38 protein-coding genes, 1 tRNA gene and 5 pseudogenes (1 of these 44 running past the window's edge) are annotated in these 48,978 nt (G+C 53.2%); 24 read left to right on the top strand and 20 right to left on the bottom strand.

The window, feature by feature from the left end; all coding sequences use genetic code 11:
* On the top strand, window positions 1–281 hold a 281-nt coding region (locus AC2FLA_RS13670; protein WP_496722840.1), incomplete at its 5' end, for a GTP-binding protein.
* A 12-nt stretch (window positions 282–293) separates the two neighbouring features.
* Here AC2FLA_RS13670 and AC2FLA_RS13665 read toward each other — a convergent pair.
* Window positions 294–988, bottom strand: a pseudogene (locus AC2FLA_RS13665) (IS6 family transposase); the annotation flags it as partial.
* A gap of 463 nt (window positions 989–1,451) precedes the next feature.
* On the opposite strand from AC2FLA_RS13665, the gene AC2FLA_RS13660 reads away from it, so the two are divergent.
* From AC2FLA_RS13660 to AC2FLA_RS13650, 3 genes are read left to right on the top strand one after another with little or no spacing between them, the layout of a single operon-like run.
* Window positions 1,452–8,843 carry a GAF domain-containing protein gene (locus tag AC2FLA_RS13660; RefSeq protein WP_496722838.1) on the top strand — a complete coding sequence of 2,464 codons (7,392 nt, stop codon included), beginning with the start codon at window positions 1,452–1,454 and terminating at the stop codon, window positions 8,841–8,843.
* 3 nt (window positions 8,844–8,846) lie between these two features.
* Window positions 8,847–9,188: an Hpt domain-containing protein gene (locus AC2FLA_RS13655; RefSeq protein ID WP_496722836.1), complete on the top strand. Its 342-nt coding sequence runs from the start codon at window positions 8,847–8,849 to the stop codon at window positions 9,186–9,188.
* Window positions 9,181–10,206, top strand: coding sequence for an adenylate/guanylate cyclase domain-containing protein (locus AC2FLA_RS13650; RefSeq protein ID WP_496722834.1), 1,026 nt, complete (start codon window positions 9,181–9,183; stop codon window positions 10,204–10,206). The genes AC2FLA_RS13655 and AC2FLA_RS13650 overlap by 8 nt, the downstream gene beginning before the upstream one ends.
* A gap of 184 nt (window positions 10,207–10,390) precedes the next feature.
* Here AC2FLA_RS13650 and AC2FLA_RS13645 read toward each other — a convergent pair.
* A pseudogene (locus AC2FLA_RS13645) lies at window positions 10,391–11,059 on the bottom strand (IS6 family transposase).
* A 342-nt stretch (window positions 11,060–11,401) separates the two neighbouring features.
* Between AC2FLA_RS13645 and AC2FLA_RS13640 the strand changes: the two are divergent.
* The 6 genes from AC2FLA_RS13640 to AC2FLA_RS13615 are packed head-to-tail and all read left to right on the top strand — an operon-like array spanning window position 11,402 to window position 18,654.
* Window positions 11,402–12,496, top strand: coding sequence for a LacI family DNA-binding transcriptional regulator (locus AC2FLA_RS13640; protein WP_496722832.1), 1,095 nt, complete (start codon window positions 11,402–11,404; stop codon window positions 12,494–12,496).
* Window positions 12,493–13,848, top strand: coding sequence for an ABC transporter substrate-binding protein (locus AC2FLA_RS13635; RefSeq protein WP_496722830.1), 1,356 nt, complete (start codon window positions 12,493–12,495; stop codon window positions 13,846–13,848). The genes AC2FLA_RS13640 and AC2FLA_RS13635 overlap by 4 nt, the downstream gene beginning before the upstream one ends.
* Before the next feature lie 57 nt (window positions 13,849–13,905).
* Window positions 13,906–15,138, top strand: a complete 1,233-nt coding sequence (locus tag AC2FLA_RS13630) for a carbohydrate ABC transporter permease (protein WP_496722828.1) — start codon at window positions 13,906–13,908, stop codon at window positions 15,136–15,138.
* Window positions 15,138–16,346, top strand: a complete 1,209-nt coding sequence (locus tag AC2FLA_RS13625; protein ID WP_058274684.1) for a carbohydrate ABC transporter permease — start codon at window positions 15,138–15,140, stop codon at window positions 16,344–16,346. The genes AC2FLA_RS13630 and AC2FLA_RS13625 overlap by 1 nt, the downstream gene beginning before the upstream one ends.
* Window positions 16,347–16,351: 5 nt before the next feature.
* Complete coding sequence (locus AC2FLA_RS13620; protein ID WP_496722826.1) at window positions 16,352–17,599, top strand: MGH1-like glycoside hydrolase domain-containing protein; 1,248 nt, start codon at window positions 16,352–16,354, stop codon at window positions 17,597–17,599.
* Window positions 17,599–18,654, top strand: a complete 1,056-nt coding sequence (locus AC2FLA_RS13615; protein WP_496722824.1) for an ABC transporter ATP-binding protein — start codon at window positions 17,599–17,601, stop codon at window positions 18,652–18,654. The genes AC2FLA_RS13620 and AC2FLA_RS13615 overlap by 1 nt, the downstream gene beginning before the upstream one ends.
* A 350-nt stretch (window positions 18,655–19,004) precedes the next feature.
* On the opposite strand, the gene AC2FLA_RS13610 is transcribed toward AC2FLA_RS13615, so the two are convergent.
* On the bottom strand, window positions 19,005–19,880 hold the full coding sequence (locus AC2FLA_RS13610; protein WP_496722822.1) for a 1-acyl-sn-glycerol-3-phosphate acyltransferase: 876 nt from the start codon (window positions 19,878–19,880) through the stop codon (window positions 19,005–19,007).
* Window positions 19,881–20,099: 219 nt separating this feature from the next.
* On the opposite strand from AC2FLA_RS13610, the gene AC2FLA_RS13605 reads away from it, so the two are divergent.
* Window positions 20,100–20,855, top strand: coding sequence for an N-acyl homoserine lactonase family protein (locus tag AC2FLA_RS13605; protein ID WP_496722820.1), 756 nt, complete (start codon window positions 20,100–20,102; stop codon window positions 20,853–20,855).
* 93 nt (window positions 20,856–20,948) lie between these two features.
* Here AC2FLA_RS13605 and AC2FLA_RS13600 read toward each other — a convergent pair whose 3' ends face one another.
* Window positions 20,949–22,622, bottom strand: coding sequence for an acetolactate synthase large subunit (locus AC2FLA_RS13600; RefSeq protein WP_496722818.1), 1,674 nt, complete (start codon window positions 22,620–22,622; stop codon window positions 20,949–20,951).
* Between the two features lie 399 nt (window positions 22,623–23,021).
* On the opposite strand from AC2FLA_RS13600, the gene AC2FLA_RS13595 reads away from it, so the two are divergent.
* Window positions 23,022–23,633, top strand: a complete 612-nt coding sequence (locus AC2FLA_RS13595; protein WP_496722817.1) for a hypothetical protein — start codon at window positions 23,022–23,024, stop codon at window positions 23,631–23,633.
* A gap of 63 nt (window positions 23,634–23,696) precedes the next feature.
* Window positions 23,697–24,017: a hypothetical protein gene (locus AC2FLA_RS13590; protein WP_496722815.1), complete on the top strand. Its 321-nt coding sequence runs from the start codon at window positions 23,697–23,699 to the stop codon at window positions 24,015–24,017.
* Window positions 24,018–24,227: 210 nt separating this feature from the next.
* Here AC2FLA_RS13590 and AC2FLA_RS13585 read toward each other — a convergent pair whose 3' ends face one another.
* The gene (locus AC2FLA_RS13585) at window positions 24,228–25,040 is read right to left on the bottom strand and encodes a M48 family metalloprotease (protein ID WP_496722813.1); all 813 of its coding nucleotides are present in this window, start codon (window positions 25,038–25,040) and stop codon (window positions 24,228–24,230) included.
* A 276-nt stretch (window positions 25,041–25,316) separates the two neighbouring features.
* Between AC2FLA_RS13585 and AC2FLA_RS13580 the strand changes: the two genes are divergently transcribed.
* Window positions 25,317–25,736 (top strand): hypothetical protein, encoded by a 420-nt coding sequence (locus AC2FLA_RS13580; RefSeq protein WP_496722811.1) that lies wholly within the window; start codon window positions 25,317–25,319, stop codon window positions 25,734–25,736.
* Between the two features lie 530 nt (window positions 25,737–26,266).
* Window positions 26,267–27,211 carry a hypothetical protein gene (locus AC2FLA_RS13575; protein WP_496722809.1) on the top strand — a complete coding sequence of 315 codons (945 nt, stop codon included), beginning with the start codon at window positions 26,267–26,269 and terminating at the stop codon, window positions 27,209–27,211.
* A gap of 143 nt (window positions 27,212–27,354) precedes the next feature.
* Here the strand turns inward: AC2FLA_RS13575 and AC2FLA_RS13570 are convergent.
* Together AC2FLA_RS13570 and AC2FLA_RS13565 are read right to left on the bottom strand one after the other, a co-directional pair.
* Window positions 27,355–27,993, bottom strand: a pseudogene (locus AC2FLA_RS13570) (IS6 family transposase); the annotation flags it as partial.
* Window positions 27,994–28,042: 49 nt separating this feature from the next.
* A pseudogene (locus AC2FLA_RS13565) lies at window positions 28,043–28,750 on the bottom strand (IS6 family transposase).
* Window positions 28,751–28,838: 88 nt separating this feature from the next.
* Between AC2FLA_RS13565 and AC2FLA_RS13560 the strand changes: the two are divergent.
* Window positions 28,839–30,302 (top strand): hypothetical protein, encoded by a 1,464-nt coding sequence (locus tag AC2FLA_RS13560; RefSeq protein ID WP_496722808.1) that lies wholly within the window; start codon window positions 28,839–28,841, stop codon window positions 30,300–30,302.
* A gap of 691 nt (window positions 30,303–30,993) precedes the next feature.
* On the top strand, window positions 30,994–32,169 hold the full coding sequence (locus tag AC2FLA_RS13555; protein ID WP_496722806.1) for a tyrosine-type recombinase/integrase: 1,176 nt from the start codon (window positions 30,994–30,996) through the stop codon (window positions 32,167–32,169).
* 149 nt (window positions 32,170–32,318) lie between these two features.
* Here the strand turns inward: AC2FLA_RS13555 and AC2FLA_RS13550 are convergent, their stop codons facing one another.
* The 6 genes from AC2FLA_RS13550 to AC2FLA_RS13525 all read right to left on the bottom strand — a co-directional run bounded on the left by AC2FLA_RS13550 (window position 32,319) and on the right by AC2FLA_RS13525 (window position 40,461).
* Window positions 32,319–32,942, bottom strand: coding sequence for a hypothetical protein (locus AC2FLA_RS13550; RefSeq protein WP_496722804.1), 624 nt, complete (start codon window positions 32,940–32,942; stop codon window positions 32,319–32,321).
* A complete protein-coding gene (locus AC2FLA_RS13545; RefSeq protein ID WP_496722803.1) occupies window positions 32,939–35,896 on the bottom strand; it encodes a GIY-YIG nuclease family protein in 2,958 nt (985 codons plus the stop codon). The genes AC2FLA_RS13550 and AC2FLA_RS13545 overlap by 4 nt, the downstream gene beginning before the upstream one ends.
* Entirely contained in the window at window positions 35,896–37,488 is a 1,593-nt protein-coding gene (locus AC2FLA_RS13540; protein ID WP_496722801.1) for an Eco57I restriction-modification methylase domain-containing protein, read from the bottom strand. Before AC2FLA_RS13540 ends, AC2FLA_RS13545 begins: the two co-directional genes overlap by 1 nt.
* Window positions 37,485–38,414, bottom strand: coding sequence for a GIY-YIG nuclease family protein (locus AC2FLA_RS13535; protein WP_496722799.1), 930 nt, complete (start codon window positions 38,412–38,414; stop codon window positions 37,485–37,487). Before AC2FLA_RS13535 ends, AC2FLA_RS13540 begins: the two co-directional genes overlap by 4 nt.
* The gene (locus AC2FLA_RS13530) at window positions 38,411–39,064 is read right to left on the bottom strand and encodes an N-6 DNA methylase (protein ID WP_496722797.1); all 654 of its coding nucleotides are present in this window, start codon (window positions 39,062–39,064) and stop codon (window positions 38,411–38,413) included. Before AC2FLA_RS13530 ends, AC2FLA_RS13535 begins: the two co-directional genes overlap by 4 nt.
* Window positions 39,065–39,309: 245 nt before the next feature.
* Window positions 39,310–40,461, bottom strand: a complete 1,152-nt coding sequence (locus tag AC2FLA_RS13525) for a hypothetical protein (protein ID WP_496722796.1) — start codon at window positions 40,459–40,461, stop codon at window positions 39,310–39,312.
* An 816-nt stretch (window positions 40,462–41,277) separates the two neighbouring features.
* Here AC2FLA_RS13525 and AC2FLA_RS13520 point away from each other — a divergent pair.
* Window positions 41,278–41,916: a hypothetical protein gene (locus tag AC2FLA_RS13520; RefSeq protein ID WP_496722795.1), complete on the top strand. Its 639-nt coding sequence runs from the start codon at window positions 41,278–41,280 to the stop codon at window positions 41,914–41,916.
* On the opposite strand, the pseudogene AC2FLA_RS13515 reads toward AC2FLA_RS13520, so the two are convergent.
* The 3 genes and pseudogenes from AC2FLA_RS13515 to AC2FLA_RS13505 all read right to left on the bottom strand — a co-directional run bounded on the left by AC2FLA_RS13515 (window position 41,885) and on the right by AC2FLA_RS13505 (window position 43,079).
* A pseudogene (locus tag AC2FLA_RS13515) lies at window positions 41,885–42,091 on the bottom strand (DUF3768 domain-containing protein). The gene AC2FLA_RS13520 and the pseudogene AC2FLA_RS13515 sit on opposite strands and share 32 nt — an antisense overlap.
* Window positions 42,092–42,323: 232 nt before the next feature.
* Window positions 42,324–42,692: a DUF3768 domain-containing protein gene (locus AC2FLA_RS13510; protein ID WP_496722793.1), complete on the bottom strand. Its 369-nt coding sequence runs from the start codon at window positions 42,690–42,692 to the stop codon at window positions 42,324–42,326.
* Window positions 42,693–43,003: 311 nt separating this feature from the next.
* Window positions 43,004–43,079, bottom strand: a tRNA-Thr gene (locus tag AC2FLA_RS13505).
* A 164-nt stretch (window positions 43,080–43,243) separates the two neighbouring features.
* Between AC2FLA_RS13505 and AC2FLA_RS13500 the strand changes: the two genes are divergently transcribed.
* Complete coding sequence (locus AC2FLA_RS13500; RefSeq protein WP_496722791.1) at window positions 43,244–44,140, top strand: hypothetical protein; 897 nt, start codon at window positions 43,244–43,246, stop codon at window positions 44,138–44,140.
* Between the two features lie 13 nt (window positions 44,141–44,153).
* Here the strand turns inward: AC2FLA_RS13500 and AC2FLA_RS13495 are convergent, their stop codons facing one another.
* A complete protein-coding gene (locus tag AC2FLA_RS13495; protein WP_058272185.1) occupies window positions 44,154–44,420 on the bottom strand; it encodes a DUF2312 domain-containing protein in 267 nt (88 codons plus the stop codon).
* A 161-nt stretch (window positions 44,421–44,581) separates the two neighbouring features.
* Here AC2FLA_RS13495 and AC2FLA_RS13490 point away from each other — a divergent pair, with 161 nt between their 5' ends.
* Window positions 44,582–44,800 carry a hypothetical protein gene (locus AC2FLA_RS13490; protein WP_170417849.1) on the top strand — a complete coding sequence of 73 codons (219 nt, stop codon included), beginning with the start codon at window positions 44,582–44,584 and terminating at the stop codon, window positions 44,798–44,800.
* Window positions 44,801–44,809: 9 nt separating this feature from the next.
* On the opposite strand, the gene AC2FLA_RS13485 is transcribed toward AC2FLA_RS13490, so the two are convergent.
* Window positions 44,810–45,025 (bottom strand): hypothetical protein, encoded by a 216-nt coding sequence (locus AC2FLA_RS13485; RefSeq protein ID WP_058277021.1) that lies wholly within the window; start codon window positions 45,023–45,025, stop codon window positions 44,810–44,812.
* A 245-nt stretch (window positions 45,026–45,270) separates the two neighbouring features.
* Between AC2FLA_RS13485 and AC2FLA_RS13480 the strand changes: the two genes are divergently transcribed.
* Genes AC2FLA_RS13480 through AC2FLA_RS13465 form a run of 4 tightly spaced genes read left to right on the top strand, consistent with a single transcriptional unit; the run spans window position 45,271 to window position 47,461 of the window.
* Window positions 45,271–46,134 (top strand): MBL fold metallo-hydrolase, encoded by an 864-nt coding sequence (locus tag AC2FLA_RS13480; protein WP_496707100.1) that lies wholly within the window; start codon window positions 45,271–45,273, stop codon window positions 46,132–46,134.
* Window positions 46,135–46,166: 32 nt separating this feature from the next.
* Window positions 46,167–46,589, top strand: a complete 423-nt coding sequence (locus tag AC2FLA_RS13475; RefSeq protein WP_058272188.1) for a YeeE/YedE family protein — start codon at window positions 46,167–46,169, stop codon at window positions 46,587–46,589.
* Entirely contained in the window at window positions 46,589–47,020 is a 432-nt protein-coding gene (locus tag AC2FLA_RS13470; protein WP_108861819.1) for a DUF6691 family protein, read from the top strand. The genes AC2FLA_RS13475 and AC2FLA_RS13470 overlap by 1 nt, the downstream gene beginning before the upstream one ends.
* Before the next feature lie 9 nt (window positions 47,021–47,029).
* Window positions 47,030–47,461: a protein tyrosine phosphatase family protein gene (locus tag AC2FLA_RS13465; RefSeq protein ID WP_108861797.1), complete on the top strand. Its 432-nt coding sequence runs from the start codon at window positions 47,030–47,032 to the stop codon at window positions 47,459–47,461.
* Window positions 47,462–47,479: 18 nt separating this feature from the next.
* Here the strand turns inward: AC2FLA_RS13465 and AC2FLA_RS13460 are convergent, their stop codons facing one another.
* Window positions 47,480–48,586, bottom strand: coding sequence for a FliM/FliN family flagellar motor C-terminal domain-containing protein (locus tag AC2FLA_RS13460; RefSeq protein ID WP_496722789.1), 1,107 nt, complete (start codon window positions 48,584–48,586; stop codon window positions 47,480–47,482).
* A 77-nt stretch (window positions 48,587–48,663) separates the two neighbouring features.
* Window positions 48,664–48,978: the 3' portion of an ATP-binding protein gene (locus tag AC2FLA_RS13455; RefSeq protein ID WP_282169167.1), read on the bottom strand. 2,364 nt of this gene lie beyond the right edge of the window; only the last 315 of its 2,679 coding nucleotides appear in the window; the start codon falls outside the window, past its right edge; it ends in the stop codon at window positions 48,664–48,666.

Below are 48,978 nucleotides of genomic sequence, written 5' to 3'. Positions count from 1 at the left end.
ATGTGATCGACGTCGCCGCTGGAGAGGAAATCCCGCGAAAAGGCGGACCGGCAATAACAAAATCCGACATCCTGGTCATAAACAAAACCGATCTGGCGCCGCATGTTGGCGCTTCACTGGAGGTCATGGAAAGAGATGCAGCCATAATGCGCAAAGGACGGCCTTTTTTGTTCACGTCCCTTCGTCACAAAAAGGGGGTTAGCGCAATTGTTGACCTCCTGGTGAAGCAAGGGGGATGGTGCTGTCAGACATATTCGAACCAGTCGCTTGTAGGCCAGTGACACTGTCCTTTTTGCTGTGCCAAGTTCGCGCCACTCGCTAAGAGCGGCGGCACGAGTCAGCTTGAAGGTCTCTCGGCTGGTTAGCGATCTTTCCTAGTTGAAGTGGTTGTATACGGAGGAATGGACGGAGGCGAATTTCTGTAGACTTCGCATGCGCCTGAAACGCTGCATCGCGCGTTCGCGTCGTTGAAACGGAAGATGCGAGTTCTCAACTCGATTGTTGAGCCACCTGCCCGTTTGTTGTTTTTCGAGAGCGCCCAAATCTCTGAGCGCCGCCTTGTAGGAAGCGAAACGATCTGTGACGATCTCTTCGGCGCAACCGTGGCGCTTCATCAATTTCTTGAGGAATTTCAGTGCTGCAACCTTGTTTCGGCGTCGTGACAACGGCCTCAAGGACTTCACCTTCGTGATCAACTGCACGCCAGAGATAGTGGCGTTTGCCATTCACCTTCACAAAGACCTCGTCCACGTGCCACTTCCATTTCGAGAACGCGCGCAGCTGCTGCACCCGCTTCCTTCTGATCTCAGCAGCAAACATCGGGCCAATCCTGTTTCACAAATAGCGGATGGTTTCGTTGCTCACCTCAATACCACGCTCATGCAATAGGTCTTCCACGTCTCTAAAGTGGGAAATGAACGTACAGCATGACCGCCAGACGAATGACCTCTGGACTGGTTTTGAAGTACTTGAATAGCGATTGCTTAATCTTGCGCGAAGGCTACGAGGGCACCCTGCCCGCTTCAACACAAGTTCTGCTGACTAAACCTTCGGTGGAGCACCTCAGAGGTCGAACATCCTGAGGACTTCGAAGCGCGTATGGAGGGCCAGAGCAGTAAGGCCTATAAGGCCCTTCAGCGCCTTGACACTATACTGTTGATTCATCGCGCTGACCTGCTGGATGATCCGAGCTTAGTGGGCCGTGCTCGCATGTGCATGAATGCAAGGGGCATCATCCGGAAAGAATTCCAGTGACTTCTATTACATGCTCTCTAAACTCCGGGCAGTTGTTAGTCAGAATTGACGTGGGAGTTTGGGCGCAGTTGGGCGACAAAAAGGCATCAGGGACCCCGATAAGTCCGGCGCCATCATCTGCGCCAAGTTCGGAGTTAAGCGCAGCTGATCAACAGGCACGGTTTGAAGCCACCGCTCAGGTGATGCAGGCGATTTCTGTGACCAAGGACGACGTTCAGCCGGTTTGCGATCTGATTGTTGCGCTTGCCAAAGACCTTTGCGACGCTGTTTTTGCTGGTCTGGTTCTTGGACAGGAAGGCGACGCACTTCAGCGGCTCGTGGCCAGTGTCAACCTGCACCCTGACATTCAGCAACTCTGGCGCGACGGCAAATACACGATGGAGCCGGGCAATTCTCTGGTGACTGAAACCATCCTCAGCGGCGAGACCAAACGCGTTGTGGATATGGGAGACACTGATTTCCACAAATCCGGTGATGAGCGGTTCAAGCTGATTGTCGACAAGCATGGGTGCCGCAGCAATCTGTTTGTTCCGTTAAAGGTGGATGGCGGTGCAATCGGATGCTTGATGTTGGCGCGAGACGAGGTGCGGCCCTATACCGACGATCAGGTCAAGCTCGTCGAAACCTTTGCCGCCCAAGCGGTAATCGCCATTGAGAACGTTCGCCAATTTCGCGAATTGCAGATCCGTCTGGCACGCGAAGGTGCCACGCGTGAGGTTCTCGAGACGATTAGCCGATCGCGGGAAGATGAGACGCCGGTGTTCCAGACGATCCTGGAAAACACCGCCCGGCTTTGCGAAACAGATGTCGCCACACTAAGCCTTTTGAATGAGGCAGGAACCCACCTCGAATATGCGGCTCATTTCGGTGATCAGTTGGCGACCTACGAGGTTGGAGTAGATCGCTGGTCACTCGACTCACACCTCCAGATTGCAGAATCCGTGCGCGAGGCACGCGTTATCCATAATGTAGATCTGCGCCTGACAGACCACTATATCAAAGGCGATCCATGGCGCCGTCAACTTGTAGACGAAGAAGGTGTCCGGTCATTCCTGACGGTCCCATTAATGTCGGCAGATGACACGCCTGTGGGCGTCATCGGGATTTACCGACGTGAAGTTCGGGCCTTTACAGACGACGAGATTTCTTTGGTTGAAGGCTTCGCCGCCCAAGCCGTGATCGCCTTGGACAATACACGACAATTGAATGAGCTGCACACGCAATTGGAGCGTCAGACGGCAACGCAAGAAATTCTAACGGTCATTAGCCAAAGCCGTGATGACGATGCGCGCGTCTTTGATTCAGTGCTTCAGCAGGCCACCAGGGTATGTGATGCAGATCAGGCGGTACTTATTTTGATCAACGCTGCAGGGACCCACGGGCGGTTGGCGGCGAATTGGGGGCATCAGAGAACCGAATTTGATGTTGGAGACGAGTGGCAGTTGGACGAATCGATTCCCATAGCCACTGCGATACGAACAGGTAAGGTTGGTCGCATCGATGATTTGACTGACACGGATTTCTATCGCTCGGGCCATCCTACAGCCGCCATGATGGTTGAGATCGAAGGCATTCGGTCACGCGTTACAGTCCCCCTTATGCAAGGAGATCAGTCCATCGGAGCCATCGCGGTCAGCCGCCGTGAGGTGCGGCCATTTGCTGACCCTGACGTGCAGTTGATTGAAGAATTCGCCAAACATGCGGTCATTGCCATCGAAAACACGCGCCAATTTCGTGAAGTTCAGGAACGACTTGAACGAGAAGAAGCGTCGCGCGAAATCCTCGAAGTCATCAGCCGCAGCCGCGATGACGATAAACCGGTCTTTTATAGCATTCTCGAAAACGCCAGCCGTTTGTGCAAAGCACCGCTGGCTTTCTTGTGTGTCGCTGACCACGAACAAGGGCACGCAACGATCCCAGCCAATATCGGCGCGAGAACTGATTTTGATGAAGCGCTCAAAGATTTCGTGGAGCCATTAACGCGCACTGAACTGGTTGCGATCAGACCAATGATCGATGGTCAGGTTATCCGCCAAGACGATATCGCCGATGATCCACTATACTACCGGGACCGCGACCCAAAACGGGTTCAGATGGTTGAGATTGAAGGGGCTCGCTCGGTCCTTGCGGTGCCGTTGATGAAAGACGACACGGGTCTTGGGGTGATCGTTCTCTATCGCCGTGAAGTTTCGCCATTTTCGGATGATGATGTCGCTCTGGTCCAAACCTTTGCGGCCCAAGCCGTGATCGCAATGGATAACGTACGCCAGTTCCGAGAGGTGCAGGACCGTACCGCGGAAGTCACGCAAGCCTTGGAGTATCAGACGTCAACATCCGAAGTTCTGCGTGTAATCTCAGCGTCTCCCAATCAACTGTCGCCCGTTCTGGACGCCATTCTTAAAGAAGCGTCGCGCATCTGCGAATTGCAGGATGCCTATGTCGCAATGCTCGACCCGGACGATGGGCTTTTTCATGTACACTCGACGCTCACACAGGATACGGCCTTTGCAGAATACGTCAAAGCTCACCCGATTTCACCAGCGGATAACGGTGTAAGCGGGCGTGCGATCCTGTCGAAACGCACAAGCTATGTCGAAGATGTCGAAGCGGATGACACCTACACCTGGTTGGAAGAAAGCGGTGTAGGTGACTACAAATCATTGCTTGGGCTTCCGCTGGTTAAAAACGGCGAAGCCGTAGGCGTTATCTCACTTGGGGCGCCAGTGGTCTCGGGTTTTTCCGCCAAGCAGATCAAGTTGTTGGAAACTTTCGCTGATCAGGCCGTTATCGCGATTACCAACGCAAACCTTTTCCACGAGTTGGAGGAGCGGACAGAAGAAGTCACACAGGCGCTGGAGTATCAGACCGCCACGTCGGACGTGTTGTCTGTGATTTCGCGATCTCCGAATGAGCTGGAGCCGGTACTGAAGGAGATACTGAGAGTCGCCAGCCGGATTTGCGAGCCAAAATATGCGGCAATCTCGATTCTGAATCCGCAAGACAACCTTTACCATACTAACATCATGCTCGACTTTGACAGTGATTTCATGAAGTTCATGAAGGCACACCCAGTGCCGGCAGGGCATGGGAGCGGTATTGGCCAAACAGCTGCACGAGGAGAAACAGTCTACTACGAGGACACTGAAGCTGACGAATACGCCTGGAAGGAAGCCGCGCGTATTGGCAAGTATCGCTCGCTTCTGGGTGTTCCATTGGTCAAGGATAAGGTTGTGGTCGGTGTGATCGTGCTCTGCCACGACAAAGTTGCACCATTCAATTCAAAACAGATCGCGCTCTTGGAAACGTTCGCCTCCCAAGCGTTGATTGCTATCAATAACACACGGCTCTTCGAGGAAGTGCGGGCGCGCACGACCGAGGTTGAAGACGCATTGGTGCGCGAACGTTCCAGTGCTGAAATCTTGCACCTGATCAACGAAGCTTCTTCCGACATCCAGCCTGTGTTTGACCTTGTCGTGCAAAAATCCGCCGAGCTTTGTGGAGCGCAGTTCTGCGTCCTCGAGCGCTTTGACGGTAATCTCTATCATTTCTGCGCACAACACGGGTTTCCGCAGACTACTTTGAAGGCGCTGACTTCGGATTATCCCTTGGAAGCTTCCAAGGGTCATCTGGCTCCATTGGTCGTGGAAAGCGGCGAAGTCCAGCATCTAGCAGATGCACGGGGGCCCGAGTATTTCAGCCCAGAGCTTGCCCGAAAGGCTGGGTATCGGCGTTTGATGGCCGTTCCTATCAGGGCAGAAGCGCGGATTTGGGGCGTCATAATTGTCGGTTGGGCCGAGGCCGGACCACCGCAACAAAACAGCGTCGAGCTCGTTCAGGGTTTTGCCAATCAAGCCAGCATCGCCATCGAGAACGCACGGCTGTTCCGGGAGACTCAGGAACGCACTGCTGAAGTCGAGGAGGCGCTGAAGTATCAGACCGCGACGTCCGAAGTGCTCGACGTCATCTCGCGCTCACCGAACGATCTTCCTCCGGTTTTAGACGCCATTCTGGAGGTCTCGTCGCGTATCTGTTCACCGGAATACGCGTTCTTTGCGATGAAGGATGCTGACGATGGCCTTTACCGCGTGGCCATGTCTCACAATGTCAGTGATGCTTTTCTCAAATTCCTGTCCGACAACCCTATCGCGCCCGAGGAAGGTTCTTGCATCGGGCGCACAGCCCTGCATGGCAAGACAGTCTATATTAAAGACACTCGTGGAGACCCGTCTTACACTTGGAAAAAGGCGGCTGAGATCGGGGACTATCTTACCACTCTTGGTGTCCCTTTGGTCAGCAATGGCGTAACCGTTGGCGTTATTGTTATGGCGCATCGGCAGGCAGCTGCGTTTAGCGACAAACAAGTCAGCCTACTCGAAACCTTCGCGTCCCAGGCCGTGATCGCCATCAACAATACGCGACTGTTCAAAGAAGTGCAGGCCCGAACTGCAGAAGTTGAAGAGGCATTGGGGTATCAGAAGGCGACATCCGAAGTGCTCGAGGTGATTTCCCGTTCCCCTGACGCTTTAGAGCCGGTTTTGGAAGCGTTGGTGGCCGTTTCGTCGCGCATCTGCCGCCTACAGGATGCTTTTGTGGCGCTTAAGAAACCCGAGGACGGAAAATTTCATTTCTTTGCCGGGCACAATATCACAGAGAGTTTTGCCAAATTCCTCGAGTCGCACCCATTTGAGCCGGGGGAAACTTCGGCAACCGCCCGGGCGCTTTTATATGGGCGCGCCGATTACGTTGAGGATACTCGAGCGGACCCTAACTATGATCCAGTCCTTAGGTCCAACTTGCAAGGATACAGGTCGGTTCTTTCTGTACCTTTGATACGCGACGGTGACACGATTGGTGTCATCAGTATGGGCAGCCGAAACAAAGCCGCCTTTGAGGACAAGCAAATCAAGCAGATGGAGACCTTTGCCTCGCAGGCGATCATAGCGATTCAAAACTCTCAATTGTTCAACGATACGCAAGTCGCACTCTCTCGCCAAACGGCAAGTGCGGATGTCCTCAGAGTGATCTCGGAATCCCCAACAGATACTAAACCGGTTTTTGAGAAGATTGTCGGACTGGCTACAGCTCTCATCGATTGCGACTTGTCGATTGCTATGCAGGCTAACAAAACTGAATACTGGCAAGTGGCGGCCGCAACTCCGGATGGTTTAGAGGAAATCACTTGGACTGAGCGCCTGCCAATTGATCCCGACGACAACCTGCCATCCCGCGTCATCCAGAGCGGCAAGACGCTGCAATTGGATGAATCGCGCTTTGATGAACTATCTCCGCGGGACACGGAAATCGTTGAGCGACAAGGATTCAAGTCGTTCTTGATGGTGCCCTTGATGCGAGGGAAAGACTGTTTCGGCACTCTCGCCTTTATTCGGAAAACGTCGAAGGCTTTCAGTGATGACGAAGTAGCCATTGCCGAATCTTTCGCGGATCAGGCTATCATCGCGCTGGAAAACGTGCGTCTGTTCAATGAAACTCAGGCTTCCTTAGCGCGACAGACTGCCAGTGCTGATGTATTGCGGGTAATCAGCCAATCGCCTTCAGATACCACACCTGTTTTTGAGGCGATTGTAAATTCCGCGACACGGCTTGTTTCATGCGACATGGCAGGCGCCGCTTTGTCAGATGACAGTTTCTGGTGGCAAGTGGCTTTGGCGACGCCAAAAGGCCTTTTACGTGATTTCGGACGAACCCGACACCCGCTGGACCCGAAAGATAATTTTCTGTCGTCCGTGTTACTGTCCGGGAAAACCATGCATGTACACGATTTGACGTCGCAGGGTTTACCGCGCTTGGCAAAGAAGCTTCACGAAGAAAACGGATTTGAAGCTTTCCTTGGCATACCGTTAATGCGCGGAGACAAGTGTTTGGGCGGGCTCTATTTCATCAGGAAATCAAAAATACCGTTTTCAGACGACGATATTGCAATGGCTGAGTCTTTTGCGGATCAGTCTGTTATTGCCATCGAGAACGTGCGCCTTTTCCGCGAGGCCGAAAAGGCCCGTGAGGTGGCCGAGTCTGCTAACCAAGCAAAAAGTGCGTTCCTCGCCACCATGTCCCACGAAATCCGTACACCGATGAATGCCGTTATCGGGATGAGTGGGCTCTTGATGGATACCAAGTTAGATGCCGAGCAAAGCGACTATGCCAACACGATCCGGGACAGTGGCGACGCACTACTGGGCATAATCAACGAAATCCTCGATTTCTCAAAAATCGAAGCCGGGCAGATGGACATCGAGAACCATCCGTTCGATTTGCGTGAATGTATTGAAAGCGCGCTTGATCTGATCAGCGGCAAGGCCGCCGAAAAGCAACTCGATCTGGCCTATGAATTTGACGACGCTCTGCCCCTTGCGATCAGTGCTGACCTGACCCGGTTGCGGCAGATCCTGCTGAATCTGCTTTCCAACGCCGTAAAGTTTACCGAAAGCGGGGAAGTGGTTTTATCTGTTGAACAAACCACCGAGAAACGCGGATTGCTTGAGTTGACTTTTAAAGTCCGCGACACTGGTATTGGCCTGAGCGAAAAAGGGATGAGCCGTTTGTTCCAGTCCTTCAGTCAGGCAGACAGCTCGACAACTCGCAAATATGGCGGCACCGGTCTTGGTCTGGCGATTTCCAAACGTCTTGCGGAACTCATGGGCGGCACCATGTGGGCACGAAGTGACGGCGAGGGGCACGGTTCGACCTTTACGTTTACAATCCAGACCAAACCTTCCAAACCAGTCAAATCGTCGTCGCGCGATCTGGTTGGTATTCAGTCCGAGCTTGAAGGCAAGCGCATTCTTATGGTGGATGATAACGCCACCAACCGTAAAATCTTGTCGCTCCAGACCGAGAAATGGGGCACTAAAACCACTACCTGCGAAACCCCGTCCGATGCGCTGGCCACGCTCGAGAATGCTCAAAAGTTCGATCTGGCCATTCTCGACATGCACATGCCAGAAATGGATGGCGAGGAACTCGCCCTGAAAATTCGGGCCAAGCATCCGGACTTGCCGCTGATCCTCTTTAGTTCTCTTGGTCCACGTGAAATTGACCTCGAAGACGGCCTTTTTGCTGCCAACCTCACCAAGCCGCTGCGTCAGTCGCATCTCTTCGACACCCTGGTCACGTTGTTTTCAAACGAAGATACTCCCGTGAAACCGACCAAGCCCGCAGACAAACCCCAGACCGATCCTGAGATGGCCAAACGCCACCCTCTGCGTATTCTGCTGGCTGAGGATAATTTGGTGAACCAGAAACTTGCGCTTCGCTTGCTTGAACAGATGGGCTATCGCGCTGATCTGGCCAGCAACGGCGCTGAGGCGGTCGAAAGCGTGAACCGGCAAACATATGATGTCGTATTGATGGATGTGCAGATGCCCGAAATGGACGGGCTTGAAGCCTCGCGCTGCATAAACAAAGATTTTCCCGGAGAAGACCGACCGCGTATAGTCGCCATGACCGCTAACGCCATGCAAGGCGACCGCGAGATGTGTTTAGATGCCGGGATGGACGACTACATCGCCAAACCGATCCGCCTGCCTATTCTCATCGAAGCCCTTTTGAATGTTCCCAGGAAAAGCAAGTAATCCATGACAAACGGTCCAATTGATCTTGATATCTTCGCTGAACTCAAGGACGCGACTGGCGACGAATTCGCCGCCGAGCTTGTAAACACCTTTCTCGACGAAGCCCCCGGCATGATTGCCGAATTGAAAGCGGCTGCCGACGCGTCTGACGCTGATGGATATCGCCGCGCGGCTCATTCCATTAAGTCGAATGCAAACACCTTTGGTGCGACTGTACTGGCCGAGTTGGCCAGAAAAATCGAGCTCGGGGACATACCCGCGACTGGCGACCTTACAGATGCGAAAGCTCTAGAGGCCGCTTTCGCCAAAGCTGCTGTGGCCCTGCGGACCCTGAACAATGGCTGATGCACCCGGCCACCTCCTCATCGTCGATGACAACAAAGTCAATCGGCTACTCCTGTCTCGCAATGTTGAACTGTTGGGGCACAAAGCCTCTGTCGCGGAGAACGGCCTCGTCGCGATGGAGATGTTGTCGAGTCAGTCTTATGACCTGCTCCTACTCGATATCGAAATGCCGGAAATGGACGGGTTTCAGGTTCTGGAGGCAATCAATGCGGACCCCGACCTGCGCGAATTGCCGGTGATTGTGACCTCCTCAGTCGAAGGGCTCGACAATATTGTGCGCTGCATCGAGTTAGGCGCAGAAGACTACTTGCCCAAGCCGGTGAACAAGACGCTTCTCAGCGCCCGCGTCTCCAGCTGCCTTGAAAAAAAGCGACTGCGGGACGAACAAAGACGCCTTCTCGAACGCTTCGCAACCACCGAGGTTGCGCAAGACCTGCAAGAGTCTGGGTTTGCCATCGGTGGCAAACGTGCAAACGCATCGGTTCTTTTTTGCGACATTCGCAGTTTCACAGCCCTTTCAGAAAACCTAGCGCCCGAGGCAACAATTGATCTACTCAACACCTTCTACACTTTGATGTTCGAGGCGGTGACCAGCAATGGTGGCATTGTCAGCCTAATGCTGGGTGACGGGTTGATGGCTCTCTTCGGTGTTCCACAACCTCTTAACAATACTGCGCAAAGTGCGGTAGCTGCAGGGCATGAAATGCATAGCATGATCGAGATGCTGAATCATGACCGGCTCGCTGATGGAGAACGGAGTCTCAGGATCGGGATCGGTATCGCCACAGGCGAAGTCGTCGCGGGCTATGCCGGCACTGACAACCGAGCGACCTATACCTGTATCGGCTCCGCGGTAAATCTCGCAGCCCGATTGGAAGCGGAAACCCAGAACACCGGAAGCAGGATCTTGGTTGATCAAGAGACCCTGGATCTGCTCGACGGAGTTGATATTCAGGAGACATTTGGCGGGACCCAAATCAAGGGCTTCTCCGATCCATTCGACATTCACGCATTGTGATCTTCCGACACGAGTATCGTTTCTCCGATATCATTCCCTGAAAGATCGTTTACTATTAACCTCCCCGCCGTCGCAGCCACTCAATTTGGATTCGCGAAAACGGTTTGAATTTTTTACGCCGGCCATGGGCAGGTCCTGTCAGACGAATTCGAACCAATCTCAGTTTGCCGGCAAATGCGTAAACTTATACGGAACAAAGCTGGCGCCACTCGGCGAGGGCGGCGGTGCGGTTAGCTTTAAAATTGTGTCGTGAGTAAAGATGGCGTTCCTGATTGAAGTGGTTGCGCACCGAAGAATGGACAGCGGCGAACTTTTGCAAACATCGCATCTGTCAAAAACGCAGCATCGCGCGGTTGTTCAACCAGCGTCCCGCCTCTTGCCTTCGCGCGTTGCCAATAACTTTCAAAGCGGCGCCATAGGACCGAAGTTTGTCCGTCACAATCACTTCCGGTCTGCGATACCTCTTCATTGATTTTCTTAGTAATTTCAACGCTGCATGACGATTCCGGCGCTTAGTGACATAGCTTTCCATCACTTCACCCTGGTGATCAACGGCCCGCCAAAAGTAGTGCGTCTCGCCATTGATCTTCACGAAAACCTCGTCAAGATGCCACTGCCAGTTCGAGTAAGAACGCATTCGACTAGCGCGTTTTTTACGGATCTCGGATGCAAACATAGGTCCAAATCTGCTCCACCAAAATCGAACCGTCTCGTGACTTACGTCCATGCCGCGCTCATGCAGAATATCTTCCACGTTCCGCAGCGACAGCGGGAACCGGACATACATCATAACCGCTAGGCGAATGATCTCTGGGCTGGTTTTGAAGTAGCGAAATGGATTGGGTTTTGACACCCCACGAAGCTGCGGAACTACCCTACCCGCCTCAAGCCAGTTTCCTCTGACAGTGCCCGTCCTCGCTATGATCAGCGTCCAGGCCCTTCATCATTTCCGCTAAGAAGCCTTTGATGTAGGCGTCCCCTGCCAATCAAACAAGTCATAAATTATCGAACTGTCAGAAAACAGGTGAACATCAGAGCACCGATCATTTAGCGCGGTCAAACGAGTAATCAGAGGAGTTTTCTATTTTTTTCATTGCCGAAACCGGTTTCGGAGCAAACAAATAGTGGAATGAGAACGAATCCCAGTCTACCGAAGCGCAAATCTTCGCTCCGTCGCGATCCCTCCTCCCGAAGGGTGAAGCTGGACGAGTTGGCTGATCACCTCGGTCTTTCAAAGAGCACCGTGTCGCGTGCATTGAACGGGTATTCCGACATCTCGGAGACCACCAGAAAACGGGTCGAATCTACTGCAAGAAAGATGGGCTATCGCCCGCTCAGCCACGCGCAGGCGATCCGCACAGGGAAAGTACGTGCAATTGCGATGGTCATTAACAGCGGGGAACCGGACCGGCACAATCCGTTTCTGCAGGACTTTCTGGCGGGCGCTTGTGAAGGTGCCAGCGCATTCGATTGGACTATGACTATCTCAACGGCCAAGTCCGAAAAGGATATGCTCAACGTTCTGGGGCGCCTTGTGGAAGAGCGCAAAGCGGACGGGTTTATTCTGCCCAGAACGGAAGTCGACGACGCTCGTATCAAGTATCTAAGCGCCCTGAATGTTCCTTTCATACTCTACGGCCGAACGGGATACGGGCAAGCGGACCCTTACGACGATACATCTTGGTTTGATATCTCGGGTGAAACGGCAATTCGTAGCGCGGTCAGTCGTTTGAATGGTTTTGGCCATCGTCGCATCGGCTTCGTCGGCAGCGATCCGAAATTCAACTACAGCCACCTTCGACGCGATGGCTATCTCGAAGGTCTGAGCGCCGCTGGCTTGCCCATCGAACTTGAACTGATACGCGAGGACGCGCGCACCCGTGATGAAGGGGCAGTCCAAGCCCGAGCTTTGCTGGAACTGGAGAATCCACCGACCGGGATCGTCTTTGCGACTGATCTGGCCGCATTAGGGTCATACACTGTTTGCGCCGAGTTTGGCCTGCAAATCGGTAAGGATGTCTCGATCCTTGGGTATGACGGCATACCCGAAAGCCAGTACGTCAGCCCGGGTCTTACGACATTCAGCGTCGATTCACAACGGGCTGGCGAACGCCTTGCTGAAATGCTCATACGGCAGACCCGTGGCGAAGCACCGGAAAGCCTGCGTGAGCTGGGCGAAGCCGTTCTTTTGGAACGGAATTCTGATGGACCACCGCGCCTGACACCTGAAGAGTTGGCGCGAAAAATTACACAATTCAAAAATGGAAATCGGGGAGGAGACCGATCATGAAACTTACACCAAAGGCATCTCGACTGATGCTTGGCACATCGCTGGCGCTGGCGCTGGCAGCCGTATCTGCACAGGCAGATACAATTCGCTTCTGGACAACTGAGGAGCAACCAGAACGGCTGGCCAAACAACAGGAAATGGCGGACCAATTCAAAACGAAAACCGGCACCACCGTTGAGGTGATCCCGGTTACCGAGACCGATCTGGGCACGCGAGCGACCGCAGCCTTCGCTGCTGGGGACCTACCTGACGTGGTGTATCATCCGTTGCAATACGCGCTGCCTTGGGCCGAAGCAGGTATCCTTGACACCGAAGCTGCGACAGAAGTGATCGAAGAGCTGGGCGCCGACACATTTGCACCCGGCGCATTGGGTATGGCGGCCTTTAATGACGAAACAGCCTCGGTACCTGTCGATGGTTGGACGCAAATGGTTGTCTACCGCAAAGACCTATTTGACGAAGGCGGCCTGGATGCGCCCAACTCATTTGACAGCGTATTGGCTGCGTTGGAGAAACTGCACAACCCGCCGGAAATGTACGGCTTTGTCGCCGCGACCAAAGTTGATGAGAACTTCATGAGCCAGGTGCTGGAACATGTGTTCCTCGCCAATGGCGTCTCGCCAGTTGGCGCTGATGGTTTCCAGCCGTTGGATGAGGCCAAGACAACTGAGGTTCTCGATTTCTACAAAGCAATCTCAAAAGCGTCGCCTCCGGGCGAGCTGTACTGGAAGCAATCGCGCGAGCTGTATTTCGACGGCAAGGCAGCAATGATCATCTGGTCGCCCTTCATTCTGGATGAACTGGCCGGCTTGCGGGACAGTGCGCCGCCGACAATCAACGACGATCCGACCTCAAGCGAACTGGCGAGCAAGACTGGCATCGTGACCAACTTCTCTGGCCCGTCCAACCCGGATGGCGCAGCATGGGGTGATGTGCGGTACTTTGGCATTACCAACGATGCCGATACAGATGCGGCGATGGAGTTCGTGAAATTCGCTATGGATGACGGGTACACCCAAACTCTGGCAATTGCGCCTGAGGGCAAATTCCCTGTTCGTCGCGGCAACGCGGACAATCCAACGGCCTTCGCCGAAGCTTGGGCCGGGCTGCCTGTGGGCGTGGACCGAAAAGCACCCTTGGGCGAGCTTTATGATCAGGCCATGATCGACGAGATCGTGGGTGGTTTGGATGTGGCGCAGCGTTGGGGCGTGGCCGATGGCCAACTTTCACTGGCTTCGAAAATGATCAACAGTCAAGCCATCAACCGCATCGTCCGTCAGTACATCGATGACGAGATTGACGCGGCCGCGGCGGTGGCAGCCATGAACGACGAGCTGGCCAAGGTTCAGTAATCAACCAGCACCTGCAGCGGCGTTGGCGCCGCTGCTCGCAACCCTTCGAGGTATTCCATGTCTTCGGCCACCCCACCGACCGGAACCGGGGCTCTTGCCAAACGCGAGGCGCGTCTGGCTTGGGCGCTGCTGGCTCCGACCGTGATCAGCGTGTCGCTTGTGGTGATCCTGCCCTTGCTGGCGATCATCTGGATCAGCTTCAAACCGTTTACCCTTTCCGACCTGCGCCCGCCTGCTCCGGTTGTCCGCGAAAGCCTGCGCGGCTCTGGTGACGATCTGCGGATCGAATACCGCCTGCGTAACTCCAGCCAGAAGATCGCCGTTGAAGGCGTGACCCTGAGTGATGTGCTGCCAGATGGCGTCGCCGTCCGAGAAATCGTCGAGCCCTGCGTCCTGGAGGGGCGGGATTTGTTTTGTGATTTTGGCACCTTGGATGGTGGTCAGCGTGAGCGTATCCGCATCCCGGTCACGGTCGACGGAGATCTCCAAGCATTCGAGGATTTCGTCGAAGAATCCGAGCCTCGCCTCACAGGAAGCGGGCCAAACGTTCTGACCAACCTTGAGTTCAGCCTGGAAAACTTTGCACGCGTCTTTGATGGCTCGGAATTCTGGGGCGTTCTCTGGGTCACGCTGTTCTACACAGTCTTCGGCACGATTGGCGCTTTGGTCATGGGCTTGTTCGCCGCTTTATTGCTGAACAAAAGCTTTAGGGGACAAGGCTTCATCCGTGGCCTCTACCTGTTCCCCTATGTCGCCCCCGTCATCGCCGTCGCATTCACTTGGGTAACGCTGTTTGACCCTTTCTCAGGTTCCGCTAACGCTTTGCTAGTGCAGATGGGGCTGAGCAGCGAGCCAATCAATTTCTTCGGTGAACGCCCATTGGCGCTGATCATGGTCACCGTGTTCGAAATCTGGCGCTACTTCCCGCTGTCGTTCCTGTTCATCCTGGCCCGGATGCAGTCCATCGACTCCAGCATGTATGAGGCGGCGGATATGGACGGAGCTTCGCCGTTCCAGAAGTTCTGGCTGCTGAGCATCCCGCAACTGTTGGGCATTCTATCAGTTCTATTCCTGCTGCGCTTCATTTGGACGTTCAACAAGTTCGACGACATCTTTCTGCTGACCGGCGGCAATGCGGGCACCCGCACGCTTACCGTGAATGTCTATGAGCAGGCCTTTGCGATCTCGAACATCGGTGCCGGTGCGGCGGTAGCCGTTGTGATCCTGGTGTGCTTGATCGCCTTCAGCTTTGTCTTCTTCCGCTTCATCAGCCGTGAGGAGGGTCTTTGATGCGCAAAGGGTATCTTACTGCCCCGGTACTGGGCGCAATCTGGCTAGTCGTGATCGCTACCACGGTGGCAATTACCATGTCGTTTTCAACCGGGGCCGCTTTTCGCCCACAAGTTCTGCTCTGCCTGATCTGGGGTGCAGTCGCCGGTTTGGTGTATGTCCGCTTTCCTGCGCAGCATGCTCCGGCCCGCCTCGGTATATCGGCGTTTCTGGGCCTGTCCGGGCTGACCGGGTTTGGTCCGGTTCTGATCGGCTCGGACACATCCCTGCAGGCTGTCGTGGTCACAGTTGTCGCCATGACCGTCGTCATGCACCTTTCCCTGGCGGCGATCCTTAAAGAAACGCCATTCGGAGAGCTCACGCGCCATGAATACGAAGAGGCGGTGATCCGCTTCTTCACAGGGTTCGGGTACATATTCTTCACGGCAATCGTCGTGATCCCGTTCTACGTGATGGTCATGACCAGCCTGAAGTCTCAGCAGGCATTGTTACAGAACCCGTTGGACTTCTCGGTCGACTTGTCCCAGGGCACCGATCTGTTCCGCAGCTACACCGAGCTGTTCCGTGACTTCAATTTCGGTACATACCTATGGACTTCGCTTTATGTCTCGGTCCTGACCGTATTCATCACGCTACTGTTCAGCGTGCCCGGAGCTTACGCGGTTGCTCGGTTCCGGTTTCAGGGTCAAAAGGCGTTCTCGCGTTCGATCTTGTTGATCTACATGGTGCCGATGATCGTTCTGGCACTACCGATCTATATCGCCTTCTCGCTGACAGGGCTGCGCAACTCGATCCTCGGGATTGTCATGATCTATCCGGTCACCACGATCCCGGTGGCCCTGTACATGTTGCAAGGTTATTTCCGGGGCCTGCCGACCGAGGTGGAGGAAGCCGGGCTGATGGACGGTCTGTCGCGCCTGGCGGTGATCTGGAAGATCACCCTGCCCCTCAGCCTGCCCGCGCTGGCCTCAGTCTCGCTCTATGTCTTCATGATCGCGTGGAATGAATTCCTGCTGGCCTTCATGCTGCTGGACGACCCGTCGAAATTCACTCTGACCCGAGGGGTCACGATGTTGAACTCCTCAGAAATTCCCCGTCAGCACCTGATGGCCGGTGCGGTGATCGCCACCGTTCCTATCATGGCGCTGTTCCTGGGGCTTGAACGTTTCATGACCAAGGGCCTCACAGCGGGGTCTGTCAAAGGATGACACAGATGAACCAACATACGAACCCCGACCGCGAGGCGCGCAATATCCTGATTGCGAACGATCGCGGCGGCTACACCATTCCTACCGAGGGGCTGTATCCATACCAGTGGAACTGGGACAGCGCGATTGCCGCGCTTGGCTTTGCCCAGTTCGACCTCGACCGCGCCTGGACTGAGATCGAGACGCTGTTCACCGGGCAATGGGAAGACGGCATGGTTCCGCATATCCTGTTCCACCAGCAGGATGAAGGGTATTTCCCCGGCCCCGATGTTTGGGGATGCAATGGCCCGATCCCGTCTTCGGGCATCATCCAACCACCCATTGCTGCGACCATGGCACGTAAAATCTGGGAACAGGATACCGCGTTTGGGGATGCTCGTATGAAGGAGCTGTTCCCTAAATTGTTGGCGTGGCATCGTTGGATCATGAAATGGCGCCTTGATGAATTCGGTGCCGTTTGCACGACCCATCCGTGGGAGGCAGGTCGCGACAACGCACCTGATTGGGACAACTCCATGGCGCGCATGGATGCATCGGATGTTGGGGAATACCAGCGCCGCGACACCAGCCACGTGAACAGCGACGACCGGCCTACAAAGTTCGATTACGACCGATACATTAAGCTGGTTCAGATCGGCCGAGATGCGGTATGGGACCAGCAAGCCCTGTTGTCCCTGAACCCGTTCCGCGTCGCCGATCCCACTATGACGTTCACCACTCTTCGCGCTGCACGGGACTTGCTGATGATCAGCGAGAAGTTCGAACTGGAGGCCGAGGGCCTGAGTGAGGACATTGAAAAGCTGGAATCCGGCGCGCGTTCGCTTTGGAACGAGGACCTAGGGAGCTTCGACTCCCGTGACGCGCATACCGGGGAGATGGCCGAGAGTATTTCCAACGCGTCATACTTGTGTTGGTACGCTGGCATGGAGTCTGATCGGATGCTTAAAGGATTGAAATCAGTACTGGAAAATGTGCCTTACCCCGTTCCAAGCTATGATCCGGATATGCCGAAATTCGACGCACGTCGGTACTGGCGAGGTCCGACTTGGGCCTTCATGAACATGATGATCGGGTTTGGCCTGGCCGATATGGGGCATGCACAACAGGCAGAACAGCTGCGCCAGAAAACTGCCGAACTGATATCGGGCTATGGGTTCGCAGAGTACTTCGACCCAAAAACCGGCAGCCCTGCGGGTGGCCAGGCATTCACCTGGACAGCCGCCGTCTGGCTTCACTGGGCAGGGAGGGCCTGATGGGTAGCATCGAACTAAAGTCAGTCGAAAAATGGTTCGGCTCGGCGCAGGTCATCAAGGGCGTAGATCTCAAGATCGAGGAAGGTGAGTTCATTGTCTTCGTCGGCCCGTCCGGCTGCGGAAAGTCCACCCTGCTGCGCATGATTGGCGGGCTCGAGGACATCTCGCGCGGATCTCTGTTGATCAGTGACAGCGACGTCACAGATCATCCGCCCTCAAAACGCGGGCTGACGATGGTGTTCCAATCCTATGCGCTGTACCCGCACCTGACGGTTGCTGAGAACATGGGGTTCTCGCTGAAAGTTGCGGGTGTTCCCAAGGTCGAGATAGCCGAACAGGTCAACCGGGCCGCCGAGGTTCTCAAGCTGGGACCATTCCTTGAGCGCAGGCCAAAGGACCTGTCCGGCGGTCAGCGGCAGCGGGTGGCCATCGGAAGATCCATCGTACGTGATCCGACGGCGTTCCTGTTCGATGAGCCGCTTTCAAACCTAGATGCAGCGCTTCGGGTTGAGATGCGGTATGAGATCGCCAAACTTCACCAAAGCCTCAAGCGCACGATGATCTACGTCACGCATGATCAGGTTGAGGCAATGACTCTCGCCGACCGGATTGTGGTGCTGGAATACGGGAAGATCGCACAGGTCGGCACTCCGCGAGAGCTTTACGAGCGCCCTGCCAATCTGTTCGTGGCCCAATTCATCGGCAGTCCAAAGATGAATATCCTGCCCTGCACGACTGAAGGCGGCACTTACAAGCTGGAGCACGGTCGTAGTGGTGAGTTTGATCTATCCGGAAACGCAACCAAACTCGGCGTGCGGCCTGAGCATATTGAGGTGGTCGCAGCTGGTGATGGTCAAAGCGATGGTGTCATCGAGGTGATCGAATACCTGGGTGCAGACACTTTCCTGATTGTTGATTGCGGCGTGGAAGAAAAGGTAACCGCCCGACTTAACGGTGATACGGACCTTAAGCCTGGGGCGAAGATTGGTCTGCATTTCCCGACCGACAAACTACACTTTTTTGATGAAAACGAGCAGGCTCTGGGGCATGGATAGCAAACCCACCGATCAGACTTTTCGATGCTGTCAGACCAATTCGAACTAGTCTGAGCTAGGCCAATATAGCTGCCCTTTGCGCTGCACCATGTTCGCACCATTCGGCGAAGGCGGCGGTGCGTATCAGCTTGAGTGTATCTCTGCTGGCAAGCGATCTTTCCTGGTTGAAGTTGTTGTAGATGGAGGAATGGACGGAAGCGAATTTCTGTATTGGTTTCGAAACCTGAACCGAGACAAATCCTACCAGTTCAGTTTTAACCTTAGGCTAAAACTAACGCGCGACCTAACTCTCAATGACACCCTCACCCCATGGTGCTGACCGATCTTTTCTTTCGCCCTGCTGTAGTGCCCTAGGATTTGTAAAGACCAGGCACCAATCCTTCTGATAGCTCTTTCAGAAGGTCCGGTGCAGTTCCCGCAGGTTGTATTGGGCCGTAATACACATCGTAGGTTCCACCCAGTTTGGCAATCAGCTCTGACACGTACCTCAACGATGCCACCCTCCGTCCGAACTCGTCGTTTCCCCCACCGAGTAGCGCCGCCAATCGTCGAGTTCGGTAGTAGTGCCGCGAATTACGCATGTTCGCCGAGGCCGGGACTATCGGCGCTCCGCTTTCTGCGGAAACACGAGTAACCCCGGTTCGCCATTGTGGCTCGATCAGAAGTCCGTCTTTCAGCGTTGGCACGCGGCCCGAGCCGAAAACCAGAAGCGCGCCCTCCTCCTGTAGATGCGACAACATGCCCGCCCGAGTTTGGCGCGCCGTCAGCACCTTGTCCTGTCGATCTAAATCCACCGGTACGATCAAGTCCCGCCCAAGAAACCGCTCGGCCTCGCGCCCAGCGACAACTTTCAAGTCGGAACGGTGGTCGAGCAGAGCTCCTGCATGGGCCAAGAAATCGAAAGTGCCGATAGGATGTGTCGATCCAATGATGACGGGGCCGCTGGCAGGAATGTTTTCAAGCCCGTGGGCTTTGACAACAGTTCCCCCGTTCATCGCAAGCACCGCTCGTACCAAGTCGTGCCCAATACGTTCATCCAGTTCCAACAGAATTCGTTCTGTTTCGTTCAAGGCAAAAAACGCTTGGCCGGTCGCGGCGCGACTGATCCAGTCAACGCCCTTCATTAACTGACATAGCGCCCTTAGCTTAAAGTCAGCGCCAACCGGGATGCGCAACCGAGCGCGTAGTAATTCATCCAGCGGATCGTGTTTCGTGTCGTTGGTCAATACCGTTGCCCCGTCGTTACCGCAAAGCTAGCACGCATTACCAACAACGGCACACGGCCAAGCGAACACTTTTGAATCTTTCTGTAGTACAGACTGTGGGTTGGCTAGATTGACTACCTAGGGAGGCACCCCGCCATCCATTTGGTATCGTAATTGCGTATGTGCACTGACTTTCGAACTGTGCGCCAAGTTCTTGCCGGACAACGGAGGAGAGACCTAGTGCAGGCTGAAGGTTTTATCAAAGGTCGACCGGTGAGCCTTGCAGTGTTGGACTACGGTTTGTTCAAGGTTCACTTCAACGGCCGCATAATCGGCATTTCGGGCTTTGCTATCCAAACGAATGAAAATGAAACGATCCTTGTGGACACTGGCCTCCCGGAAAAATACGCCACGAACGCCCAATCTGCCTCTGAAGAAGACCGATTGGATGAGTTTGGCGAGGTGCTTGAATGCAAACCAGACAACCTACCTGCAGCACAGTTGGCAAAGCTGGGGTTGACCCCTGAAGATGTCACACTTCATGTTTGCACGCATACCCACATCGACCACGTGGGCGGGTTGCATGCATTTCCAGAGGCGCCGATCCTGATCTCTGCCAATGAACGCAAACTCGCCAAGCCGTTGTACTGGGGCAACGCGCGCCCAATAGACTGGCCCGAGTGTGACTATCTTCAGGTTGAGGGCGATGTGCGTGTCGGCCCGGGGCTAACAGTGTTGGAAGCGCCAGGTCATTCGCCGGGTCAGATCGCACTGTTGGTTGAACTACCATCACGAGCGGTGATGTTGACCAGCGACGCGATTTCAAGAGTTGAAGAATTTGACGAGAAGTTCGTGGGGGCATGGAACGAGGCCGCGGCAAATGCCAGCGCAGAACGCGTGATGAAACTGGCCGCAGAGAACGACGCGTTCGTGATTTACGGTCATTGCCCGAAACAATGGCCCAACCTACGAAAAGCTCCAGAGACTTATAGCTGAGCTTCGCTGATCGACGATGAAAAGAAACGAGCGGTTACATAACGCCCCGACCGCCTCAAGCCAAGTTGCTCTGACCAACCTTCGAAAAACCGATCAGATGAGACAGACTTTTTCCGCCAGTTCATCAATCAGTACGCGTTGGTTTTCGCTGTAATCGACAGGAACATCGATCAAATGGACGCCACCTGCAGCAAACGCTTGTTCAAAGGTGGGGACCAGATCCTCAGTTCGCTCTACCCGGTGGCCGGTCGCACCATAGCTTCTGGCATATTGCACAAAATCAGGGTTTTTGAACTCCAGTCCCCAATCTTCAAACCCAGCGTGAGACTGTTTCCAGCGGATCATCCCGTACGAGCTGTCGTTCAGCACCGTCACAACCAGATTGAGGCCCAAGCGAACGGCCGTTTCAACTTCCTGACTGTTCATCATAAAGCCGCCGTCGCCACATATCGCCATTACGCGTCGGTCAGGATAGAGTTTGGCCGCCATCATGGCTGAGGGAAGGCCAGCTCCCATCGTGGCCAGTGCGTTATCCAGCAGGACTGTATTGGGCTGGTAGGCCTGATAGTTTCGCGCGTACCATATTTTATAGATGCCATTGTCCAATGCGATGATATCGCAGTCACGCATGACTTTGCGCGTATCGGCAACAAAGCGCTGCGGGATAACTGGAAAACGCGGATCATCTGCTCCTGCCGAGATGTGCACGTCGGTTTCCTGCTTGACCCTCTCAAAATAGCTGCGGTCAAAATCCAGTGGGCCACCAAGCTTATCGCCCAACCGTTCGATGGATTGCGCCAGATCGCCGACAACCTCGACTTGCGGGAAATAGACTTGGTCAACTTGCGCCGCCTTGTAGTTCACATGGATAACCTTGGTCCCGCCTTCTTTCATAAAGAAAGGAGGTTTCTCCACCACGTCATGGCCCACGTTGATGATCAGATCGGCCCTTTCGATGGCGCAGTGCAAGTAGTCCCCGTCGGACAACGCTGCGGTCCCTAAAAATAGATCGGACCGCTCGTCCACTACGCCTTTGCCCATCTGCGTGTCAAAGAACGGAATCTGCGTGTCATTAACAAACTGGCTGAGTGCGCTGCGAGCATGCTTTCGGTTGGCACCTGCCCCCAACAAAAGCAGAGGCATTTTAGCCGAGCGGATCATCTCAGCCGCCTCATTCAGAACTGTGTCACCAGCCACGGCGTAGTAGCGCGGATGAGGTTGCAGGACCGGCTCGGTGGTATCTTCGGCCGCTATATCCTCGGGAAGTTCCAACAGAACGGCGCCGGGACGTTCCTCTTGCGCGACGCGAAACGCTTCGCGGATCAACGAGGGGATGGTGTTGCCGTGCACAATCTGCTTAGACATCTTGCAAATCGGGTCGAACAAACCCACCACATCAATGATCTGAAACTGGCCCTGCTTCGATTTTTTGATCGGCTTTTGGCCCGTGATCATAACCAGCGGCATCCCACCCAAATGCGCATAGGCGGCGGGTGTGGCAAAATTTGTGGCACCGGGACCCAGTGTTGCCATGCAGACGCCGGCTTTTCCTGTCAAACGCCCATATGTTGCCGCCATGAATGCCGCGCCTTGTTCGTGACGGGTCAGAACAAGTTCAATCTTGGAAGTTCTCAAAGACTCCAGCACATCCAGGTTTTCCTCACCCGGGACGGCGAAAATATACTCAACGCCCTCCGCCTCGAGCGCTGCGACCAGCAAATCAGAGGCTTTGGTGAAAGACGACGCGGTTTGGTCAAAAGCAGACATGTGCTCTCCTGATATCACGGTAAATCCGTCGGTTTGACCTGACATGCAGGTGGAAAATCTAACCCTTCCGATTTAGGGACGGGCCGCTCAGTTTTCAGTAGCTTGCAACTATCGGGTTTCGAAATCAGCGCATCTATCGATACCCATCGGCCAAATTCCAATACAACACGCGCGCGACAGAGGTTCAACAGGCGCCATGGCTGACAGTGTCGCGGTGCGAGCAGGCCAACCGTGTCCGTCCCGCGTTCAGCCAAACGCTCTAATCAATCCTTCCAACTCAACTTGTCCAACTTCCACAAGAATTTGACTAGGTGCCAAAAGAAACAAAACGCTGGCTCGCCAAATTCAGGGGCATAAGCGGCCAATTGAACCGCCGTACCATCAACAAAACTCGGGGCCATGATGCCATCTCGTCCAAACAAACTGTCAGCACAGTTCGGTCAGTTTTTTCCGGCCGGGCTTGTTCCTATCCATCAACAAGAACGCGGTAACTTTTTGTTATCGCGCTCTTTACCTGAAACATTCACCGGACTTCTTGCCGCAGGGTTCGTCACTTTCATCCTGTTGCCTCTCATCTCGGCCGCCGCACGCTCTGTCTCGGGTGACCTGGCCTTTCCAGTGGACTTAGTCTTCGCTCTCGGCATTTTTGGGGCAATAGCTACCTTCGTGCTCAAAGGACAGACGCCACGAGCCTTACTCGGTCGCGGTTTGATCTGCCTTGGAACAGCATTCATCGTTACGCCTGTGGGCCTGTCTGTTCTGTTCGCGTTTTACCTGTATGACTGGTTGGAAATCGTGACGGGTACGGCTGTTCAGCAGCCCGGAAACATCGCCGCATCCCTGTTTGGCGGCGTCTTCTTTGCCAATGCTCTCGTCTTGGGATTAGCCTTGGGAAGTGTATCCTTGCTAATTGGGCGCACGCTTATACACGAGCGCCCAAAACCACTTCTCCCATCTTATCAAACTCAATCAGCGGTCATGTTCCAGAAGAACTCAGCGGCCCGACATTAACGCGAGCGGTCGCGATGAAACCGCACACACACTCCTCACAGCAATAATCAGGAGTCCGAAACGATGGATCCAATTCGTATGTTAAATGTCGCGCCGGCCGAAGATTGCTCGACTTTCCAAGAACTCGCGACCCAGCTTGATGGTGTTGAGATTGTTTGCGTCGCCTACAATTTTGGCGTTGCCTGCAATTTGAGAACAGCAAAGCACGTCCTTGACCGCACGCAACCGGAATTGCTTCTGGACGACGTAATGCTTCAGGGCCTGTGCAGCGCTGGCGTTATTTCATACACGTCAACAACCCTGCTGGATCTCAGGATGTTTGCGCTTATCCGAGACCGTGTGCATGCCGAAACGATGCCAGAGGTGGGTCGCGTTCCCACTTGAGGTCAATCCTCCCAGCCAGACAACAACGCCTGGAGGTTCGTTCAGATCAAAAAGAACGCCGGGTGCCATCAAACGATTAATCTCGAGGCTGGTTTTGAATTACGTCAAAGGCGAGCGTTTGTTTATGTGCGAAGGCTAGGAAAGGCCCTGTCTGCTTCAAGATGACTTCTTCTGACAAGGCCCACTAGAAACAGTTCCTGCATGCGACCTTCACCCCCAAGGGCCAGTCCTGGATGATGGTTTAGTGCTTCGAGTATAGCTGCTTTCGTCGGCGGGGTTAGACTGCTGGGCTAGCATTCGCAACGCAGCTATCCGATTTGCCGTCGACGGGTGAGTTGAAAACAGCTTGTCACGTGTGTGCGCATGAAGTGGATTGATGATGAACATATGTGCGGTCGCCGGGTTTCGCTCGGCAGCATCGTTGTCGATGCTTGCAGCGCCTTGCTGAATACGTTCGAGGGCAGACGCCAATGGCGCCAAGATCATCAGCGCAATGGTCCCCACTAGACCAACGGTGTTATCCCGTCTTCCACCAAAGAACAGTGCGAAGTTTGCCAGCATCGTAATTGCACCCGCGAACGTGGCGGTTACGGTCATAATCGCAGTGTCATGGTTCTTGATATGTGCGAGTTCGTGCGCGACAACGCCCGCCAGTTCATCCCGTGTGAGGGTCTGTAGTAATCCCGTAGTGACGGCAACGGCTGCGTGGTCGGGATTGCGTCCAGTAGCAAATGCATTGGTCTGGGGTGTTTCAATCAAATACACAGCGGGCTTAGGCATGCCCGTATTCTTTGCGAGATCCCCGACCATTTGGGACAACCCCGTATGGTCACCAGATGAAACTGGCCTTGCATTGAGCATGCGAAGGACCATTTTGTCTGAGTTCCACCATGTAAACAGGTTCATGCCTGCTGCAAGCGCCAATGCGAACAGCATGCCTCCCGCTCCTGCCAAAAGGTATCCCAATCCCATGAATAAGGCCGTCATTGCGGCCATCAACAATGCAGTCTTCGTATAACCCATTCGAAGCAGACCTCTACGCGGTTCATACATGATGTGTGATCAATACGTTCATGTTGCAATGATTGTCGCTTCGATCTACGGCATTGTGGACTTTCACGCTGAGCAGATGACGATTTTCCTTCGAGCTGAAATTTAAATAAACCATTTATATTCAACAATATGAACCTGAACCCTCACTAAAGATCGTGCTGCAATGTGTGAACAATCTTACTTTCAAGCAGTTGGGTTTCTGACAGTATAGACCTTTGTGTTTCAAAGAGTGTTGTTGGTTAGAAGATGTATTTTACCAAATTCGAAGAACCGTTTTGCGCGGTCGATGACATCCGCAAAGATGAGTTTGCCCGGAAGTATCCGTTGCTGGACAATAGATCTGTTCATGCGCAGTGGAAGAAAGGTTCCTGGCAAATCACGCGAATAGGTGAGATCTGGAAGAGGACCGGAAAGGTTTTTTCTGTTCCATATAAAGGCATCGACGCGTACCCATCTTTTCAGTTCGCAGAAGACGGAACTCCGCTTCCCTTGATGGAAACTGTGTTAAAAGCGCTGCCGGCCGATTTGACGCCCTGGCAACGAGCTTTTTGGATGACCTCCGCTAAGGCTGAGCTTGGAGGAGGCAATCCCGCGAACTCAATTCAAACTGACGATAACCGTGTGGTCGGCGTGGCAAGTAAATTCGGTGAAGATTTCCTCAACTAAATGAGTTCCCATCAAGAAAATTCGACTACAGGTGGGATTTCCTGCTGATCGATTACCGTCCCTATTAACGGAGCCACAATGCTTTTCGAGCAAGACCTTAGATTGGCCGGCCTATCCAAGCCATCGCCATTTTGGGCTTGAGCAAAATGACCTCTTCTCCGCGTTGAATTTGAAGTGAGTGCAACTGCGGAAGATTACTTACCGCATCATTCAGCGTCACCGTTTGTCCCCGCGCAATGTGCGGATCAGCCATTGCGGTTACCAACAGAGACTTTCGGCGATTAGTCATGGCATTCACTTGGAAGTCGACCTCCGAGTGTCCAGACACCTATTCAACGTCGCAGCACTTTTGTTCAATATGAACGACAAGCCCCTCGAAACGCAAAACGGGATTTGAGGCAACAGGAAGCTTCGTTTGTACACTTGGCTGGCATCCGATTGCATGGGATTTGTGGTAGACTGGCCCCGAGGACATTCTAGCAGGAGATCTCCCGGTGCTACCGAATTCACTCCGTCTTGCACTCTCCGCCATGACAATTGCCATCGCGGCAGGCGCCCTGCCCGACCGGGTTGAAGCGATATCACAAGATGTCCCGGCGTGGTTACAAAAGCACGTGGGTACGGGTGACGGGCAAATCGCCCCGATCGTTTTGAAAAGGGCGCGAGCGCTTTACAAAGAGAAAGTACGTCGAGGCGAGGTAAGGAACCCCTGCTATCTTGCCAAAGATGCAACCCGCCCAAGTACCACAAGAAACGGCAATCCCGGCAAGCGGTTTTACGTCATCTGCGAGTCGCAAAAGTCCTTTCGAGCAGTCTCGTCCGGCTACGGCAATGGTCGAAAACTCAAGCGTGCCAATTTTTCGAATGGTCGGCAATGCGCGAAGAACTTCAGCAATGCAGAAGGATCGAAACTAACCGCCGGCGGTGCCTATGTGACGGCTGAAACCCGCACGTCATTCAAGGGTTACTACAGTCAATCCGGCAAAACGCAGCCGTTCTACCGCACGTTCCTTTTGTTTGATGGTCAAGGAGAAACGAGCAATGCCCGGGAGCGCGCCATCGGCGGCCATCCCGCCGTTTTCCTAAAGTGGCAATGCAGGTTCAAAAACCCACAAAGCACGCACGCAGACAACGACGGTTATGTCCCCTACGGAAGGCTTGTGAACTACACGGGTGGTCGCAGCAATGGTTGTACGACATGGTCACAGTCCGCCTCTAAAGAAATCCTGGCGCTTGTAGAAGGGAACCCGACGACCCTCTACATCTACCCGGAATCCAAAGACATTAACGCTGTCGCCAAGGCGGTAAAAAAAGGAAAATCACTATCGCGAGCAGGAGTTTATTGGAACGCAGCTTGCCTACAAGCAATCGGCGCACCAAAGTTTTGGCCCAAAAGCAGCCTCCAGCCTATCATAAACAGTTGGAGAGCATCCTTGCCCAAACAACCGCCACTGGAATTGCCGATCTGCAGGTAGAATAAACTATGCAGGCGAACCTAAGCGCGCTACCCTCACGCGGTTTTTGCTTCGGTCTTAACGAAAACGTATGCGTGTATTTGTCAAACGGGTGCTGTCAGACTAATTCGAACCAGTCTCAGTTTGCCGCGGAAACCGCGAACCTATCCGGAACAGAGTTGACGCCACTCGCTAAGAGCGGCGGCGCGGGTCAGCTTGAAGGTGTCCCGGCTGGTGAGCGATCTTTCCTGGTTGAAGTGGTTGTAGACAGAGGAATGGACGGAGGCGAATTTCTGTAAACTTCGCATGCGCCTGAAACGCTGCATCGCGCGTTCCCTTCGTCTGAACGGCAGGTGCGAATTCTCAACGCGGTTGTTGAGCCACCTGCCCGTCCTTTGTTTTTCGAGAGCACCCAATTCTCTTAGAGCAGCCTTGCAGGAAGCGAAGCGGTCGGTGACGATCTTTTCAGCATTGCCGTGCCGCCTCATCAATTTCCTGAGGAATTTCAGTGCCGCAGCTTTGTTTCGGTGTTTGGTGACAACGGCCTCAAGGACTTCACCTTCGTGATCAACTGCACGCCAGAGGTAGTGGCGTTTGCCATTCACCTTCACAAAGACTTCGTCCACGTGCCACTTCCATTTCGAGAACGCGCGCAGCTGCTGCACCCGCTTCCGCCTGATCTCAGCAGCAAACATCGGGCCGAACCTATTCCACCAGTATCGGACAGTTTCGTGGCTCACGTCGATGCCTCGCTCGTGCAGCAGATCTTCGACATTCCGAAGCGACAATGGGAACCGAAGGTGCTGTCAGACCAATTCGAAGCAGTCTCTGTTTACCCCTAACTGCCGGAATTTATGCTGAACAAAGTTGGCGCCACTCGGAGAGAGCAGCGGCGCGGTTGAGCTTGAAATTGTCTCTGCTGTAGAGGGCGCGTTCCTGATTGAAATGGTTGTGGACGGAAGAATGAACTGCGGCGAACTTCTGCAAACACCGCATTTGCCTGAAGCGGAGCATCGCACGTTCTCATCGTCGAAATGGCAGATGGGAATTCTCGGCCCGATTGTTCAGCCAGCGGCCGGTCTCTTGCCGACTACCGTTCCCGACAACTCTCATCGCCGCGCCATAAGACCGCAGTTTGTCTGTCACGATGGATTCAGGTTGACCGTAGCGTTTCATTGATTTTCTGAGGAATTTCAACGCAGCTTTGCGGTCACGGCGCTTGGTCACATAACTTTCCAGCACCTCGCCTTCGTGATCCACAGCCCGCCATAGGTAGTGCGTCTCGCCATTGATCTTCACGAAGACCTCGTCCAGTTGCCACTGCCAGTTCGAATAAGATCGCATCCGATTGACCCTGTTTCTGCGGATCTCTGCCGCGAACATCGGGCCAAATCTGTTCCACCAATAACGCACAGTTTCGTGGCTGATCTCGATGCCGCGCTCGTGCAAAAGATCTTCAACATTGCGAAGCGAAAGCGGAAACCGAACATACATCATGACGGCCAGACGGATGATCTCGGGGCTCGTCTTGAAGTAGCGAAAAGGGCTGCGTCTTGTCATCCTGCGACGCTAAGTGCTCGCCCTGCCCGCCTCAATAAGTTTCTTCTGACAGTGCCACCCCGGGAGTTGGTTGCTAGCCTTAACTGCTGTGAAAGCAGAGGCCGAGAAAATTGGTTGGGCAAAGTCTCTTTCCCACGATGAGGCAGTAAAGGCCGCCCGGATTGCCTGCATCGAACTCAACGGTTTTGGTGGATTTATGGCCACTTTGGACGAGGCGCATCCCGCAGCGGTTGCGGAAGTGGTTGGAGCGGAAGCACAAGCTCAACTCGAACTTTTGCCCGATGTAGGCCATGCTGAAATGTTCCACGATGTCTTGTACCATGGATCAGTTAACATGAAATCTGCAGTAGCTGCTCGAATTGCGCCACGCATTGCAGAATATATGTCCTTGGAGCAACCCGGTGCCAAAAACTCTATAGAATACGCTATTCGTATTATCGCGGAAGCAGGTGAAACCGAGCATAGCCAAATAGCTACTAACGCAGTTGAAAAACAGCTTGTCGAAGGTGCATACCATTCAAAAGCTTTTCTCTTGTTCTTGTTGGTGATACTCGACACCGAAAACGGGTGTAGACATGTTCTCAGGCAAACTGAAAACCTAGCCACTCCTGACGAACGCGAGGAGGCAATAGGTGTTTTCGCGCAAGTTTTTGGTGACAGGCATTTTCGCCAAGTACCAGACTTCAGTACAATTCCCGAAGATCGTAGTGTACCACTTCTAAAAGATCTCGTTCTGCGTGCTTATCAAGCAGTCAGGAGAGATGAAGACACCGAACATCAAGGCACCTATACACCAGACTTGCGTGATAGTGCTCAAGATGCCAGATCCTACCTATTTGAAGCTCTGTTGAACAAGAAATCTCTCAGCACACTGGCTGCAATCCACGAATTGGCTGAGCTACCAGAATTCTCCCATATGCCAGATCGCATGCGGCGAATGGGAAACGAAATCGCGGCACAAATAAGTGATATGACGCCGCATCCGCTCGCGGCATTTCAAAAATTGGACCGAGAGCGTGCCTTCATACCATTTGACAACAATACTCTTCTAACTGCCGTAATGACGAGGCTAGACGCGTTTGAGCACGATGTTTTGCATGCCGAAGACACACCTATCGAAGGCTTGCGAAAGCTGGATCAAGAAACCGATCTTCGGCGATCAATAACGAATTGGCTTAGAGGAAGAGATCGAGGTGTTTTCAGCTTCACTCAAGAAGCGGTCGTGGTTGACGAAAACCGAACAGATATCCGTTTTCAACCTCGCACTATGACTAGATACGCCACAGTGGAGCTGAAGAGGGAAACTTGGAGTGTGAGGGACTTAGAGCGGGAACTAACCAATCAACTGGTGGGTCAATACTTGCAGCACGAAAACTGTAGAGCTGGATGCCTGCTAATTTGCCAAGCAAATAAGAAGCGTTGGCGGCACCCTGAAACTCAAGAATGGATGTCGCTCACTGAAGTGGTTGGCCATTTAAACTCAATTGCAAGAAGCATAATGGCAGAGCGTCCAGAGCTTCATATTGCGGTAAAAGGCATAGACTACTCCTAACTTCCAGCGTGGTATCTTGTACGCGGATTTACAAGATACCACGGCAAAAACCAAAACTTTTCATTAAAAATCAAATATTTGATATTTGCGTTACGAAATAACGCATTGATCGCTGTCGAGCTGCGTCATCAAGATATTCGCCTACAAATCCCATCGAAGACAAAAACTTCAATCGTCATAGTATTTGCATATCGAAACATATTAATACATTGTTTTAAAACAATAAAAATAGAGTACAGATTTCGATCCAACAGTCTACTTTTTGAGATAGCATATCGACCGTTATGCATTTTGGAAAAGAAAACGCTGATTCACCCATTGTCTGCTATACGTCTGCTTTGCGCCGCACCAGCTGGCAATCGCGCTGAAAGATGTCGTAACGCATTGTTTTTATAGGCTAAATGGTGCCCCCACACGGACTCGAACTCTTATCTTACCCTGCATGACACGTATGAAAGGTGAGTGGTGCCCCCACACGGACTCGAACCGCGGACCTACTGATTACAAATTTGAAATTTGCGTTCTACTACGTTTTACCACACCACACCGCATTGCATCATAACATATTGTTTTTAATGATTTTTGTTTGATGCTCAGGCGCGATTTGATACTTTGCTTTTGCACATGACAACACGCACTGTGGTAGCTGGGTGGTTGCCATTACCAAAATCAAAGAGTTCAGAGGCAACCTATGAAACTAACCAAGCGCCGCATCGACGAAGCAGAGCACGACCCGAAAAAACCAGTATTTTTGTGGGACGGCGGCTTGTCTGGCTTTGGCGTCAAAATCCTGCAGTCCGGCAGGAAGCGCTATATCTTCAAGTATCGCCCGCATGGCGGAGGACGGCGTGCCCCTACTCGCTGGATGACCATCGGTAGCCACGGTGAGATTCCCTTGGAAACAGCTCGCAACATTGCCAGAGAATGCGCAACCCAAGTCGCCAAAGGCGAAGACCCTCAAAGCGACAAGGTCAAGAAACGCGAAGCGCCATCGTTGAGCGACCTTTGGGATCGCTTCGACAAAGGCGACATGAAGCGGCTCAAACCCGCGACCGTCCGCGACTATCGTTCACTTTGGAAAAACATATTGGAGCCTGCGTTCGGAAATCGACGCGTTGGGGATATTTCCCGCGCTGATGTTGATCGCTTGCATAGCTCGATGGGTGACACACCTTACCAAGCGAACCGTTCGGTTGCCGTGCTTTCAAAGATGATGACCCTTGCTGAAATCTGGGAATGGCGCGACCAAGGCACCAACCCTTGCCGTTACGTGCGTCGTCACGCTGAGGGGAAGCGGGAGCGATACCTGACACTGGAAGAACTAGAACGGCTTGGCGCTGCTCTGACAAACCTAGTGGACTTGGGGCTTCTCTGGCCCGACATGGCTAATCTGTTTCGCTTGCTTCTACTCGTGGGCGCGCGGCGCAGCGAAATCTCAAACAGCGAATGGAGTTGGATTGATTGGGAACGGCGTATTATCGCACTCCCTGATAGCAAGACGGGCGCAAAGTCACTGTTCCTCAGCATTGAAGCGATCACGGTCCTTCAAAACCAAAAGATCACCACGCGCCATCAATCGTCCAAGTTTGTTTTTCCAGGCGTGAAAGCGGACAAGGCAATCGTCAACCTGTCGAAGCCTTGGAAACTGGTATGCGGGGAAGCGGGGCTTGATGACCTGCGCATTCATGACCTTCGCCACACGGCGGCAAGCGTTGCCGTTGGTCAAGGCGTAGCGCTTCCCATCATTGGGCGTTTGCTGGGACACACGCAAACACAAACAACAGCACGCTACGCACATGTCGACGCGGACCCAGCCTTGCGCGCTGCTGAAACGATTGGGCAAGCAATTGGAAAGGCGATAAAGTAAAACTCAGTCAGCCCAATAATTGGATCAAAAGCTTGGAAGCAATGAGTACGTATGCGTCCATCGACCCAAATTAAGCTGACGAGAATGGCGTGGAACAGCCGCCGAATTTACATCAGATAGTCTTTAAACGGTTCTCATGGTGTTGGCGGCTATCTGTCTTTCGGATCCCAATGTAGCACAATAACTTTGTGGCGGACGTGGAAATCCAATCCACTCTTGGTGTGCTTGTTTTTTGAGCAAAACAGGAGTGGGTTGCCGCAGGAGGATTCTTCGGCCTCCACGTTGATGTTGCGTTTCACCAACTCTTTTCGCCATTTACCAAGCATCGCTTTTGCATCGGCATTGTAACAATAAACCAGTACATCTGCATGGTTCTGTCCAATTGTACCCGTTGAGTACCGTGTTGTTAACTGTTGGAAGCCCTTGTCCAACCAATTGTAATTGCTGTGCTCTTTCGCCTCAGCCAGCCACACAAAAGTGTCTTTTCCATCGACCACAATATCACAATGGCCGTTATTGTACTTGTCATGTGACGCTTGAAATCCGGCCATGCTCAGCATCGAACAGATATCCAAAGTAATAGAGTCCTCACCCAGCCCCTGTTTTTTACTGCTGCTCTTTTCCAACTCAGCACAGGCAAAATCGACGCCCTTTTGAACAGCTTTAACCCTCGCATCGTGATTTTGAGCTAGGAAGAAATCAGTTGCCGCTCCGTGAGCAGTACCATCAAATTTGGCACGGACTTCGGCAAGGGTTGGTTCTCTTTGGGTCATAGCTTTGTGCCTTCGAAAACTTCGGTATCCAACTCGAAGTACAACTCAATCTTTTCGGATGCATCTGAGACTTCATGCCGAGAAAGCGGATGAGGAACTGTGTCCAAGTCTAAGACACGCTGAAATTCTTCTGGTGAGAGCTTGTACCGCCTACCGTCGTCATCTACCAACTCACCACCAGCCTTAAAGACAGCGAACTCTGATTGGACCAAAATTGCCATTGCGGCGATGAGGTCGCCCGACAACTTTGCGGCATCCAGAATTCTTGATATGTCGCGGATCCTTAGTACGTCCCCTTTAGCTTTCTGCAACTGGGCTATTCCGTCTAAAATACGTACTGCATTTTCGGCGGGAGCACCTTCCCAGTGCGCCTTAATGGCATTTTGGACGTTTGTTAGAGTGCGGACGCCCGATGCTTCAGGCTTACCGACGACTGTATCGTACAAACCAATCTTCGTCAGTCCAGCATGACTATCGAGGCCACTGTAAGATAGAGACGCATCTTCATATCTACGGAATGCGAATACCGCTTGGTTCATATGCTCAGTGTTAAAAACCTTGAGGCGAACCAGCAAATGGAAGTCCGAAACGGTTAGCCCTGTCACACTCAAAAACAGGTCCGGTTCAAGCTTTGTAATTACATCTTGGAGCGTGTTTTCGCGGAAATCAGTCAGATACATGAACGCAGGTATCCGAGTCGCAAATTTGACCAGCTTTTCTTGAACCAGTTTGCGCTTCGATTTGAACTCTTTTTCCTCGGTGGAAAGCTCCTTCTTTTCCCTATCCGAGATGTCTCCTGAATTGGCCTTTTTCTTTAGATCTTTAACTTTTTCACTCTTGTTGATGATCGTCTCGATGATGTTGTCACCGAGCGCTCGCCACCCTTCGATGCCTTCCACGGCCTTCATAGCTTCTTCGTTATTCATGATGCGACGAAGGGTATCGTTATCAACGTTCACCAAAAGCGCGCTTTCCCACTTGCGCGCCAGCAAGGTCGCAGACGTTCCGGCCATTGCAATATCCAGAATGCCACCGGCGTCAATCTGGGTCATGTTCGCACCATCGTAGGCCAGCACGGGAAGGAATGACACAAGATCACGAACCGCGTTTTCTGGGTTGGGCTCATTCGGTGATAGCCCAATGCCATAATCGGAAAGCTGCCGAAGGGCGCGGGTCGGTGCGAAGTCAAACACAAAGCAAACCGGCTTGAGAACCTCTTCTTCGCTAGGATTGTCGCCGTTGGGGTTCTTGATCGCCCACGGCGATTGCACTCTAAACGCTGCTTGAAAGTATGTTTCAGGAGATTTCAAGTTCCGTAGCATCAAGATTGAGGACCACTGCTTGACCGTTACGCCGGTGGTGAGCTTGCCGCAGGAGAGCGTGATCGATTTCGTGTCGAAGCCACTGCCGATGGCCGCGCGAACAGGTGGCAAGGCTTCAAGCCCGATGCCTGCCGACGTACCAGCCGACACCACCACTTCGTATTCGTGCCAATAGGTATTTTGCCGCTCGGCCAGAAGCTTGGCCATAGCGTGACAAGCGGCGACATTTGGCATGAACCAAAACGAGTGTTGGAGGTATGGCAACAGCCGAATGTCAGAGTATGGAAACGGCGGTCTCGTTCCTGTTCTGAGGTTGTCCACCGCATGGGCCGCGTGCTGGCCCCTGATGATATTCAACCACGTCTGCACTTCGTCCTTGTGTTTGAATTCTGCCGCATCATCTGTCCCGGTTGCAGCAAAGAACTCGTTCAGGTCGAACTCGTCAAACTCACCAGCACTGGCGATGGACAGCAACTCATCTGGCATCTGATAAGTCAGCAACCGCATCTGCGGCAGCGAGCCGTATGGGTTCCATTGACCGGGGTTATTCACGGAAAATTCGGCTTTGGCGCGTTGCTCGTCGGTATAAGTCCAGTTGAAAATCTGTTCTTCGATAAACTCACCCGTCGCCAGCGCTTTGAACGGCGTGCCCGAGAGGTAAAGATACGCCCGCGTAGTGATGGGAAGGAACTCGGCCTCGGCTTCAAGCGGCTCCTGCATTTCGGCCACACGGTCGGTTAGCTTCCTAGCATCTTCAAGCAGCTTTTCCTCGCGCTCAAGGGCTTCCTCTTCCCCTTCGAACAACTCCTTCGCACTCTCGCGCCATGCACCGAAATGGTATTCGTCAAAGACCACCAAGTCCCAATTGACAGCGTGTAGCCACTCATTGCGGGCCTTGATATTCCCCAGCTTGTCCCTGCCCAGCATGTCTTGGAACGACCCAAAGTAAACCACAGGTTTACTCTCATCTATCTGGGTGGGGTCGGCGTCCGACTTGCGGGACAGATATTGCCAGCCATCGAAATCGACATGGCTCTCTAAGTCGGTCTGCCATGCATCTTCAACAGCTGGCTTGAAGGTCAACACCAGAACCCGCTTTGCGTTCATTTTTCGCGCCAATTGGTAGGTCGTGAAGGTCTTGCCGTAGCGCATCTTGGCGTTCCAGAGAAAGCGTGGAACAGCGTGCATGTCCTCAGACCAGCGGGACATGTAATAGGCGTGTGTTTGTTCGACTGCTTCAGACTGTTCCCGACGCATGGGAAAGTCGAGATGATGGGTGCCGGAAAGTTTCTGCCCAGTGCGCAATTCTGTGAGAACGGTCTGCACATCCGCTGGCGAACACTGCATCCATTCTTTTTCAGTGTTTACAAAACCCTTTCTGACAAGGCGAGCGCGCACTTCATGGTCGGTTATGAAGGAACCATCTGCGCGTTCTGCTGGCTCATCAAGATTGATGGTGAAATTCTTGATCGCGGCGGTGCCGAGTTGCTCGTTTACCCGTTGCCGCACATCCCGTGTAGTCTGCCCGACTTTGAGAAGGCCCGCGTGGGCGGCATCGTCAATCGAGTAAGCGTAGATGCGTGGGCGTGTTTTTGGCTTTGGTTCTAGAATGTCATCTACGGTTTGGTTCATTATTCGTCATCCAAATCGTCAAACAAGTCTGTATCATGGGGGGAAATCTGCGCCTCGATGAATGCTATTTCTTCCTCTGAGAAGTCATATCGGCGGTAGAGTTTTTGGTCCGTCCATACTTCGGAAGTGGCAAGGTCAGGCACAAAGGTATAGACGCCCTTTGCCGCATCCTGTGTCGACTTTCTAAGTGAAACCAAAAAACGCACAAAACGGGTCGATAAATAGCGAGCGTAGTTCGTTGCCTCAGCCTCAGTATCAAAGTGGCCAGCAACCAAATAGGTCTCAGTGCAAGCTGTTCCTGGCTCGGCAATGATTGGCTTGCTCAAAAATTTGGTTTCTACAGCAGCGCTAGTTCCTTGAACACGAGTCACAAGAACTTTCCACCTATCAATCCAATCTGGGTTGGAGGCGATGACGGTGCGCTCTGTCCAAGCGATGCTTTGATTTTGAAAGAGCTTAACTGGATCAGAAAGCCCATCGGGCTTTGGTTTCCCTTTAAAGTTTGTGGGTAAACCAAAGGGTTTCCTGCTTGAAACCCGTTTTTCGAGAGTGTTCTCGTTCTTCGACTTCACTTTGTTCAATATCGGAACAGCCTCGTTCCTACGGACGATCACATCATAGTCGTCCAAATGCCTAGCGACTGCGGGTCCAGTGGGTTCTCCGTCCCAAATAGTTTGCATTATGCAAGGGCCATTGTGATCTCTGTCCCAAAGAAAATATGAAATGCCACCGCGAATTTTAACGCCGGGAAATCCCTCATATAGCTTTGGGTAATCAACAATTGTGCGAAGGCTTTTGTCGGACAGCATTTGCTTTCTATAACCATCCAAGCCCTTACCGCCCGCCATCCAGCGCGATGGCGTAACCATGACGCAATAGTGCGGTTCAAGATCAAGCGCTTTCTCAACAAACAACTGGTAAATAGGGGCAGCACTAGTGCCATGTCCGCCATCGTCCAATTGATAAGGTGGATTGCCGATTACAACGTCAAACTGCATGTCATCTCCAAATAGCGCTGACACGCGCTCTTTTATGTTGTTGGTGTGAATGAAAGCGTAGGCGTGGCTTTCTCTGTCTTCGCCCCTGTCCAAAGATGAACGGTTGGCTCCACAGTAAATACACTTTCCCTTTTTGTCCCAACTGTGCTCAACGCGCTCAAACCAGACATTGCCGGACTCGGAGTTGAAGCCTTTTGTTATCGAATGTTCGCCGTTCGCATGTTTCGAGCAATAGAGCGACCGCCGCGCCAGCATGGCGGTCAACTCGGTGATGCCAATGCCGTAGACCTGGCGCGTCAGGATGTGATCCACACGAGCTTGCAACTCGGGCATCTGTGGCTCAAGACCGTCGATCAAGCGTTTCGTAATCTCTCGCAGGAACACCCCTGACTTGGTGCATGGGTCAAGAAACTTGACGGACGGGTCGGCCCATATGCTCGCCCCATCATTATCCGCCGCCCAAGCCTCAGCCAGTGTGTCCAGCATCCGGTTGGCGAACTCGGGCGGTGTAAATACCTCATCGTTGGACAGATTAGCAATGCAGGACAGAACGTCCGGGTTCCGCCCGCGCAGCGTGAAGGCGGCTTGGTTCATGTCACCGCCCCCTGACGCTCAGCAAGTGCCTGTTGCCATTCGTGATAGGTTTGTTTGGAGCCTTTGACCTTCCATTCGTGTCGACCGTTTCTCGCTCCATCAAGTACGATTGCGGCAGCTGCGGAAGGGCTATTAAAGCTCCACGGTTTCGAAAAACGCAGCTTGCCCGATGTGCTTTCGACCAAAATCCCATCTGCGATAAGTTTCGCCTTCAGCAAGATGTAGGTTTGGTTCTGAACAAAACCAGTTTCAGTCAGGGCTTCGGAGCCTTCTAGAACGACAAATTCGCCGTCCTCCTCTACAGCCGTCGCTTCAATGCCGCTCTTGTGTCGAATTTCGAACTGCGTCTCGCCAGTCGTGCGCTCCTCCACCGACTTGGCCGTGTCAGTAACGGCCTTTGGTTGCGGCTTGAGCATGTCCAACCCTACAATCGGCAGAATAACCTGAAGGTTTGCTAGGAACTGCTCCATATTCGCGATATCGGCTTCCGGCAGTCGGCGGCGCGATGTGTCTGGTTGAGTGCCATTGTCGAGCACTACACGACCGGCCTCAGACGATACTTGGATCAATCGGGCTTCGAGGTACTCGGCATGACCTTTCGATAGATCATCGTCACTCGTCGTTACAGTGATTGCGGTTTCCCAGAAATCCCGCTTCAACGCACTTTGCCTGATCCGTTCGGAAACAGAGTTCCCCGATCCAATATAGACCCGCGTACCGCCCGGTTTTTCGGGATTTGGGCCAGCTAAAACGTAGACCCCGGTTCGATCCACCTCGTCGCGTGCCGTCATGTCTCCAAAAGCGGACGCGCCGGATACAAATAGCAATCCAGTCCATCCGTGTATTGTGGCTTTGCGCAATCCAGTTGGTTTGCCATCGACCAGAAAGAGTTGGATGGTCCGGCCAAACGCTGAAACGCCGCTCATTTATCGGCCTCAAGGGCGAACGCGGTTTGATCAGCTAAATCTCTAATTGTCATTGGGGAATAGGTTCTTATCGGTTTAAATATTTCATGATTGCCAAGGCCCGCAAAAAGAGAACCCTCGGCGTTAAATGCGGATGCGCCGGTCAAAACATCTAGTCGGAAATCCCGGCGCTGGAACTTACCTTTGCCAATATATCCCCATTCCGCAAACGAAATCGGACTACCAAGAGTTGTTTTCATGGTCAACGCATCGCCGTGAACAAGGTTGGTCGAAAGAACATGCGACGCGGCGCGGTACAGATCGTCCTCTGGTGCAAGGCGCAGGTAGTCTGACAGTACTTCCAGCATGTTCGCTCGACATTCTTCGATGTTGTCAGCTAGAATTTCTATCCCGTAGCAGCACATCAGGCCCACAAGCGCGTACTGCCGCCGGTTGAAATCAGACTTACCATACTTCATCTGCACAGCGGCCAGCTTGCGTTGCAGGACCGGCACGAGGAAGTTTCCGCTACCGCACGCCGGCTCAAGGAAGCGGGCGTCAATCCGCTCTGTTTCACCCCTCACAAGGTCCAGCATAGCGTCCACCATCCACGCAGGAGTGAAGACTTCGCCGTGGTCGGCGACACGTTTTTTAGATTTGATGAGGCTCATACACAAACAATGACAAATTCCCCCGGAAGTGCCAAGCCTTTCCGAGAGGGGAGTGCTTGAGGTTTACGAGGTAGACTTCACCCATAATGCAAAGTTGAAGCGCATCGAAGCTGGGGGCGAATGCCAAACTAGTAGCCTCTGGCGCTTGTGCTGCGAAACTGAATTCTAAATTTCCTGCTCATACCTGCAAAGTTGAAAAAGGAAGGGGTGCCATGTGCACCCCTTCTTTTCATGCTCAAAGCTAGCTACTGACCCTTTTTATACTTCACCACCAAAGGCTTATAGTTTTTTAGTTTTTTGTTGTCTCGCAAGAAGTCTTCAAACAGGCGATCCACACGAGTAGCCAATTTGAACACAGTGCCTTTGCGAGCCCGATGCCACTTTTGCAGTTTCTTTGCGATACGCATACGTGCATTCGCGCCATCCCGAACCCCAAACAGAATGCTTTCCAATGGCATCTTTGCATTCGTCTCAAACAAGCGAAAATCGTGATATTTTTCGACCCGCTTGGCTGAGCTCAGGCAGGCTTTGCCTAGCGCGAGTTTCTCAAAGTTCACTTCCTTCCCTTCAAACGGTGGTTTAGCCATGTAGCGCCCAAGTCGGCCAAAGCTACCTTCAAAATGATAGGCTGTCAGGGAATGAACAGGCAGTTTTGTTATGCTAGATTTGAACCGCTTGCTGTGTCGTTTTAGTTTGGCAGTTTGGCTCTTTGCACCCCAGCAAAAGACATGAGCGTGAACAGAAAACATCTTGCCCCGCTGATCTATCGGGTAGTTGATGATTGGCTGTATCTCCACCACTCCCAGAGCGCTATAGTCTGTGTAGTTACGAAGAACATCTTGGACCGCCTTTTTACACGCATAGATCTTTGCAACCCCCTCCCTCTCATTGAACATGAGATGGTCCGAGACGATGGTTATCCACTGAAAATCAAGGGCAGCATTCTTCACCCCCAATTCATAGAGGTTCTCCATCTCATCAATTAGGTAGCGCCCCATCATATTTCGTGCCTTCAAATCACTAGCTGGCATGAAGTCCGCACGAATATCCCCCATGCCGAGAAGCGCCTCAAAGTCCTTGAGGTCTGTTGTCTTGAATACTCGATTGCGAAGAGTAGCAAACCAGCGCTTCTGGTGAATCTTACAGCCTTTCTTGTGGATCGCTTTGCTGTGTTCAAAACCGTCGTCATAGTCGTCGAGATTTTTGGGGACAGTGTCCAAAGAAAGTTTCTTTCTAGAGGCACTCTGAGAGTGTGCTAGACTATCACAATCTGTAGATTTGGTAGATTGTTTAGTAGGGGATATACGTATACAACGCCCACTCGATTTCAGCTTAGGATTATCGCCCTTGTTCGGGGTTCTTTTTTTATCTTTTTGGGGATGCTTTTCATTTTTCACTCTCGTCTCCAATCTTTGAGTTTTTGGATCCTGCGCGACAAAGAAGTACACCCCTACTTCCGCGAGCACGCGAAAGCTGTGGTGCGCCGTACACCGCGCAAGATTTTAGGTTGTTTTGATATGTGTGGTGGTGTTGCCGCAGAGTGCGGGTGTCCGTGTGGGGTGATCAGATCCACGTGGACGTCTGAATTACTTCAGTGACCTAGGTGTTATTTGTGCCTTCTTGGGATGGCTTAACAGGTGGTAGCCGGTACTCACCCGTGAAGTTGCGTGTAGATTGCTGAACATACCCCAGCAAAGCGTCGTTCGGATATCGAATCGAATTGCCAAACTTCATCCAGACAGGTCCAGTTCCAAGTTCTCGGCACTTCCGAAGCCAACTCACTGACATGTTGAGATAAGCTGCTGTTTGCTTTTCTGACAAGAAACTGGCGGGGACAGACCCCTTACGGTTCTTGATCATAGGCCTAACATCATATTCCATTGTGCTCTCCTTTTCTGCACGTCGGTCTATTTTGACACCATCAAGAGAACCACAACTATTCGGCTTCTGCTGTGGTGCCACTCCACGTTTTGGAGCACCATCAACTTACACATAAAAAACATTAAATTCCATATAGTTAAAGAATTTTCAGGCGCGGCTAGAAAACTGTTCTGGCTATATCTCGAAGGCGCCACCAACCCCAACGGCCTTCCAGCGTGAGGCCTCTAAGCACTAATTTTCTTGAAATTCGTATCCCTATGGGGATACTCATTTGAGATGTGTTCAAAATAAAAATTTCTGCCCAACGGCAGAAACTGGGCAAAATAGCAGGCATGGCACGAATCAGAAAAATCCCACGCACTGAAGAGAACATTGCCTTGTGCAAAGAAGGAGAAATTCTCCGGGGGCTTGCCCGAACCAATGGCAAGCTTAGGTCGGACCTGCGCTATCTAGACAATGTGGGTTTAAGAACGTTCCAGCGTATTTTCGATGAGTCGCAGGGAGACGAGATTCCCTACAACCGCCCCGCTAACGTTCTAAAGCGTTCGGTTTATGTACTAGGGCGTCAGTTGATCGAGTTAGAAAAGCAGGAAATTCTTGCTGATTTCCTGCAGAAACATTCTGCAGCGTACAGCGCGCCGCTTGCAAGTATTGCGACTCCCAACGTCAAACAGAACCCTTTCCACTGGTGCTACCTCCTCTTGCTTGGCGAAAATCGGCTAGGCAAAAACTCAAAGCGCATCGTGAGCAGAGATCAGATTTCAAAATCGTCGCGGCAGCTGATCTATGCACACAAGAACGACGTTCCGCCTGAGTATGTAATCGGTTTTATTCTGCAAATCGGAGGTGACCCAATTCTTGATTTATACCGCAGAAGGAAGCGAAAAGGCTGGAAGACTGCGAAACGTGTTGAAAAAAATAGAAGCGACCAGGAATTCGCTAGCAGTCACTCGCCAGAAACACTGTCATAACAAGCGTTGTCACTGAAAGTTTCGCGGGGTCTTCTGGTCCTCCGCTTAGGTCTCTGTTGTAGCAGTCGATTATTCAAAAGATGCGCTGACCCTCATATGTGATTGCGCCAATGCCATGCTCCCCATATGGGTTGTTGTCATCAGTAAAGGCGTCATAGATCGCCACAGCCGTCATGATGTCTTGCACAGTTTGTGGCCCCATATCCATGATGCTTGGCATAGCAACGTGCGCCCACATAGGCTCAAAGCGCCGAAGGCGATCGTTCAGCCCACATATCTTTGCACAGTTGGCGTCAAGCAAAGGATATTGCTCGCGCGATCCGTCACATCCACGGTCCTGTAGTTAATGATGTCCAGAGAGAATGCAGGCCCAACGTCTGGGCCTGCTAGTATGACATGCGAGCCGCTTACAGTTCGCTGTCGAGTAGAAGGGTCATAAACCGCGTTGTTTGGTCTGGGTTGGTGGCATCAACAGACATGTCGTCAAGGTCTTTGTTGTAGTAGTTGATTTCCCAATAGATACGGCGATTGCTCACCGTGATCTCGCCCATGTCATGCTCGCCACCCACATCGCAGCTGTTGTCGCCTTCAGCGCTCCCGAGCTTTTTCATGATGTTATCCACCTCGGCGCGGCCAAGCATGTGAATGCCCCACGAAATAGAAACGATCCCGCCCTTGGTCGTTTTTCGAAAGTGATCGTTCAATGCCCGGTACTTTTGCAGTGGCGACATTGTCGCTGTCAGCTTGACATGCTCTGAGTGTGCGTTGTCCGTCATGGTACGCTCCTTGAGTTTTTTGGATGTGTTGGAAAAAATGCGCTCAGGATTATTCCCAAGAAGCGCAGGACATCACGTCACGCTTTACCACTGCGCACTATGCTGTCGAAAAACAGTGTACCAAAAATCGAAAATATGTCAATTTATGTCGTAAAATCAAAACTTTAGATGGAAACAACGTCTCCAAATTCGTCGAGACGAAAAACACAGATTCCCACGCAGCAACACGCTTTTTTATGCAGGGTGGTAGCTAGGTGGTTGCTGGAAAGAAAAAATGGGCTAACGACATCCCGCTAACCCATTGAAATCTCTGGTGCCCCCACACGGACTCGAACCGCGGACCTACTGATTACAAATCAGTTGCTCTACCAGCTGAGCTATAGGGGCGCTGGGTGTCGATTACTTTCTCTTTTAACGGACTGCAAGCCTCAATTTTCATCCAAACTTAGGGATTTTTGATTTTCCTTGTGATACGGCCAATCACCTTTAAGTGGGGGGTGTGGATTTGACTGTCCCTGGCACAGCCTGTAACTCGACAGGCAGGTTCAGGAATGCAAGGACAAGAACCAAACATGCAGGTTGCCATCCACGCAGGCGCGGCTTTTACCGATGAAGGGCGGCTGCTCAGGTCGTTGCAAGCCAATGGGGAAGTACTGGCCCAAAATGGCGTGGCTTTCTTTGGTCCTCGCCGTTACCGGCAAGTGTTCAAACCTGCATTTCAGGCCTTAAATACGCGCCCCCCATTACCGGACGAGATTGAAAGTATTCGAGGCAACCTGCCAATCCAACCAGAGGTAAAGCGCGCCATTTTCACCAGTGAAAACTTCATTGGCGAGAAAGACGTGGTAATTGCCGATGGGCAGTTCTATCCTTCTGCAGGCAAACGCTTATCTGTTCTGGAAGAGGCCTTTAGTAATTGTCAGTTGGAATTGTATCTGGCGCTCAGGAACCCCGGTAGTTTTATCCCGAAACACCTGATGTCTATACCGGAACAGGCGCGCGAGGACGTGATCCGCAACAATGATCTAAGCCACCTCAGCTGGGTTGAGATGATCGAAGATGTTCGCGACTTTGCCCCCGGGGTGCAGATTACCCTATGGTGCAATGAGGACATTCCGCTCTTGTGGGGGGACGTTGTGCGCAGCGTCGGCGGGCTTGCCGCGGAGGCTGCGATCAAAGATGAGTACGACCTGCTGATCTCGTTGCTAACCGAAGAAGGTCAATCACAAGCGCAGGCGATTCTGGACCAGGTTTCGACGCTTTCACAGGCTGAAACCCGAGACGTTCTTGCAGACATTCTGGCAAACCATGCTCAGCCGGACAAAATGGAAGAAGAACTGGACCTGCCCGGCTGGAGCGATGAGATCATCGACGCATTTTCCGAACTGTACGAGCAGGATCTGACCAAGTTGGAAACGATGGCCGGGGTGAAGGTCCTGAAACCCTAACCCCAGGCCCGGCTCACATGCCCAACGCTTCCTTATACATTTCAAGTACCGCCTCTTCTTCGGCGATATCGTCCTTGTCGCGTTTGCGCAGCGCGATGACCTTGCGCATCACTTTTGTGTCGTAACCGCGGGCTTTGGCTTCGGCCATGACCTCTTTCTGCTGCTCCGCCAAATCCTTTTTCTCGGCATCCAGGCGTTCGATCCGTTCCACGAACTGACGCAGCTCGCCCGCTGTCACACGGTAGTTGGCGGCGGCCTGATCTTCGGTCACGTCTTCCATATTCATCTCTCCAAAAGGCTGCGATCTGATGCATTAGCAACGGCAGTTAGCCGGATACATTGCCGCCGCGTGGGCTGCAAGCATCCAATCCTTGATGGGCTTGTGCGCGGTCGGTCGATCCGCTAAGCGCAAACAGGATTTGCGGAAAAATGTGGGGAACCATGTTCGAATTCATCACCTGGGGCGGTGCCGCCCTGTCACTTGCAGGCCTGCTGGGGCTGGTTTGGTGTATCCTGCGTGTGATGAAAGCGCGCAAATCCGGCCTGTCGGACGATGAATTGCGCGCCGCTGTTCAAAGCGTTCTGCCGTGGAATCTGGCTTCGCTTTTTCTTTCTGTGATTGGCCTGATGCTGGTGATCCTGGGAATCTCGTTCAGCTAATTCTTCGCCTCAGACCGGCATATTGTCGAACTGCGCCTCTATGGCATCTTCGCACAAAGCCGCATCCAGGTGACGCAGGCGCGATGGCACGTGCATGCCTTCCTGACGCATCCGATCAATCACTTTGGTTACACTGGGCTGAAGCGCAAGCCGGGTCTCAAAACAGGCATTCTGCAGCTTTTGCTCCAGGTGTTCGGCTTCGGAATACAAACTTTTTGCAGACATTTTATTCCTCCCAATTTCTATCACTGTCGCCGATATAGGTAACGGATTTAAGACCTGGTTATCGTGGCGAACAAACGCGCGGAAAACTGCCTGTCGCCCACCCGGTATCGGCAACCTAAGGCAGAATGATTAAATTCTAATCGGATTTGGATTAACTTGCCTTGACACGCATCAAATCAAAGAATGCCGGTTGCATCATATTCTGAAAAACATATATGATAAACTGCGCGCTGACGGAGAGCCAGATGACACCAATTGTGAAAGCGTTTTTCGACCCTGAAACCAATACGGTCTCATACCTTGTGCAGGAACTCGAAGGGACGGCCTGCGCAATCGTCGACAGCGTTCTGGACTTCGATCACGCCTCGGGCCGAACGAAGACCGACTCGGCGGATCAGATCGTCGCTTATGTTCGCGACAATGAGCTAAGGGTCGAGTGGATTCTGGAAAGCCATGTGCATGCCGACCACCTTTCGGCGGCACCCTATCTGCAACAGGAACTGGGCGGAAAGATCGGTATCGGTGAACAGATCGTAACGATCCAGGAAACCTTCGGGAAAATCTTCAATGAGGGGACTGAGTTTCAGCGCGACGGCAGTCAGTTCGATGCTTTGTTCCGCGATGGCGACAGCTTCCATGTTGGGCAGATGCGTGGCGATGTTTTCCACACGCCCGGCCATACGCCCGCCTGCATGACATATGTGATCGGAGACGCGGCATTTGTCGGTGACACGCTGTTCATGCCGGATTTCGGCACCGCGCGATGCGATTTTCCCGGTGGGTCTTCGGAAATGCTGTTCGAGTCGATCCAGAAGATCCTGGCCCTGCCGGATGAGACGCGCATCTTTGTTGGCCATGACTACAAAGCTCCGGGGCGTGATGAATTTGCCTGGGAGACCACTGTCGGAGAGCAAAAAGCCCTGAACGTCCATATCGGACAAGGCAAATCAATCGAGGAATTTGTCGAGATGCGTGATGCCCGCGATGCGACCCTGCCCATGCCGCGCCTGATCCTGCCGTCCCTGCAGGTCAATATGCGGGCCGGACAGATGCCGCCTGCGGACGAACAGGGCGACGTATTCCTGAAGGTGCCGATCAACAAGTTGTGACGCAGACCCATCAGGCGAACTGAGGATAACGAATGTACATTGAATGGATTTGGGGGCTTGCCGGTGGCCTGCTGATCGGCCTGGGCGCCGCAGTCTACCTTCTGGGCAATGGGCGCATTATGGGCGCCAGTGGGATTCTAGGCGGGCTGGTTGATGGCAGTGACCGCACGTTAGAACGCCTAAGCTTCATCGCAGGCGTCATCGCGACACCGCTTGTTTTGAGCCCCCTGCTCTCTTCTGCGCCCATGACACATCTGACCGACAATTTCGCAGTGATCGTCATCGCCGGCCTTTTGGTTGGCGCAGGAACGCGCATTGCCAATGGATGCACCTCGGGGCACGGGGTATGTGGTATTTCTCGATTCTCCGTCAGGGGCATCATCGCGACGTTGATCTATATCGGCGCAGGTGGGGCAACAATTGCCCTGATGCGCCATGTATGGGGGCTGATTTGATGCGGGTTCTCGTATCAATGCTGGCTGGATCTCTGTTTGGTGCCGGCCTTTTGATCTCGGGCATGACCGATACCACCAAGGTTCAGGGGTGGTTGGATGTGTTCGGGAACTGGGATCCCACCCTGGCATTTGTGATGGGCGGCGCGATCCTGCCGATGCTCATCGCGTGGAGAATGACGGCCCACCGCAGGCCGCTGACCGGTGGTCAGTTTCCTAAGATGAGCCCGCCCGAGTTGGACCGTCGCCTGATTATCGGTTCCGTGATGTTTGGCATGGGCTGGGGCTTGTCCGGGCTTTGTCCTGGACCTGCCATCGCGTCCATAACCTATGGCGGCCTTGGCGGCCTCGTGTTTCTGGCTGCGATGATCACAGGAATGTTTGCGGCGCCCGGGCTTGGTGCACAACTGGACAGATCCGCAAACGCGGCCTAAGCAATTGCCATGGAGATTCGACCAATAACCCCCCGCTATGCCGTCTCGCCCCAAATCACGGTCGAGGACGTCCCAGCCATCGCCGCAGCTGGTTTCGTTAAGGTCATCTGCAACCGTCCCAATACGGAAGTTCCACCAACCATGCAGTCGGATGCAATCGGACAGGCCGTCCGGGCAGCCGGGATGGAATATGAGGTTCTGGAACTGACCCACCAGACCATGACGCCCGGCAATGTTGCCCTGCAACGAGAATTGGCTGAAAGCTGCTCTGGCCCCGTCTTAGCCTATTGCGCGTCGGGCACGCGCTGCTCGGTGGTTTGGGCTTTGGGTCAGTGCGACCACATGAGCGCGGACGAGATCCTCGAGGCCACAACCAAGGCAGGTTACATGCTGGACAACCTACGCCCCGCGCTGGAGCATATGCGCGGTTCTGACGGCTAAGGACCTTTGGCGCTCAGGTCAGGTTGCATCGGGAACGTCGTCCAATCCTGTCAGACCTGCCAGCTGCGAAATCTCGGCCGCCATCTGATCCGGGCTTCCAAAGCCCAGATCGCCCTCCAATTCGTTCAATGCCACGGAACCTATTGGCACGACCTCATGCGCGGGATCGATTGGCATCGGATCTTTCAGAGTGTCCGGAACTGGCGCGCTGCTTCGCGCTTCCAGAAACTCGGGCATTTCAGCTTGCTCCAACGCCCCAGCCGAAGCACATTCGTTCAACCGTACTGCGCGCATTCCTCCGCATTGTCCCAAACGTCCAATTGCAGCCCGCGTTCGACCAATTGTCAGGATTTCCGCACGATCTAGCCGTGATCCGGTCAACGGTAGAACGTCCCCAACTGACAGCCCGGACAGGGTTACCAATGGCACTGACATCCTGCCGATCACCGTATTCAATTCGGCCCGGACAACCCCCGACGCTTGCTCAAGCTTCGGGCCGGCAGCAACTTGAATTTCATCATCGACCTCCTGCTCTGACGGTGTATCGGGCAACAGGACTGTGATCTGCCCCTGTCGCAGCCCACCGCCAAGTTCTACCGTCAGGTCAAACACGCGATATGCGTCTTCGACCATAGCCAACGACAATGAACGCAGATCCGCCATCCGCGCCCGGAATTCATAACCGGTAAGACTGGATTGATCGGCGGCTGTATCGACCAGCGCGACGGCCCTGGTCAAAGCGTCTTCGACCAGCGGCGCCACCATTGCTGCATCCGTATCTGTGTACTCCCGTGCTGTTGGCGGGTTCGGCATAACTTCACCAATTGTCTGCACTTGCACGATCGCTGACACGACCCCCATATCCACGCAAATCGCAGCGGACATCCCGTCCGCGTTGCCCAGGCGCAACAGCATCCAGTCCGCATCAACCACCTCAGCCAGCGTGTCCTGGGCTTTGAAAGACTGCCTTGCACCGATCACCGATAACGGCAGCTGGAACCGATCCCCTGCCGTTCGCGCAAAGGCCAGTCGAAGGGCACGAAGAACGGAACGCGGCTTTTCACCTTGCTCTTCTTGTCCCGCTGAAAGTTTGCGCGCCAAAGCTGTGCTGACAGACTGCGTCATGCCCGATACCGATTTGAGTTTCTGAACCTGGTATCCGGTCTAACCCGAGGCGGGTTACCAATGTCTTTATGCTCGTATCATTGCGCAGCTTGCCGGTGCGCCAGCGGAAGGCGGACCCGAAAGGCCGCGCCGCCCTGGCCGGGAAGATAACTGATCTCGCCGCCAAGACGCTGCATGATCTCGCGGCAGATCGCCAGACCCAGACCAGCGCCACCCGCCTTGTCCCCACCGACACGGGCAAACTTTTCGAACACCATCGATTGCGCTTCGGGCGGGATGCCACTGCCGTTATCGGTGAAATCAATGACGACTTGGCCCCCGACATCATGGGCCGAGATGGTCAGAACGGGTTCATCCGCGTCGCAGTATTTCTGCGCGTTCGAAATCAGATT

Source organism: Ruegeria sp. CDSA033 (genome assembly GCF_059612305.1).
Note: the sequence above shows the minus strand (reverse complement) of the source record. Positions and strands in the feature narration are given on the sequence as shown.

Bases quoted from the DNA above. Each gene is read 5' to 3' on its own strand.
- AC2FLA_RS13655 (WP_496722836.1), top strand. From the start codon at position 8,847: ATGACAAACGGTCCAATTGATCTTGATATCTTCGCTGAACTCAAGGAC.
- AC2FLA_RS13650 (WP_496722834.1), top strand. From the start codon at position 9,181: ATGGCTGATGCACCCGGCCACCTCCTCATCGTCGATGACAACAAAGTC.
- AC2FLA_RS13635 (WP_496722830.1), top strand. From the start codon at position 12,493: ATGAAACTTACACCAAAGGCATCTCGACTGATGCTTGGCACATCGCTG.
- AC2FLA_RS13630 (WP_496722828.1), top strand. From the start codon at position 13,906: ATGTCTTCGGCCACCCCACCGACCGGAACCGGGGCTCTTGCCAAACGC.
- AC2FLA_RS13625 (WP_058274684.1), top strand. From the start codon at position 15,138: ATGCGCAAAGGGTATCTTACTGCCCCGGTACTGGGCGCAATCTGGCTA.
- AC2FLA_RS13620 (WP_496722826.1), top strand. From the start codon at position 16,352: ATGAACCAACATACGAACCCCGACCGCGAGGCGCGCAATATCCTGATT.
- AC2FLA_RS13615 (WP_496722824.1), top strand. From the start codon at position 17,599: ATGGGTAGCATCGAACTAAAGTCAGTCGAAAAATGGTTCGGCTCGGCG.
- AC2FLA_RS13600 (WP_496722818.1), bottom strand. From the start codon at position 22,622: ATGTCTGCTTTTGACCAAACCGCGTCGTCTTTCACCAAAGCCTCTGAT.
- AC2FLA_RS13595 (WP_496722817.1), top strand. From the start codon at position 23,022: ATGATGCCATCTCGTCCAAACAAACTGTCAGCACAGTTCGGTCAGTTT.
- AC2FLA_RS13590 (WP_496722815.1), top strand. From the start codon at position 23,697: ATGGATCCAATTCGTATGTTAAATGTCGCGCCGGCCGAAGATTGCTCG.
- AC2FLA_RS13585 (WP_496722813.1), bottom strand. From the start codon at position 25,040: ATGGGTTATACGAAGACTGCATTGTTGATGGCCGCAATGACGGCCTTA.
- AC2FLA_RS13580 (WP_496722811.1), top strand. From the start codon at position 25,317: ATGTATTTTACCAAATTCGAAGAACCGTTTTGCGCGGTCGATGACATC.
- AC2FLA_RS13575 (WP_496722809.1), top strand. From the start codon at position 26,267: ATGACAATTGCCATCGCGGCAGGCGCCCTGCCCGACCGGGTTGAAGCG.
- AC2FLA_RS13555 (WP_496722806.1), top strand. From the start codon at position 30,994: ATGAAACTAACCAAGCGCCGCATCGACGAAGCAGAGCACGACCCGAAA.
- AC2FLA_RS13550 (WP_496722804.1), bottom strand. From the start codon at position 32,942: ATGACCCAAAGAGAACCAACCCTTGCCGAAGTCCGTGCCAAATTTGAT.
- AC2FLA_RS13545 (WP_496722803.1), bottom strand. From the start codon at position 35,896: ATGAACCAAACCGTAGATGACATTCTAGAACCAAAGCCAAAAACACGC.
- AC2FLA_RS13540 (WP_496722801.1), bottom strand. From the start codon at position 37,488: ATGAACCAAGCCGCCTTCACGCTGCGCGGGCGGAACCCGGACGTTCTG.
- AC2FLA_RS13535 (WP_496722799.1), bottom strand. From the start codon at position 38,414: ATGAGCGGCGTTTCAGCGTTTGGCCGGACCATCCAACTCTTTCTGGTC.
- AC2FLA_RS13530 (WP_496722797.1), bottom strand. From the start codon at position 39,064: ATGAGCCTCATCAAATCTAAAAAACGTGTCGCCGACCACGGCGAAGTC.
- AC2FLA_RS13520 (WP_496722795.1), top strand. From the start codon at position 41,278: ATGGCACGAATCAGAAAAATCCCACGCACTGAAGAGAACATTGCCTTG.
- AC2FLA_RS13510 (WP_496722793.1), bottom strand. From the start codon at position 42,692: ATGACGGACAACGCACACTCAGAGCATGTCAAGCTGACAGCGACAATG.
- AC2FLA_RS13500 (WP_496722791.1), top strand. From the start codon at position 43,244: ATGCAAGGACAAGAACCAAACATGCAGGTTGCCATCCACGCAGGCGCG.
- AC2FLA_RS13495 (WP_058272185.1), bottom strand. From the start codon at position 44,420: ATGGAAGACGTGACCGAAGATCAGGCCGCCGCCAACTACCGTGTGACA.
- AC2FLA_RS13490 (WP_170417849.1), top strand. From the start codon at position 44,582: ATGTTCGAATTCATCACCTGGGGCGGTGCCGCCCTGTCACTTGCAGGC.
- AC2FLA_RS13485 (WP_058277021.1), bottom strand. From the start codon at position 45,025: ATGTCTGCAAAAAGTTTGTATTCCGAAGCCGAACACCTGGAGCAAAAG.
- AC2FLA_RS13480 (WP_496707100.1), top strand. From the start codon at position 45,271: ATGACACCAATTGTGAAAGCGTTTTTCGACCCTGAAACCAATACGGTC.
- AC2FLA_RS13475 (WP_058272188.1), top strand. From the start codon at position 46,167: ATGTACATTGAATGGATTTGGGGGCTTGCCGGTGGCCTGCTGATCGGC.
- AC2FLA_RS13470 (WP_108861819.1), top strand. From the start codon at position 46,589: ATGCGGGTTCTCGTATCAATGCTGGCTGGATCTCTGTTTGGTGCCGGC.
- AC2FLA_RS13465 (WP_108861797.1), top strand. From the start codon at position 47,030: ATGGAGATTCGACCAATAACCCCCCGCTATGCCGTCTCGCCCCAAATC.
- AC2FLA_RS13460 (WP_496722789.1), bottom strand. From the start codon at position 48,586: ATGACGCAGTCTGTCAGCACAGCTTTGGCGCGCAAACTTTCAGCGGGA.